The sequence below is a fragment of the Arthrobacter sp. W4I7 genome (assembly GCF_030816215.1).
Lineage (GTDB): Bacteria > Actinomycetota > Actinomycetes > Actinomycetales > Micrococcaceae > Arthrobacter > Arthrobacter siccitolerans_A.
This window is the reverse complement of the sequence record NZ_JAUSXU010000001.1, coordinates 2,867,575-2,923,995: the sequence shown is the minus strand read 5'-3', so window position 1 is coordinate 2,923,995 and position 56,421 is coordinate 2,867,575. Positions and strand designations below refer to the sequence as shown.

Here is a 56,421-nt window from a genome sequence, read left to right as displayed (position 1 = left end):
GTTCTTCCCGGAACTATTCGCAGTCAGGACGGAGATCGGCCAATGAGCATCCAGCAACAACCCGCTGCACAGCCCGCAGCAGACGCAGGAACATCATTGCAGCAGCGCGCGGCCGAACTCGACCGGCAGGACCCGCTGGCGCACTACCGGAACTTGTTCATTGGCACGGACACCCCGCTGTCCTACCTCGACGGGAACTCCCTGGGCCGGCCGCTCAAGCGGACCGCGGAGGACATCGGCGCCTTTATCCGCAATGGCTGGGGCGGCCGGCTGATCCGGGGCTGGGACGAGGAGTGGCTGGAGCTGCCCCAGACCATCGGCGACCAGCTGGGCCGGGCAGTGCTCGGCGCGGCGCCCGGGCAGACCATTATTGCCGATTCCACCACCGTGGTCCTGTACAAACTCATCCGCTCAGCCCTCGCCGCCGTGGCGGACCCGGACCGGAACGAACTGGTCCTGGACACAGGAAACTTCCCCACGGACCGCTACCTTGTTGAGGGCATCGCCCTCGAGGAGGGCCTGACCCTTCGCTGGATCGAAACCGATCCTGCCGCCGCGGGTGACCCTTGACCAGGTGCGCCAGAAAGCGGGGCCCCGCACCGCCGTCGTACTTTTAAGCCACATCGCCTACCGTTCCGGCCATGTGGCGGACCTTCCGGCGATCACCGAAGCAGTGCACGACGCCGGGGCCCTCGTTGTGTGGGACCTTTGCCACTCTGCGGGGTCGGTGGAGCTGGCCCTGGACAGCGCGGGCGTGGACTTCGCTGCCGGCTGCACTTACAAGTACCTCAACGGCGGGCCGGGGTCGCCCGCGTTCGCCTACGTGAACCAGCGCCACCTCGCCTCGCTCAACCAGCCCATCTGGGGCTGGATGGGGCGCAAGGACGCGTTCGAGATGGCGGCCGGGTATGAGCCGGCTCCCGGCATCCGCGGATTCCTCAGCGGGACGCCGGCGATTTTCGGGATGCTCGCCATGCGCGGCACGCTGGACCTCATTGAGGAGGCCACCATGGCGGCCATCCGGGAGAAATCTGTGCAGCTGACCACCTTCGCCATCGAGATCTTCGACGCCTTGCTGGCGCCCCTCGGTGCGGAACTTTCCACGCCCCGGGAACAGGAGGAGCGGGGCAGCCACATCACCCTGGACCACCCCGCCTTCGTGAAGGAAACAGTGGCGGAGCTGTGGGACCAGGACGTGATCCCCGACTTCCGCGCTCCGCATGGCATCCGCGTGGGGCTCTCGCCGCTGAGCACCAGCTTCGGAGAGGTCCTGCACGGCATGTCCGCGATCCGGGACCGGCTGAAAGGCTGAATTCGGACGGTTTCGACAAGATTGGGACGGGGCCGGTAAACTGGACGATGGATCCGGCTGCAGTCCGTGGCGGCTGGTTCCTGCTGAGCTCAGCACTGACGGGATTTCCGATTGGAGATCCCTGACACGTTGCGCCGGCAGACCCGGCAGTGAGTTTCTGACCTGGGCCCTCACGGCACATCCCAAGGAGTTATTGTGGCACTTGAAGCCGCTGTAAAGCAGTCCATCATCAAGGAATACGCAACCGGAGAAGGCGACACCGGTTCACCGGAGGTCCAGGTTGCAGTCCTGACCCAGCGGATCAAGGATCTGACTGAGCACATGAAGGAGCACAAGCACGACTACCACACCCAGCGCGGTCTGCTGGCCATGGTTGGTCGCCGCAAGCGCATGCTGAGCTACCTCAAGAAGACCGACATCGCCCGCTACCGTTCGCTCATCGAGCGCCTCGGCCTGCGCCGCTAGTCGGACTTTAGGGGCGGCCCTTTCCCACACGGAACGGGCCGCCTTCTTCAAATGAAAAATTAAACAGGAGGATCAACCGCATCACGCATTCGCGGTCCTCGGTAGTGATCCCCGGGAACGGCTTCGTTGACTGAAGCCCCGGCCCGTGGGTCTCGATCGATGACCGGGTGCAGGGCCAGTAGACAGATGCTGGCTGGGTTGATGCGGCTGGACTTCCGTCAAACAGAAACGGAGGTGACTCTCTTGGAGGGTCCCGAAATCCAGTTCTCGGAAGCAGTCATTGACAATGGCCGTTTTGGCAAGCGCGTAATCCGCTTCGAAACCGGCCGGCTTGCCAAGCAGGCAGCCGGCGCAGCCATGGTGTACATCGACGATGACACCGCACTGCTGTCCGCCACCACTGCCGGCAAGCACCCGCGTGAAGGCTTTGACTTCTTCCCGCTCACGGTCGACGTCGAAGAGCGTATGTACGCTGCCGGCCGCATCCCGGGCTCGTTCTTCCGCCGTGAAGGCCGCCCGTCCACCGAGGCCATCCTGGCCTGCCGCCTGATGGACCGCCCGCTGCGTCCGGCCTTCGTCAAGGGCCTGCGCAACGAGGTCCAGATCGTGGTGACCGTCCTGGCCATCAACCCCGACGAGCTCTACGACGTGGTGGCCATCAATGCCTCCTCCATGTCCACCCAGCTTTCCGGCCTGCCGTTCTCCGGCCCCATCGGCGGCGTCCGCGTTGCCCTGGTCGCCGACGAAAACGGATCCCAGTGGGTTGCTTTCCCCAAGCACTCGCAGCTGGAAAACTCCGTGTTCAACATGGTGGTTGCCGGCCGCATCGCCGGTGACGACGTCGCGATCATGATGGTTGAAGCCGAAGCCACCGACAACTCCTGGAACCTCATTAAGGAACAGGGCGCCACCGCCCCCACCGAAGAGGTTGTCTCCGAGGGCCTCGAGGCTGCCAAGCCGTTCATCAAGGCACTGTGCGACGCCCAGGCCGACCTCGCCGCCCGCGCTGCAAAGCCGACCGTCGAGTTCCCCGTCTTCCTGGACTACGAGGACGACGTTTACGCCGCTGTTGAGGCTGCTGCCGGCGAGAAGCTGACGGCCGTCTTCCAGATTGCGGACAAGACCGAGCGCAACGATGCATCTGACGCGCTGAAGGATGAAGTCACCGCTGCCCTGGCCAGCCAGTTCGAGGGCCGCGAGAAGGAGCTGTCCGCAGCATTCCGCTCCGTCACCAAGCAGGTTGTGCGCCAGCGCATCCTCAAGGACCAGGTCCGCATTGACGGCCGTGGCCTGACGGATATCCGCCAGCTCACCGCCGAAGTTGAGGTCCTGCCCCGCGTCCACGGTTCGGCCATCTTCGAACGCGGCGAAACCCAGATCATGGGTGTCACCACGCTGAACATGCTGAAGATGGAACAGCAGATCGACTCGCTGTCGCCGGTGAAGACCAAGCGCTACATGCACAACTACAACTTCCCGCCGTACTCCACCGGTGAAACCGGCCGCGTGGGTTCGCCCAAGCGCCGCGAAATCGGCCACGGTGCACTGGCAGAGCGCGCACTTGTGCCCGTCCTGCCGTCCCGCGAGGAATTCCCGTACGCCATCCGCCAGGTGTCTGAGGCTCTCAGCTCCAACGGTTCGACGTCGATGGGTTCCGTTTGCGCCTCCACCCTGTCGATGCTGAACGCCGGTGTGCCCCTGAAGGCCGCCGTCGCCGGTATCGCCATGGGCCTGGTCTCCGACCAGGTGGACGGCCAGACGCGCTACGCGGCACTGACTGACATCCTGGGCGCCGAAGACGCTTTCGGTGACATGGACTTCAAGGTTGCCGGTACCTCCGAGTTCGTCACGGCCATCCAGCTGGACACGAAGCTCGATGGCATTCCCGCCTCGGTCCTGGCAGCAGCCCTGAAGCAGGCCCGCGAAGCACGCCTGCACATCCTTGAGGTGATGGACTCGGCCATCGACACCCCGGATGAGCTCTCCGAGTTCGCACCGCGCGTCATCGCCGTGAAGATCCCCGTGGACAAGATCGGCGAGGTCATCGGCCCCAAGGGCAAGATGATCAACCAGATCCAGGAAGACACCGGCGCCGACATCTCCATCGAGGACGACGGCACGGTCTACATTGGCGCCACCAACGGCCCGTCTGCAGAAGCAGCACGGTCCGCCATCAACGCCATCGCGAACCCGCAGGTCCCGGAAATCGGTGAGCGCTACCTGGGTACGGTCGTCAAGACCACCACCTTCGGTGCCTTCGTATCGCTGACCCCGGGCAAGGACGGCCTCCTGCACATCTCCGAGCTGCGCAAGCTGGCGAACGGCAAGCGCGTGGACAACGTCGAGGACGTTGTCTCGGTGGGCCAGAAGGTCCAGGTTGAGATCACCAAGATCGACGACCGCGGAAAGCTCTCGCTCGCCCCGGTTGTTGCCGAGGAAGAAGGCGCTGAGGTCGACACCGAGCGCGCCCACACCACGGAACCTGCCGAAGGCGCTGACGTCTAACAGTTCCGGCTTTCCGGAACACAAGCATGAATCGGCGGGGCCGGTGGATGATCCACCGGCCCCGCCGCTGTTACGATGGCAGCCAGATCCCGGCTGCCCTTTTGAAAGGCCTCAATGACTGTTGTACCTCTGCCGCTTGAGCAGAACCACCGCGGCGACACCCTGGTCCACGGTTCCGACGGCGGCTCCGAAGTCCGGCGTTCCGTGCTGCCTGGGGGAGTGCGGGTGCTGACGGAAGCGATGCCGGGGCAGCGGTCAGCAACCATCGGTTTTTGGGTAGGCGTGGGCTCACGGGATGAGGCGCCCGGACAGCACGGCTCCACCCACTTCCTGGAACACCTCCTTTTCAAAGGGACCAGGCGCCGGACCGCCCTGGAGATCGCTTCGGCCTTTGACGAGGTGGGCGGCGAGTCGAATGCGGCCACGGCCAAGGAAAGCACCTGCTACTTCGCCCGCGTGCTCGATACGGATCTGCCCATGGCCATCGACGTCATTGCGGACATGATCACCGGAGCAGTCCTGGACCCTGCTGAGATGGAGCAGGAACGGGACGTCATCCTGGAGGAAATCGCGATGGACAGCGACGACCCCACCGATGTGGCGCACGAACACTTTGTCGCAGCCGTACTCGGCAACCATCCCCTGGGCCGGCCCATCGGGGGAACCCCGGACGCCATCAAGGCAGTGGCGCGCGACTCAGTGTGGGAGCACTACCAGCGGTATTACCGCCCTGACGAACTGGTGATCACCGCGGCGGGCGGGCTGGAGCACGACGTCGTCTGCGACCTGGTGGTTGACGCCCTCGAGTCGGCGGGCTGGTCATTGAAGACCGACGCCGCGCCGGTGGAAAGGCGTTCAACTGACCGGGCCCTGATCACAGGGACTGCGGGACTTCACGTGGTCAAGCGCGCGGTGGAGCAGGCCAATATCATCATGGGCTGCCCGACCATCGTTGCCACCGACAACCGCCGCTACGTAATGAGTGTCCTGAACGCCGTGCTGGGCGGAGGCATGTCCTCGCGCCTGTTCCAGGAGATCCGCGAGAAGCGCGGCCTGGTGTACTCGACGTATTCATTTGCCTCCTCCTACGCAGATGCCGGGTACTTCGGCATGTACGCCGGGTGTACGCCGTCCAAGGTGCGCCAGGTCCTGGACCTGCTGTCCATCGAGCTGGAGAAGCTCGCTGAGCATGGAATTTCCGACGACGAGCTCCGCAAGGCCGTAGGCCAGCTCGGCGGCGGCATCGTGCTGGCCCTGGAAGATACGGGTTCGCGTATGTCCAGGCTCGGCCGGGCGGAACTCGTTTCCGGTGAATACCAGGACATCGACGAAACTCTGCGGCTCATTAAGGCTGTAACGGCCGAGCAGGTCCAGGACCTCGCGGCAGAGCTGGCTGCGGCACCCCGCACTGTGACTGTTGTGGGACCCTTTGAAGAGACCGAGACTTTCGGGCTCTAACCGGGCAAACGGCGGGACTTAACTGGGACGGTAAGGCTTGTCTGGCAACCCGGCAAGAATTTTAGTTCTGGAGGTGAGGGACGTGGAACCAACCTCACCCGGCCGCGCGCCACGCGCCTTGGCTGGATTCCTGGGCCATTGGCGGGGAAGTACCCGGCTCGCTGCCGGTGCTTGGGGGCCCGAACGGACCGTGGACGCCGAAGTCACCTATACCCCGGTGGCTGGTGGATCTGCGGTGGCGCAGAGCTATAGCCACCGGGAACCAGACGGGACGCATTTCGAAGGCCACGGAATTTTCACCGTCGACCCGGATCACCAGGACGTTTTCTGGTACTACGTAGACAATGCTGGACCGGCGCCGGCCGCCGCGGCACGCTGCACGTGGCACGACGGCGCCCTTCGCGTGGAGCGCCGTGGCGGTGCCGGCTGGACCCGCCATACCTTGCGCGTGGATGGCGACCTGCTGACGCATGTGACTGAGCTTCGTACCCGTGGCGACACCGCTGCGGGGGACAGCGGGCTGTACGAGGAGGCAGGAGCGGCCAACGGGACTGGCTCTGCCTACGTTCCGTTTATGACTTCGTCGTTCCAGCGGAGCTGACGTTCTAGAACAGCTGCGGACTTCGCGACTTCAGATCGCCGGCGGCTTCAGCTTGCAGCCGCCTTCAGAAGTTCACCATGTCCCACTCCCACTTCCGCTCCCACTCTTTGAGCGGGTCTTTGGGCAGTTTTGGGGGCTGGGCGTAGAAGTCGTCCCATATGGGATCGTCCGGCGGGAAGTCGGCGGGATCGTCAAGGTTGTCATCGGCTCGTTCGTCAAACAGCGGGTCAAAATCCAGGGAGTCCACGAATCCGGGCGTTTTCGTTGCGCAGGTTAGGAGCCCGGCGATATCCGTGGCATGCGTCAGGAGCCCGCATGTATCCGTCGCAGGGGTCAGTAGTCCGGGTGGCCATTCTGGTGGTTCCCAGTCGGGTTGTTCGGCTTTGTAGTGTCGGCCGGTGGGTGAGGTCCAGGCGGGTGGTTCGGTGTGCGTGGCCGGGGAGGGCGTCCAGCCGGTGGCGTGTTTGAGGCGGTGGTGTTTCGGGCAGAGCTGTGCCAGGTTGCTGATCCCCGTATGTCCGCCGTGTTGCCAGGCTTGAAGGTGGTCGGTGTCGTTGTCCAAGGTCCGGTTGTTGCAGCCGGGGAAGGTGCATTTGCCGTCCCTGAGCTGCAGGGCTTTTTTCATGGCTTTGGTGAGGCGGTAGCTGGTGCGGCCGATTTCCAGTGGTGCCCCGTCGCGGGGGTCGACGAGCACCCGGTAGAAGGAGCTGGCCCCGTCGGTGACGAGCTTGCGGGCCATGGAGGCGGGGATGGGACCGTAGCTGTCCAGGGTTGCGGGTTCGTCGGTGAGGCCGAGGAGCGCGAACACGGGGACGGTGATGAGGACGTCCACCTTTGGCATGGGGACGTTGCCGAGATCCGCGTAGCCGTTGCCGCCGGCGTTCTCGTACTCGGCGGTGGCCGGAGCCTGGTGGTCGGTGGTGGCGGTAGCGGCCGCGGTAATCGAGTCATCGAGGTCAGACGGGGCCAGCGAGGCCAGCCCGATCGTGTCCTGGTCGTCGTCGTGGGTTCTTACCGCGTTACCTTGACCCGGGTTACCTTGACCCGGGTTGCGTTGACTCGTGTTTCCTTGGCCTGTGGTGTTTTGTCCTGTGCTGATTCCGGCGGTGCTGGTTCCGGCGGTGCGGGTGAGGGCTGGGCCGGCGCTGAGAAGCAGGCCGGCGGCGATGTCGGGCCGGAGTTGTGCCATTGACCGGGGCTCATCCGGGCCTTGCAGGCCGCGGGCGAGGGCGGTGGTGCGGTTCCAGATGGCTGAGGCCTGGTGTGCGGGGATGTAGAGGGAGACCCAGGCCATGCCGTCGCGGTCCGGGGTGCATTCCATCCGCCGGTCGGCGGCGCTTTTGGTGTGGCGTTTCTCGAGGGTTTCGGGGTGGTGGCGTTCGCGCCAGCCGCGAACTTTGGCCCGGAAGCGTCCGGGGACCAGGTCCCCGGCGGCGGCTCCGCGTGCCGGGTTGGGTGCGTCGGGGTCCAGGAAGTGCGCGGCGAGGGCGGCGGCTCCGGCAGGGCCGAGGCCATCGGTTTCGTCGCCAATGATTTTCGCATGCTGCCACGAGATGGCCCCCGCGCCCAGGGCGCCCAGGACCAGCGCCAGGGAGCGGACTTGCCGGGACTGGGTGACGAGCGCCCCGGCGGCGGGGGAGCTGATGGTCAGGACGCCTGCGATTTCCTCGATCGCGGACATCTCCGCGTAAGTGCGTTCGTGTACGGGTGCTTCGGGCGGGGTCATCGCGTGCTGGATCTCGATGGCCTCGGAGACATCCCGGGCCTTGATGGCGGCGATCTGGGCTTCCAACTGCTTCGTTACCGCCATCCGCTCCAGACGGATCTCGTACCGGCGCTGCAGCACATCCACAACAGCACTGCCAGCACCGGCACGGGGACCGGCGGCAGTGCCAGCTTCCAGCCGGTCATCTTCGAGGAACAGCACATCAAGCCGGGCAGTGGAGGCGTGAATGCCCTCCATCGCTGCTGCCCTGCCCGCTCCGTTTCCCATACCAAGATCATCCATCGAGGCACTGACATTCCGATCGGGAGCGGCCGATGGGCAGAACGAAGCAGCCGGCACGGCAGGAAACAGCGCGCCCGCGCTAATTCCGTCCACCCCTGCACCTGTTCCCATATCAACATCATCTATGGAGGCACTGACATTTCCGGTGCCCGCGGACCGACGGTGCCCGCGAACCAACCAGAGTTGGCGAGGTCAGGAAGAAAAGCTAGTCCTAGCCCCCGGCGAATGGAGGCAGCACATCCACCACGTCGTCGCTTTGAAGGACAACCGAGCGATCCCGCACCGCGACTTCATTGAGCAGGAAGCTGCTCCGCGACAGGATGCGGGGCAGCGGGGGAGTGCCGGCAGGAGGCTCGGGGCGCTCCACCGAAAGTACGGCCTCCAGCAGGTCTGTAACAGTGGAGCCCGGCGCCAGTTCGAAGCGCTCTTCCTCCACGCCTGCCGCGGCGCGTGCGGCAGCGAAGTAACGTACGTTCAAAAGGTTCAGCCCCCGATGGCGCTCATGCTGCGGTCCGGCTGGACGAAGTCCGGAGCGTCAAGTCCCACGTGGTCCATTCCATGGGCTTTAGGTTTCAGCCACATGGCGTCCTGCCACCGCTGGGCGAGGGCTTCGTCGCCGGCGCCCGAGCGCAGAAGGCCCAGCAGATCGAACTCCTCACGCGAGAACAGGCAGCTCATAATCTTGCCCTCGGCAGTGATCCGGGTCCGGCGGCAATCGGAGCAAAACGGTTCGGTCACGGAAGCAATAATCCCCACGGTTCCCAGCAACGCGCCCGAAGCAGACCCAGCCACCCGCCGTCGTACTTCAAAGCGTTCAGCCGGGGCGCCGTCACGTGCGCGTGGATCGGGGCTGAGGACAAAATCCGCCGAGAGCAGCTGACGGATCTCGGCGGCCGTGATCATGTTCCGCCGCGTCCAGCCATGGTCGGCGTCGAGCGGCATCTGCTCAATGAACCGCAGCTCGTAGCCGCGGTCCAGCGCCCAGGCCAGCAGGGACGGCGACTCCGCGTCATTGATGCCGCGCATCAGTACCGCGTTGAGCTTGACCGGCCCAAGACCGGCAGCCCAGGCCGCATCCACCCCGGCCAGCACCTGGTCCAGGAACGGACGGCGGGTCAGCTTGGTGAATGTTTCCTCATGCAGGGAGTCCAGCGACACATTGATGCGGGTCAGGCCGGCCGCCTTCAATGCCGCGGCCTTCTTCGCCAGGCCCACGCCGTTGGTGGTCATGGAGATCGGCAGATCGGGATGATTCCTTCGGAGCGCCGTGATGATGTCCACGAGGTCGTGCCGCACCAGCGGTTCACCGCCCGTGAGCCTCAGCTCACGGACTCCCAGCTGCTCAACGCCGATCCGCACGATCCGGACGATTTCCTCCGCCGACATCACCGCCTGCTTCGCGAGCCACTCCAGGCCCTCGGCGGGCATGCAGTAGGTGCAGCGAAGGTTGCACTTGTCGGTCAGGGACAGCCTCATGTCCGTGGCTCGGCGGCCGTACCTGTCGGCTAGCCCGGCCGGAGCATCTGCGGGGCGGGCAGCAGGGACGCCGGGCAGCGGTGCGGCTGCTTCCGCCCGCGGCTGCGGCATGCCTAGCTGGACACTCATGAATTCAGGCTACGCCACTCTGGGCTCTGCATCACACCCGCCCGTGACAGTGCAGGTGGCGGCAGCAGAATGCCGGGTGCGGGACCGGCGCCCCCGGCAGCCGGCGAACCTATGCTGTAGGTGTGAACAGCTCCCAGCCACAGCATGTAGCGCACGACGGCGGGAAACGGCTTCCGGAGCGCCTGGCAGCTTCGCTGCCGCACCGGTCAGGGCCGTTGCTGCCGAACCGGTCAGGGCCGGCACAGCGGGGTTGGCTGGCCGCCGCAGCGGGCACCGTTGCAGTCGGCAGCGCGGTGGTGCTCGGGGAACTTTTAGCGGGTGTGTTCAGCCCGGCGCTGTCACCAATGACCGCTGTTGGCGGCGCCGTCATCGATACAGTCCCGCCCGGGGTGAAGGATTGGGCTGTGCAGCTGTTCGGGACGGCTGACAAAATTGCGCTCCTGGCGGGCATGGCCCTGGTTATTGCAGCGCTGGCCGCGCTGGCCGGGACTGCTGAGGACCGCCGCCGCTTTGCAGGCCTGACTGTCATCGGTGTCTTCGGGCTGGTGGGTGTGGTGGCCGTCCTGACCCGCGCGCAAGCCACCTTCAATGCCATGGTGCTGCCCCATACTCACAGCCGTCGTGGCCGGCGCGCTGCTCAGGTTCCTGATCCGCCGTCTGCAGGAATGGGGCAGGCTGCACGAATGGGCGCGTCATGAACCGCAGCCGGGCGGCAATTTGGTGCCCGCCCGCCGTCGTTTCCTGCAGGCCCTGGCAGGCGGCGCGGCCTTCACCGTCATCGGCGGCGCGCTGGCCGCTGTCTGGCGGGGGGCCACCGCGGGCGTCAGCGAAGCGAGGACCCGCGTGACGTTGCCGGTACCCGCGTCAGCGGCGCCGCCAATCCCGCCCGGAGCCGAGGCCGGCTTGGACGGCATGCAGCCACTCGTCACCCCTAGTCCGGACTTCTACCGCATCGATACGGCGCTGTCCGTTCCGGCCGTCAACCCGGACACGTGGGCCCTGAAAGTCACCGGGATGGTGGACCGGGAGGTTGAGCTGACCTACGCGGAACTGTTGGCCAAGCCCTTGACTGAACGCCATGTCACCATTGCCTGCGTGTCCAATAATGTGGGCGGGGACCTGATCGGCAACGCGCGCTGGCTGGGCTGGCCTGTCCGGGAACTGCTGGCACTTGCAGGCCCCCAGCCCGGGGCAGACATGGTGCTTTCACGCAGCATCGACGGCTGGACTGCCGGCACGCCGCTTGAGGTCCTCACGGACGGCCGGGATGCGCTGCTGGCCGTCGGCATGAACGGCGAGCCCCTGCCCCTGGAGCACGGATTCCCCGTCCGGCTGGTGGTGCCCGGGCTTTACGGATATGTATCGGCCACCAAATGGGTCACGGAGCTGAAGGTCACCCGGTTCGCGGACGACGTCGCCTACTGGACTCCCCGTGGCTGGTCTGAGCGCGGTCCCATCAAAACGTCCTCCCGGATCGACGTGCCGCGCGCGGGACGCACCGCGAAGGCAGGAACAGTCACATTCGGCGGCGTGGCCTGGGCGCAGCACACCGGCATCGGCAAAGTGGAACTCCGCATGAACCGGGGCCCCTGGCAGGAGGCCGAGCTGGCCGAAGGCATCTCGCTGGACACCTGGTACCAATGGAAGCTCAGCACGGAGTTGACCCAAGGACAGTACGAAGTCCAGGTCCGGGCCACGGATCTCGCAGGCCGGGCGCAGGACGAGCAGGGCAGGCCAGCCGCCCCGGACGGAGCCACGGGGTTCCACACGATTAGAGTGGACGTGCAACCCTGATGGCTACCGAAGGCGGAACCATGACCAGCCCGCAACCGCATGGAACGAACCCGCACGGAATGCCCACAGAAGCGCTGCACCCGGGCGGCGGCGGGCCCCGGCAGGAATCGCGGCACGAAGCCACGCACGAGCACCGGCACCAGGCCCGGTCCGTGGCCGAGCACGCGGCCGCCGTCGCCAGACTGCTGCAGCCGCTGCGGTCGGTCAACCGGACCGAACAGCTGCCCCTGCGGGAGGCACTCGGCCGTGCCCTGGTCAGCGGCGTCACTGCCCCCATCAGCCTGCCGCCCTTCGCCAACTCGCAGATGGACGGCTACGCCATCCGTTCCGCTGATTTGCCCGACGGCGGCGGTGAGCTGAGCGTTATGCCTCCCGTTCCCGCCGGTGCCAGCCCGGACGCCCTCAAGCCCGGCATGGCCGCCCCGATTATGACCGGAGCGATGCTCCCGGACGGGGCTGACGCCGTCGTCCCCATTGAGCGGGCCGTTCCGGACCGCTTCCTGCCGCACGGCGAACAGGCAACCGTACGGCTGCCTTCAGCGGCACCCGGCACCTATGTGCGGGAAACAGGCAGCGACGTGCGGGCCGGCGAGACCGCTTTGGCAGCGGGTACGTTCCTGGGCCCGGCCCAACTGGGGCTGCTCGCGGCACTGGGCATCCCCGAAGTCACGGTCCATCAGGCCGTGAAAGTCCTGCTGGTCACTACGGGTGACGAGGTGGTGGCCCCCGGCCAGGACCTTCCGCCCGGCAAGATCTATGACTCCAACGGCACCCTGCTCGAAGCTGCGATGAGGCAGGCAGGACTGGAGGTCCGCCGGGCGGACATCGTCACGGACAACCCGGACCGGCTTCGCACGCTGCTGAGGGCCGAGGGCGGGGAGGCGGATCTCATCGTCACCACCGGAGGGGTCAGCAAGGGAGCTTACGAGGTGGTCCGGCAGGCCATGGAGGACCAACCGGTGGAATTCCTGCATGTGGCCATGCAGCCGGGCGGCCCGCAGGGGATCGGAACCTTCGAAGGGCGCCCCTTCCTGGGATTCCCCGGTAACCCGGTCAGCTGTCTGGTGTCCTTTGAAATGTTCCTCCGCCCGGTGCTGGGCAGCCTGCTCGGCACTCCTGTGCCACGCCTGCCCCTTCGCGCCCGCCTTGGCCAGCCCCTCACGTCACCGGAACATAAGCATCAGGTCCGCCGCGGCACCCTGCAGCCCGACGGAACCGTAGAGCTGCAGGGCGGCGACAGTTCACACCTGATGCATGCGCTCGCGGGCTCCAACGTGCTGGTTCATGTCCCGCAAGGAGTGGCCGCGCTCGCGGCCGGGGCGGAGGTGGAAGTATGGATGCTGTGAATGCAGAACAATCTCCCGCCGCGCTGACGCACCTGCGCCAGGACGGCAGCGCCCAGATGGTGGACGTCTCCGCCAAAGCCGAGACCACCCGCGAAGCCACCGCCACCGCCACGGTCCAGACCACCGCGGAAGTCATGGGCCTGCTCGGCTCCGGCGGACTGCCCAAGGGCGACGCCCTCGCCGTGGCCAGGGTGGCCGGAATCATGGCCGCCAAAAAGACTCCCGAACTGATCCCGCTCTGCCATCCGCTGCCACTGTCCAAGGTCACTGTGGATTTTGAACTCGCTCCGGATTCAGTTTCGATTCTGGCCACTGTCAAGACCCGCGGCGTCACCGGCGTTGAGATGGAGGCCCTCACCGCAGTTTCCGTTGCCGCGCTGAGCGTCTACGACATGATCAAGGCCGTGGACAAACACGCCGTCCTGAACGACATCAAGGTCCTGGCCAAAAGCGGCGGCAAGAGCGGGGACTGGACACTGTGAGCACCTCAAGCACCCTCAACGCTCCCGAGCCGCACCGCCACGGCGACGTGCAGGGCCGGAAGGCCGGCGTCGTCATCGCCTCCACCCGGGCCGCCGCCGGCATTTACGACGACGAAACCGGCCCCGTGATCACCGACTGGCTGACCGAACACGGCTTTGACGTGTTCCCGGCCATGGTGGTTCCCGACGGCGAGCCCGTGGGCGCGGCCATCCGTGCCCTCCTCACCCAGCATCCCGCCGTCGTTATTACCAGCGGCGGAACGGGCCTCAGCCCGGACGACCGCACACCGGACGTCACGCTGCCCCTGCTGGACCGCGAAATTCCCGGCATCATGGAAGCGATCCGCAGCGCCGGCGCCGCGAAAACCCCGCTGGCGGTGCTGAGCCGCGGCTACGCGGGCGCGGCCGGCAAGACCTTCATCATCAACCTGCCCGGATCACCCAAGGGAGTCATGGACGGACTGACCGTCCTGGACCCGGTGATCGGGCACCTCTGCGACCAGCTGGAAGGCGGCGGACATGGGCACTGAAACATCATTCGAGGTGGTCAACGCGGTCCTTAGCGCGGAGCCAATCTCCGTGGACCAGGCCATCGCGGCGGTGGAGAGCGATACCGCGGGTGCGGTGGTCAGCTTCAGCGGCGTGGTGCGCAACCACGACGGCGGCAAACCAGTTGAGCGCCTCAGCTACAGTGCGCACCCCACGGCCCACCAGGTGATGGCCGACGTCGTTGCCCAGCTGGTCGCTGAACAAACGGCGGCCGGCAGCTCTGCCGGCGAAGGCGGCGGGTCCCCGCAGTCCGCCCGCATCTGGGCAGCCCACCGGATCGGCATGCTGGAGATCGGGGACCCCGCACTGGTCTGCGCCGTGTCCGCGGCCCACCGGGGCCAGGCCTTTGCCGTGTGCTCCGAGCTGGTGGACCGGATCAAGGAGCAGGTTCCCATCTGGAAAGAACAGTTCTTTACTGACGGAACTGTGGAATGGGTGGGCGCGGGAAGTTAGTCCTGCACCTCCCGCCATGAAGAGGGGCCCAGTGCGAGGTAACGCACAGTCCCCGGTTCCTGTGCGGCCTGGGGCCACCGGTAGGCTTAACGGCATGACCGAACAACTCTCTGCTCCCATGCCCGTTGCCGTGCTGGGCGCGAACGGGCGCATGGGCGCCGAAGCCGTAAAAGCCGTCGGAGCCGCGCCGGACATGAAGCTCGTCGCGGCCCTGGGCCGGGGCGACTCGCTGGAGCAGGTCACTGCAGCAGGTGCACGCTTTGTGGTGGACCTGACGGTCCCCGAAAGCACCGAAGCGAACGTCCGCTTCGCCGTCGAACACGGCATCCACGCTGTTGTGGGCACCACCGGCTGGGACAGCGCGCGCCTGTCCGCTCTTGAGGACCTGTTGGCTGGCCGGCCCGAAACCGGCGTCCTGATCGCCCCCAATTTTGCCCTTGGCTCGGTCCTTGCCTCAGCTTTCGCCGCGAAGGCAGCCAAGTACTTTGAGTCGGTGGAGATCATCGAACTGCACCACCCGGACAAGGTGGACGCGCCGTCCGGGACCGCCGTCCGCACGGCACAGCTGATCGCGGCCGAACGCGCCGCCGCGCAGGTCCCGCCGAGCCCCGATGCCACCACCAGCGAACTCGCCGGTGCCCGCGGCTGTGAGGTGGACGGCGTGCGTGTCCACAGCGTGCGCCTCCGTGGCCTCGTGGCCCACCAGGAAGTCCTCTTTGGCAGCGCCGGCGAGCAGCTGACGCTCCGCCACGATTCCTTTGACCGTGCCTCCTTTATGCCCGGCGTTCTCCTTGGCCTGCGCAATGTGGCCGCCCACCCCGGGCTCACTGTGGGCCTGGACGGCTACCTGGACCTGGGGCTTTAGGCCATGGCAGGACTGGCAGCTGCCTTTCGGAAGAACCGGACGAAGATCTGGGTCGGCGCCGTCACGCTCCTCCTGGTCTTCTACCTGGTGGTGTCCTTCCAGCGTTCGGTCCTGCTGCTGACGGACAACAACCCTGCTGCCGTAGCGATCGGGGCGGCCTACCTGGTGCTGCCCGTGATCGGTGCCTGGGCGCTCGTCCGCGAACTGATGTTTGGCGCCCGCACCGAACAGATGGCCAAAGTCCTCGAAGCCGAAGGCGGGCTTCCCGTGGACGAACTGCCCAGGACGCCCGCCGGCCGGATCGTCCGCTCGGCAGCGGACGCCGAATTCGAGAAGTACCGGGCCGAGGCCGAAGCAGCTCCGGAGGACTGGCGCTCCTGGTTCCGGCTAAGCTGCGCCTACGACGCCGCCGGCGACCGCAAACGCGCCCGCGCCTCCATGCGTGACGCCGTCAAGCTCTTCCGGGGCAACGTTCCGGCTTAGCGGACGGCTTTTATCCCGCCCCGCCCCACCTGGTTCGCGGCGTGCCCCACCCATTCCAGCGGCCCGCGCCGCTTCAGCAGCACAAACACCATGCCCACGATCACCGCGCTGGCGGCCTGGGCAAAGTACATGGCCTCCTCGGTCCAGCCAGCCGGGAGGGGTTTCAGGTAGAACGCCGAAACCACCCAGACGTGGACGGAGTACAGGGTCAGCGTCATGGCGCCGGCGCCGCGCAACGGCAGCAGCAGGTCCAAAGCGACCCACTCGGCCAGCCTGCCCAGCAGCAGGAACGCCCCAATCACGCCCGCGGCCACCGCCGACGTATGCAGCAGGTCCAAGGTTGTGGCCGAATGGGGTGCAGCGGATGCCAGCCACCACCAGGAACCCTCCTGCGGAATGCCCGTGAGGTTGACCTGCAGAACACTGCCCAGCGGATAGCCGGGGGAGTTCAGCACCTTCTCCAGCGCCGCGCGGCCGCCCCAGTCCTCCATGGCCGCGGTGCCCAGGGCCTTGGCCAGGACTGCCGCGGTGGTGCCGCCAATCAACAGCGTCCAAGGCACCAGCGCCTTGTTCAGCATCAGGCGGCCGACGACGAGCCCCACCAGGAGGTAAGACAGCCACTGGAAGACGGGGTAGTAGCCCGTGAAAAAGACGTCGGCCAAAAGCCGGCCGGGTGTGGACAGATCCTCCCACGAAGGGTTGTGCCCCAGTTTGAGCGGCGGGTTCGCCGCAAGCAGCCACGGACGCAGGAGGTACGCCAATACCGGAGACACCAGGATCCAACCAGCGGCCCAAGCGCAGAGGGCCTTCAGGCGCAGGCCCAGGAACGGCAGGATGCACAGGAACAGCACTGCGTAGTGGACCAGGATGATGGCCACGTTCACTTCCAGGCCGCCGAGGCTGAGTCCGACGGCGGCAATCACCAGGGCTCGCAGGGCCACACCCCGCCGGGCACCGGACAGTTCACGACCCGCCAGCGGCTTGTGCTTTCCAGTGGACAAAGCAAGGCCTACGCCCGCCAGGACCGCGAACAGCGCGGCGGCCCTGCCCGAAAAAACCAGGCCCACCCATGTTGGGGTGAGGCTGGCGTTCGCCTCGAAAGTAGGAAGCAGGTGGGTGGCCATCATGCCCACCAATGCCAGCCCACGGGCTGCGTCGATACCGTACAGGCGCGCCGGAAGCGACCGGCCGGGAGACGTCCTGGTGGAAGCGGCGGCATTACGGGAGGTCATGCCCAGATCGTCTCACACCCGGCTATGCCTGCCCTGTCAACCAAATCCCCTTGTATTCGAATATATGTTCGAATAAGATGAACCCATGCAGATGCCATCAACCGGAGTCCCCTCCGGAGCCCCAGCCAACGAATCCCGTCATGACGGGCCGCTGAAGGCCATGAGCCCTGGGGTGGTTGATTACCTCTTCCGCCAGCTGGTGACAGGAAAGACTCCCGAGGATATCCAGTGGGAACAGGAAGGCATCAGCCTGTCCGCCCAGCCGGAGGGGGCTGAACTTGCCCGGCGGCTGGCCGAGACGGACATCGACGCCCTGACGCCCGTAGAACTGTTCCACTACGTCCGGGCCGCCCAGCGCCTGGCCGCGTGGGCAGAAGGGCTTCGCCAAACAGCGGTGGGCAGGTATTGCCACCCCGGGCCTGTCTAGCCGCAGCGCGGAGCAGCCCCAGCAGGAGAAAAGGGCCGTAGCGCAACTAGAGGTGCGGGCAGGGGGAGCGCCCACGGGTTAGAGGGGTGCCCGGCAGGACGCGCGGGCATAGCCAGCACCACGGTGCCTAGGATGGAGGCGTGTCAGACACCCTTCCTGTCTCCGTCATTCAGTACCGGCCGCTGGACGGAGGCATTCGTGCCAATGCTGACGAGCACGTGCGCCTTATCGAGGACGCCGATGACCACGGCGCGCGCCTGGTGCTCTTCCCGGAACTCTCCCTGACCGGCTATCGGCTGGATCTGCTCGAAAGCCCTGACTCCTGGCTGGTGCCGGGGGACGAACGACTGGGGGATATCCGTGAGATCTGCCGCAGGACGGGGATCACCGCAGTTCTAGGGGCAGCCCTTCGCGAAGCCGATGGCACGCCCCGGCTGGCATCAGTTGCTGTTCATCCGGATGGCAGCACCGAGGCGGCCTTCAAGACGCACCTGCATGGGCCGGAGCGCGAACTCTTCACGGCGGGGGAGGGGCCAACCCTCATCCGGGTGGATGGGTGGCACGTTGCGCTGGCGCTCTGCCTGGACACGTCCGTGCCCGGGCATGCCGGGGACGCCGCTGCCGCCGGAGCCGACCTTTATTGCGTCTCCGCGCTCTACACCAAAGACGAGGACCACCGGCTGGCACTCCATTTGGGTGCCCGCGCCATGGACAACCGGATGTTCACGGCGCTCGCCAACCTCGGCGGCAGCAGCCCGTTGGGCGAATCGTGCGGCCTGAGCGGCTTCTGGGGGCCGGACGGCTTTCCCTTGAAGCAGGCGGCGGGGACCGGCACGGAAGTCGTTTCGTCCGTCCTGCAGCGGAGCCGCCTCGAAAAGTTCCGGCAGTAGATTCCGGAAGTAAAAAATCGAGCCGGGAACCGGCAGCGCCGCGCCGGAAATCCCTATTTGACGTTCATCACGCCCGCCCTATTGTCCTAACCAGCCACGGACAGGGTAACGTTTTTTCCATGGCTGACACTTCCGCGCACATCCCTGCCCTCGGTACCCTCCTGACCGCCATGGTCACGCCGTTCGCCAAGGACGGTTCAGTGGACTACCAGCAGGCGGCGGAACTGGCCACCAAACTCGTGGACGACGGCTGCGACGGCCTGGTGGTCACTGGAACCACCGGCGAAACCTCCACCCTCACCGACGAAGAGAACCTCGGCATGTTCCGCGCCGTCAAGGAAGCCGTCGGCGGCCGCGCCGCCATCATCGCCGGTACCGGCACCAACGACACCGCGCACTCCGTGCACCTCTCCCAGCAGGCCGCAGCCCTCGGCGTCGACGGCATCCTGCTCGTGACCCCCTATTACAACAAGCCGAGCCAGTCCGGCCTCCGGGCGCACTTCGAGACCATCGCCTCTGCCGCTGACGTGCCCGTGATGCTCTACGATATTCCCGGCCGTTCCTCCATCGCCATCGAACCGGAAACCATGATCCGGCTGGCGCAGCACCCCAACATCGTTGCGGTGAAGGACGCCAAGGCGGACTTCGTTGCGGCCACCCGCGTGATGAGCGAGACGGACCTGCTCTTCTACTCGGGCGACGACGGACTGACCCTGCCCTGGATGGCATTGGGCGCCGTCGGCCTCGTCGGCGTCACCACGCACGTGGCCACCCGCCGCTTCCGCGAACTTATCGACGCTGTCAACGCCAACGACCTCGGCACCGCACGCAAGATCAACTTCGAGCTCCAGCCGGTGGTCCGGGCCACCATGACCCGGGTCCAGGGGGCTGTTGCAGCCAAACAGATTCTTAAATGGCAGGGAGTCCTGCCCAACTCGATTGTCCGTTTGCCCCTCGTGGAGCCGGACGAAGCCGAGATCGAAACCATCCGCGGGGATTTGGCGGAAGCGGGGCTGGTCTTTTCCTGAGGGCTGAGACCGGCACCCCTGCCGCCTGGAAAGTAGTGCAATATGACCCAAATCGCCCTGACCGGCCTCGTCACCCCGCCCCGCCTGCCGAACGGCACGCTGCGGATCGTCCCGCTTGGCGGACTGGGGGAGATCGGCCGGAACATGGCCGTGTTCGAAATCGACGGCAAACTGCTGATCGTCGACTGCGGTGTCCTCTTCCCGGAGGAAACCCAGCCCGGCGTTGACTTGATCCTCCCGGATTTCTCGTACATCGAGGACCGGCTGGATGACGTTGTAGCCGTCGTCCTCACCCACGGCCACGAGGACCACATCGGTGCTGTCCCGTACCTGCTGCGCCTCCGCAACGACATCCCGCTGGTGGGCTCGCAGCTGACCCTTGCCCTGATTGAGGCCAAGCTGCAGGAGCACCGCATCCGGCCCTACACCCTCACGGTTGAAGAGGGCCAGGTAGAGAAGTTCGGCCCCTTCGAGTGCGAATTCGTGGCCGTCAACCACTCGATTCCTGACGCCTTGGCCGTCTTCATCCGCACTGCAGGCGGCACTGTCCTGCACACCGGCGACTTCAAGATGGACCAGCTTCCGCTCGATGGCCGGATCACTGACCTCCGGCACTTCGCGAAGCTCGGCGAAGAGGGCGTTGACCTCTTTATGTCGGACTCCACCAACGCGGACGTCCCGGGATTCACCACCGCGGAAAAGGAGATCGGCCCGACCCTGGAGCGGCTGTTCGGCCAGGCCACGAAGCGCATCATCGTGGCGTCCTTCTCCTCGCACGTCCACCGCGTCCAGCAGGTCCTGGACGCTGCCGCCAAGCACAACCGCAAAGTGGCTTTCGTTGGCCGCTCCATGGTCCGGAACATGGCCATCGCGGAGAAGCTGGGTTACCTGGATGTTCCGCCGGGCCTGATCGTGGACATCAAGAACATCGACAACCTGCCGGACAACCGCGTGGTCCTGATGTCCACCGGTTCCCAGGGGGAGCCGATGGCGGCGTTGTCCCGGATGGCCAACGGCGACCACCGCGTGGTGGTGGGCGACGGCGATACCGTGATCCTGGCGTCCAGCCTCATCCCCGGAAACGAAAACGCAGTCTTCCGCATCATCAACGGCCTGCTGAAACTCGGGGCCGACGTCATCCACAAGGGCAACGCCAAGGTCCACGTCTCCGGCCACGCCGCGGCCGGCGAACTCCTCTACTGCTACAACATCCTTGAGCCCCTCAACGCCATGCCCGTGCACGGCGAGACCCGGCACCTGATCGCCAACGGCAAGATCGCCATCGAGTCCGGTGTCCCGGAAGCCAGCGTGATCCTCGCAGACAACGGTACCGTGATCGACCTGAAGGACCACCGCGCCGACGTGGTGGGACAGGTTGAAGTGGGCTTCGTCTACGTGGACGGGTCCAGTGTGGGCGAAATTACCGACGCCGACCTCAAGGACCGCCGCATCCTCGGCGACGAGGGCTTTATCTCCATCATCACGGTCATCAACCGGACCACCGGCAAGGTTGTCTCCGGTCCGGAAATCCACGCACGCGGCGTGGCCGAGGACGATTCTGTCTTTGATGACATCATCCCCAAGATCAATGCAGCGCTGGAAGAAGCAGTGCTGAACCACGCGGACCACACCAGCCACCAGCTCCAGCAGGTTGTGCGCCGGGTGGTCGGCACCTGGGTCAACCGCAAGCTCCGCCGCAAGCCGATGATCATCCCCGTGGTCCTCGAGGCTTAACAGGTCCCGCACCGGCTCCGGCCCGTATTCCCGCCACGTGCAGGAAGTACGGGCCGGAGGTGTTTAAACGGCCCGAACCGGCCTGCTTGATTGAGGGGGATTGGCGGGCTCCAAATCCCCGGGAAACCCGTGCTGTTCCGGTACCGTGGCTAGTATGGCCACTCGTACTACTTCCGCGCCCAATGGTTCCAGCAGGGCCGGCTCCGGCAGCAAATCCGGCGGCTCCGGCGGCCGCGGGTCCGGCTCCACGGCAGCCAAATCCCAGGCCAGGCCCGCGCGGTCCGGCACTGCCAGGACGCGCCAGCTTCCCGCCGTCGAACACCACCAGCCGTGGCTGCTCCGGGTGGTCGGCGGAGCATGGCTGGCCATTGGCCACCTTGTGGGTGGGGGAGTGCGGCGCATCGGATATGACGTCAGCGACCTCCCGGCTGACGAGCGCCGCGACGGCGCAGCCCTCTTCAACCTGGCCTTGGGTATTTTCATCGCCACTTTCGCCTGGTGGGGCCTGACTGGCTGGTTCCCAGACGCCGTCTATAGCGTGGTGAACGGCACGTTCGGCTGGATGTCACTGCTGCTTCCGTTGATGCTTTTTGTCTGCGCCTTCCGCCTCTTCCGCCAGCCCTTCGACGGGCGCGGCAACAACAGGGTGGGCATCGGATTCCTCATCATGACGTTTGCCGGCTGCGGCCTGGCCCACATTCTGGGCGGACAGCCCACCGTGGCCCAGGGCTTTGACGGCCTGCGCCAGGCCGGCGGAATGCTCGGCTTCCTTGGCGCCTCCCCACTGGCCGCGATCCATCCGGCCGTGCCGCTGGTGCTGTACGGGCTGCTGGCTTTTGTGTCACTGCTCATCATTACCGCCACGCCGTTCGGTGCCATCCCGCGGCGGCTGCGCGGCGCGTATGAGCACCTGATGGGCATCGACCTCCTGGACGAGGAACAGGACGGGAACAAACACGACCGAAGCTACCTTGAGCGGACGCCGCCTGCGGCGCCCAAAAAGAAGAAGCGGCGCTTCTTCGGCAAGGATGAAGATGCCGACGCCGGCCTGGAAGGTTACGTGGGCGACGAAGCCTTCGAACATGCCGTCGTCGATGACGATGATCCACAGCCCCCACATCCCGCCCCCGGTGTCCGCCGCCCCACCCAGGCGGAGATCGCCGTCGAAAAAATCAAGGCCGCGCAGGGGCTTGGCCCTGCTGCCGCCGGCCACGACAACGCGACCGAAGCCATCCCGATGGTCACCCCCGGTATGGCCGCACCCGCGGGCAAGCCGGCCGCCCCGCCAACCGTGCCCTCCAACCCGGTGGCTCCCGCACCGCCGCCCGTGCCGATCCCGCAGCGCACCGAGCAGCTGTCCCTCGCGGGCGACGTCACCTACACGCTCCCTGCCTCCGACTACCTCACGCCCGGATCCATCCCCAAGGAGCGCACGGAAGCCAACGACGCCGTCGTCGCTGCCCTGACCGACACGCTCCAGCAGTTCAACGTCGACGCCACCGTGACTGGCTTCAGCCGCGGCCCCACCGTCACCCGGTACGAGATCGAACTCGCGTCCGGGACCAAGGTGGAGCGGGTCACGGCGCTGTCCAAGAACATCTCCTACGCCGTGGCGTCCAGTGATGTGCGGATCCTCAGCCCCATCCCGGGCAAGTCCGCCATCGGCATCGAAATCCCCAACACGGACCGCGAGACTGTGTCCCTGGGCGACGTGCTCCGCAGCCAGAACGCCCGCCGCACCGAGCACCCGATGGTGATGGGCGTGGGCAAGGACGTCGAAGGTGGCTATGTGGTGGCCAACCTGGCCAAGATGCCCCACCTGCTGGTAGCCGGCGCTACCGGTGCCGGTAAATCGTCCTTCGTGAACTCCATGATCACGTCCATCCTCATGCGCGCCACCCCGGACGAGGTGCGGATGGTGATGGTGGACCCGAAGCGTGTGGAACTCACCGCTTACGAAGGCGTCCCGCACCTCATCACGCCCATCATCACCAACCCCAAGAAGGCCGCCGAAGCACTCCAATGGGTGGTCCGCGAGATGGACGCCCGCTATGACGACCTCGCCAATTACGGGTTCAAGCACATCGACGACTTCAACAAGGCCGTCCGTGCCGGCAAGGTCCAGCCGCCGGTGGACTCCAAGCGCGTCATCCGCCCGTACCCCTACCTGCTGGTGATCGTGGACGAGCTCGCAGACCTCATGATGGTCGCCCCGCGGGACGTTGAAGACTCGATCGTCCGCATCACCCAGCTGGCCCGTGCAGCCGGCATCCACCTGGTCCTGGCTACCCAGCGGCCATCGGTGGACGTGGTGACCGGCCTGATCAAGGCCAACGTTCCCTCCAGGATGGCATTCGCCACCTCTTCCGTGACTGACTCCCGCGTTGTCCTGGACCAGCCAGGTGCCGAAAAGCTCATCGGGCAGGGCGACGCACTCTTCCTGCCCATGGGCGCCTCCAAGGCCATGCGCGTCCAGGGTGCCTGGGTCACGGAGTCTGAAATCCACAAGGTGGTGGAGCACGTCAAGGGACAACTCCAGGCCACCTACCGCGACGACGTTGCGGCGGAGGCGCCCAAGAAACAGATCGACGACGACATCGGGGACGACCTCGAGGTACTGCTGCAGGCCACCGAATTGGTGGTCACCACACAGTTCGGCTCCACATCCATGCTGCAGCGCAAGCTGCGCGTCGGATTCGCCAAGGCGGGCCGCCTCATGGACCTGCTCGAATCAAGGGGAGTGGTGGGCCCTTCCGAAGGATCGAAGGCCCGCGACGTGCTGGTGAAACCGGACGACCTCGCCCCCGTCCTGGCCGCCATGAAGGGCCAGGAGGCTCCGGCCGCACCGGATGCCCAGACGGCCGCGCTCAGCGACAACGCCAACGCGAACATTGCCCAGGGCGGGTACGCCGAAGACCTGGTGGCCGCGGACCTGGACCAGCGAAAGCAGAACGTGGAATATTACGACGGCTCCGATTCCCCGCCCGGCGGGTCTGACGACGAGGACGGCTCCGAAGACGCCTGGTCCCTAACCGGGCGCTAGGCCGAAGACTGTAGCCTAGAAAGGTGACAAGTACCGATGCAACCGCCGCCGGCCGTGCCGGGGTCTGGAACCTTCCCAATATCCTGACCATGCTCCGCATCGCGCTGGTGCCGTTCTTCGTCTGGTTCCTGATCGCGGACGCGCCCGGACTCCACAGCCAGTCCGGGCCCTGGCGCTGGGCAGCAGCGGCCGCGTTCGCCGTCGCGATTTACACTGACAAACTCGACGGCGATATCGCCAGGAGCCGGAACCTGGTGACCGATTTCGGCAAGATCGCCGACCCCATCGCAGACAAGCTGCTGATCGGTTCTGCCCTGGTGATGCTGTCCGTGCTCGGCGAACTGCCCTGGTGGGCCACCCTGGTGATCCTGGTGCGTGAATGGGGCGTCACCGCCCTGCGCTTCTTCGTCATCCGTTACGGCGTGATTCCGGCCTCACGGGGCGGCAAGCTTAAAACCGTGGTCCAGACCCTGGCCATCTTCCTGTACCTCCTCCCGCTGGGCGCCGTCGCGCCGTGGCTTACCTGGGCGGCATTCGCCGTCATGATGGTGGCCGTGGCAATCACCGTGTGGACCGGCGTTGAGTACGTGATCGAGGCGATGCGCCTGCGCGCCCGGGGGAAAGTCCAGGGAACCAAAAACAGCGGACAGGAACCGGCATGACCAACCAGCACCATCTGTCGCTTCACCACCTGTCGGAGCAGGCCGTCCGCCAGGCCCTGGAGCTCAAGCGCACGGTGGCAACAGCCGAGTCGCTGACAGCCGGCATGGTGTCCGCAGTCCTCGCTGACACTCCGGGCGCCTCGGGAATGCTGCAGGGCGGGGTGGTGGCCTACCAGAACTCCGTCAAAACGGACGTGCTGAAGGTCTCCGCGGAACTGCTGGCCCGCGTGGGATCCGTTGATACCGGGGTGGCCGCCGACATGGCACAAGGTGCCCGGACGGCCCTTGGCGCCGATATTGGCGTCTCCACCACGGGTGTTGCCGGACCGGAAGCCCACGACGGAAAACCGGTGGGAACGGTGTATATAGGCATTGCTACGGCAGCAGGAACAAACGGCTACGAGTATGCGTTTTCAGGGAACCGGTCGGAGATCCGGGGGCAGGCCTGCGGCGCTGCGCTGGAACGGCTGATCGAAGCCCTGGCTTCCTGAAGTTACCGGGCTGTAAAGTTGATGGGAACAAAAGCCGGTACCGATTAGTTATTACATTGTGTCGCTTCCGGAGAGCGGAGGCGCCTAGGATGAAAACACCAACGGTTCGCTTCACGGCGAACCGGACTAAACGAGGAGCAAGGCGATACAGATGGTAAAGCAGCCCGTATCCGTAAACGGCGTTGTCCGCTGGAAGGATGTGGGCCTCGCCGATCAGGCTAAGAGCGAACAGAAGGAGCGCAAGATGGTGGTACTTCGTCACGAAATCGGTGATGTCCTGCGCGATGTTCGCCAGCGTCAGGGGCGCACGCTCCGTGAAGTCTCGCACAGCGCCCGTGTCTCCCTGGGTTACCTCAGCGAAGTGGAGCGCGGTCAGAAGGAAGCATCTTCCGAGCTGCTGTCTTCAATCTGCTCGGCCCTGGACGTCCCGTTGTCCAGCATGCTCCGCGAGGTCAGCGACCGGGTGGCAGTAGCCGAAGGCGTAGCCGTTCCGGACACCGTTCCGCAGGAATTCTCCCAGCGTTACGGACGCGACCTTGAGCGCGACCTGAACAACGAACTCAACGATGAACTTTCAACGGGACTCCTCTCCGGCGCCCGGTAAGGATTGATCCACCACACGGTGGAATCCTGCACGTTGAAGCCCCCGGCAATCCGCCGGGGGCTTCACGTGTTTCTGCTCACGAACGTGGGCCCTACTTCTCCCCGGCCGGGGCGGCAGGCGGACCATCCTGCGGGAAACCGTCACGCTCATACGTTGCGTTCAGCTTGGCCATAAACCGGGCCAGCTCCTGCAAGTCCTCCACCGGCCATTCACCCAGCCGCTCCCGAAAGACCTGGCGGCGCGCGTCCTGGACCTGGTGCATCTTTTCCTCGCCCTTGGGGGTCAGCTGGATGGCCTGGGCGCGCCCGTCCAGCGGATCGGCTTCCTTGGAAACCAGGCCGATGTTTTCGAGGAATGCAATCTGCCGGCTGACTGACGGCTTGCCCACACCAATGTTCATCGCGAGATCCGTGAGCCGGATAGGGCCCTCCCGGCGGATGACTGTCAACAGGCCGTAGGCGGCGGGCTCCATGTCCGGGTGGACCTGGCGGGAAAGCTGGTTGGAGATGGCCCGCGCGCGCCGCCAGAAGAGGCTGATCTGGTGTTCCACGTTCTGCAGGGCTGCGTCCACCAAATAATCGTCGTCGCGGCCGTCAGGGGTCGGGGCGGCAGGGGAGTTGCTCATGGCAACAATTCTAAGGTGCGCGATCATGAGAGACTTTTCAGGTGCGAATCAGCGACTATTGGCGACTTATGGACGACGAATTTGGCGCCGGCTACTCGCGGGTCCTCAGCAGCACCCTTGTTCTTGCCGGCGTGGGTGGCCGCACCGCGGACCAGGCGCTGGCCGCCGGCGTGGAACCGCGCAAGGTGTGGCTGGCGGTCTGTGATGTCCAGGATGTTCCCGCCGGACGCCGGCTTGGCCGGGACATGAAGCCCCGCGCCGAATAGCCGAATCTTCCTGACACGCCGGGCCATTGTTCGAATACCTGTTCGGGTAAAGCTATGCTTTTCACAGCGGGTTATCCACATAGCTGCCGTCCTCCGGCCGGAATGTCAGTGGGTCCCATTAGCGTCAGAGATGACCAATAAACGGCCCCTGAGGCCACTCCAAAGCGAGAAAGCATTAGAGGTGTGAACCATGGCGGCAGCCCCGGATCGTGCAAAAGCGCTCGAAGCAGCGCTGGCCCAGATCGACAAGCAGTTCGGTAAAGGCTCAGTCATGCGGCTCGGCGACGAAGTCCGGGCACCCATCGAGGTCATCCCCACCGGCTCCATTGCCCTGGACGTAGCACTGGGAATTGGCGGCCTTCCCCGCGGCCGCGTGGTTGAGATCTACGGCCCGGAATCCTCCGGTAAAACCACCGTGGCACTGCACGCCGTGGCCAACGCCCAGCGTCTGGGCGGCATCGCTGCCTTCATCGACGCCGAGCACGCCCTTGACCCCGAGTACGCCGCCAAGCTCGGTGTGGACACGGACGCGCTCCTGGTCTCCCAGCCGGACACCGGCGAGCAGGCGCTGGAGATCATGGACATGCTCGTCGGTTCAGGCTCCCTCGACGTCATCGTCATCGACTCCGTCGCCGCCCTGGTGCCCCGCGCCGAAATCGAGGGCGACATGGGCGACAGCCACGTGGGCCTCCAGGCCCGGCTGATGAGCCAGGCCCTGCGTAAGATCACCGGCCGCCTGAGCCAGACCAAAACCACGGCGATCTTCATCAACCAGCTCCGTGAAAAGATCGGCGTCTTCTTCGGTTCCCCCGAAACCACCACCGGTGGTAAGGCCCTGAAGTTCTACGCTTCCATCCGTATCGACGTGCGCCGCATCCAGACCCTCAAGGAAGGCGCGGATTCGGTCGGTAACCGCACGAAAGCCAAGATCGTCAAGAACAAGATGGCCCCGCCCTTCAAGGTGGCCGAGTTCGACATCATCTACGGCCAGGGCATCTCCCGGGAGGGTGGCATCATCGACATGGGTGTTGAGCACGGCATCATCAAGAAGTCCGGCTCCTGGTTCACGTACGACGGCGACCAGCTGGGCCAGGGCATGGAAAACTCCCGCCGGTTCCTCCGGGACAACCCGGAGCTCGCCGCCGAGTTGGAGCGGCTGATCAAGGAAAAGCTTGGAGTCGGCGTGAAGCCTGCCGAGGCCGAGTCCAAGGACTCCCCGAAGCTGAAGGCCGTTGACGGGTTCTAACCGTTGAGGGGTACTGACGATGCGCGTCCCCGCCGGTCCCGGACCGGCGGGCGGCGCGCTGCTTCCTTTGCAGATTCTTACCCGGACGGCCCGGAACCTGACTCTCCGATTTCGGAGGACCTCGAACCGGATCCCTTCTCGGTCGCCCAGGCCATTGTCTACCGGCAGTTGACCGCGTCGGCGAAAAGCAGGCTTCAACTGGCCCGCAAGCTTTCCGAGCGGAACATCCCGGAGCACGTTGCTGAGGCGGTCCTGGACAAGTTCGAGGAAGCCCGCCTCATCAATGACGCCGATTTCGCTGACATGTGGGTGCGGAGCCGTTCGCAGTCCCGCAAGCTGGCCAAGGGTGCGCTCCGCCGGGAACTGGCGGAAAAAGGTGTGGATCAGGAAACCGCTGCGGCAGCCCTGGAGCAGATCTCCGACCATGATGAGGAAGCCGCTGCGAGGAGCCTGGTGGAGCGGAAGCTGCGGCCCGGCGCCGATCTGGCAGACCAGGCAGAGCGGGACAAAGCCACGCGCCGGCTGGCATCGATGCTGGCGCGGAAGGGTTACCAGCCGTCCCAGGCCTTCCGCATCGTAACCGAGGTCCTGGACGCCTATCCGGCTCCAGACCATGATGAGCCTTTGAACCGGTACCCTTAACAGGTGAGTTTGACCATTCCTTCCCCCCTTTCCGGCCCAGGCGCTGTTGTGGAGTTGGGCGCTGCCCAGGCCGCGGCCATCTTGGAAAACGGTACCCAGAAGCCACGCACCTACGAGGTCCGTACCTTCGGCTGCCAAATGAACGTGCATGATTCCGAGCGTATGGCGGGCATGCTGGAGAATGCAGGCTACGTGCCGGCGGACGGCGGGCAGGCCGACGTCGTGGTCTTCAACACCTGTGCCGTGCGGGAAAATGCGGACAACAAGCTCTACGGCAACCTCGGTATGCTGGCGCCCGTGAAGGCGGCCAACCCGGGAATGCAGATCGCGGTGGGCGGCTGCCTGGCGCAGAAGGACCGGGAGACGATCCTGAAGAAGGCGCCCTGGGTGGACGCCGTCTTCGGCACGCACAACGTTGGTGCCCTGCCCGCCCTGCTGGAGCGGGCCCGGCACAACCACGAGGCCCAGCTGGAGATCCTCGAGTCCCTGGACGTTTTCCCGTCCACCCTGCCCACCAAGCGCGACTCCGTCTACTCGGGCTGGGTTTCCATTTCGGTGGGCTGCAACAACACCTGCACCTTCTGCATCGTTCCGGCCCTGCGTGGCAAGGAGAAGGACCGCCGCCCCGGCGACATCCTGGCGGAGATCCAGGCCCTCGTTGATGACGGTGCCATCGAAGTCACCCTGCTGGGACAGAACGTGAACTCCTACGGCGTGGAGTTCGGCGACCGGCAGGCCTTCTCCAAACTCCTTCGCGCCTGCGGTGACATTGCGGGACTGGAACGCGTGCGTTTCACCAGCCCCCACCCGGCCGCCTTCACAGACGACGTCATTGACGCCATGGCCGAAACACCGAATGTGATGCCGCAGCTGCACATGCCGCTGCAGTCGGGCTCGGACAAGGTCCTGCGCGACATGAAGCGCTCCTACCGGTCGGCGAAGTTCTTGGGCATCCTGGACAAGGTCCGGGACAAGATTCCCTACGCCGCCATCTCCACGGACATCATCGTTGGCTTCCCCGGCGAGACTGAAGAGGACTTCCAGGCAACGCTGGACGTGGTAGAGAAGTCCCGCTTCGCCACGGCCTTCACCTTCCAGTACTCCAAACGCCCCGGGACCCCTGCCGCGGACCTCCCGGAACAGCTTCCCAAGGCAGTGGTGCAGGAACGCTTCGAACGGCTCACCGCACTCCAGGACCGCATCGCCGCCGAGGAAAACCGGAAGCAGCTCGGCCGCAAGGTGGAGGTTATGGTCACCGCGCAGTCGGGACGGAAGGCCGGGGAAACCCACCGCTTGTCCGGCCGGTCCCAGGACCAGCGGCTGGTGCACTTCTCCGTCCCTGACGGCGCTGAAGCACCGCGCCCGGGCGACCTCGTAACGGTCACCATCACGGAGGCTGCTGCTTTCCACCTCGTGGCCGATCCCACCCTTGACGATTACAGCCTCCGCCGTTCCCGCGCCGGCGACGCCTGGGACAGGTCGCAGGCGGATTCCTGCGGTGTTCCCGCCCCGGGCAGCGGCAACGGCAGGTCCGGGGTTTCCCTCGGCATGCCCTCGCTGCCTGTGCGCACCCGCTGACCGGTGGGCTCCCAGCCTGTTATCGCCGTCGTCGGTCCCACCGGCTCAGGCAAGTCAGACCTGGCTGTCAACCTGGCACTCGAACTGGACGGCGAAGTCATCAACGCCGATGCCATGCAGTTCTATCGCGGCATGGACATCGGTACGGCGAAAATCAGCCTCGCTGAACGCAGGGGAGTGCCGCACCACCTTCTGGACATCCTGGATGTGACCCAGGAGGCCAGCGTCTCGCAGTTCCAGGAGCAGGCAAGGGCGGCCATCACCGATATTCACGCGCGCGGCAAGCGGGCCATCCTCGCCGGGGGTTCCGGCCTGTACGTGCGGGCCGCCCTGGACGTCCTGGAATTCCCCGGAACAGATAAGACGCTGCGGCAGCAGCTTGAGGAAGACCTGGCGGACCAGGGCTCCGCGGCACTGCTGGCCCGGCTCCAGGCCGTTGATCCAGTGTCCGCCGCCCGGCTCCTCGATGACCGGCGCATCATCCGCGCGTTGGAGGTCCATCACCTAACCGGCCGCCCGTTCAGTTCCTTTATGCCGCAACGGGAGTACTTTCAGCCTGCAGTGCAGATCGGCCTCACCGTGGACCGGGACCAACTGCGCGAGCGGCTGGCGCTCCGCGTGCACCGCATGGTGGACAGCGGCCTGCTTGCCGAGGTGGAGCGGCTCGAAGCCCAAGGACTGCGGGAGGGCAAAACAGCGCCCCGCGCCCTGGGCTACGCACAGTTCCTGCGGGTGCTCGACGGCGCAGCAACAGTCGCGGAGGCCGCTGACGAAACCATCGTGGCCACGCGCCAGTTCGCCCGTCGCCAGCTGACCTGGTTCCGGGCTGATCCGCGCATCAACTGGCTGGACTGGCAGGACCCCGGGCTGGCCTCCCGCGCGGCAGCACTCTGCAGCTGAAGGGCTGCTTGGAGGTCATTGTCCGCGTAGGGGGTAGTTCCTGCCGCGGGAGGTCCCGTTATGGAGAAATACTTCCGTTTCGGGCCTGCGCAGCCCGGCCGGTACGCTTGACAGCATGAATGAAACCCTTGCCGAGTCAACCGGGCACGCCTTCCGCACGTTGGTCGGGCTCCGCTTCTCCAAGGGCCACGGCACCGGCAACGATTTTGTCCTGGTGGCCGATCCGGAGGGCGAACACACCATAGCGGCTGAGCAGGTGGCCGCCCTGTGCGACCGCCACCGCGGCATCGGCGGCGACGGCCTGATCCGGGCGGTCCCGTCCCGATTCCTGCCCGAAGGCCGGGAGCTGCTGACCGGCACCCCTGATGCCGAATGGTTCATGGACTACCGCAACGGCGATGGATCGCTGTCCGAGATGTGCGGCAACGGCGTCCGCGTCTTCGTGCACTTCCTCCGCACGGAGGGCCTGGTCGACCTGCCCGACGGCGGTGCACTCACCATCGGCACCCGGGCCGGCACCAAAACAGTGGTGCGCACAGGCGAGGATTACGCCGTCGACATGGGTCCCTGGGAATTCATCTTCCCCGGCGAGGCCACCGCCAAGGCCATGGACTCGCTGGTGACTGCGGACGGACTGGAAGTTCCCCGTCCCGCGTTATCCGTCAGCATGGGCAACCCCCACACCGTGGTTGCCCTCGCCGAACTCTCGGAACTGGCAGGGACCAGGCTGTACACCGCGCCCGAGGTGGACCCGGTGCCCGCCAACGGCACCAACGTGGAGTTTGTGGTTCCGTCCGACCCGCTGGTGCACGACGGCGTCGGTTCCGTCACCATGCGAGTCCACGAACGCGGCGTGGGGGAGACCCAGTCCTGCGGCACAGGCGCATGCGCCGCCGCCGTCGCCATCCGGCACTGGGCAGGACCGGAAGCTCCGGACACCTGGCGGGTCAACGTTCCCGGAGGTGTAGTAGGCGTGAAGTTTTTCGCCGGCCCCGGTGGCCATGAACACGTGGAGCTCAGCGGGCCCGCCGTTATTGTGGCAACAGGGACGCTTTCCTGACCTTCAAAATCCGGAACGACTTGGAGGTTGATTCCCGGGTTACGGCAAAGGAATCATCCAGTTCGGCCGCCAGCCAGCGCTGCAGGGAGTCCGAGCCCAGGTTTTTTTGCACCACGAGCCATGCCGTTCCACCCGGTGCCAGGCGGGGCAGCCACAGCGTCAGCAGGGAATGCAGTTCGTCCTTGCCGATCCGGATAGGCGGGTTGGACCAGATGGTGTCGAAACGCACACCCGGATCTACAGCATCGGGCGCGCTGGCCACCACGTTAGTCAGTCCCAGCGCTGTCGCATTCTCATTGGTCAGGGTGATGCAGCGTTCGTTGACGTCCACCGCGTAGACCTTTGAATGCGGCGCCCGCAGGGCCATGGTCAGCGCAATGGGGCCCCAGCCGCAGCCGATGTCCAGCAGGTTGCCGGTGGGCGAAGGGGCGGGGACCTCGGCGAGGAGCACCGCCGTTCCCTTGTCGATGCCGTCCGGGCTGAAGATCCCGCTTGAAGTCTGCAGCCGCCGCGTTTCCCCTGCCAGTTCCACCGTGAGCGGCTTGCGGGTAAACGGGCCGGCGGGGGATGAACTGAAATAGTGTGCGGACTCCATAACTGGCCAGAGTAGTTCCCCTTGCAGCGTAATGGGAAACCGCCGCGGGGGACGGTCTGTTAGGGTAGAACCCATGTTCCTGATCTTCGAGTAGCCGGCACGGGCCACGCCCGTCCCGAAGAAACTGTCCCACAGCGATGCAGGCATTTACGCCTTCCGCACATGTGCACCGGACCACGCATAGGCGTTCGCTCCGGCCGCCGGACAATACTCGAAAGAAAGCCTCCTGCTGTCCCTTTCGGCGATTCTCCGGCCTCTTCCGCTTCGCCACCTCGCGTGAGGTGGCAACCACCCGCCGGACCGCTTGCTGCCCGGCGAGACAATCCAGGAGAACTACATGACCGCAGGCCGTCAGCCCAGCGCGAATACTTCCCCAATCACCACCAATCGGCACTATTCTGGAAATGCCGAACCTTCTAAGGAGACCATGACCAGCCAGCCCAACACCGGATCCGATCCAGCCGCCCAGGACATGAGTCCTGAGGAAATACAGGCTGTCATCGACCGGATTCTCTCCAAGGACGTACCGGCCAAAACCGTCAGCACGCCAAGCACAACGCAACGCGGCGACGGAAAAGGGGTACTGGGGAAAGCCCAGGCAATCTCCCGCCTGGATGAAGAACATTCAACGTACGACGGCGACCAGCAGGACCTCGAGGAACGCCGCGCCCTGCGGCGCACGGCCGGGCTGTCCACCGAACTCGAAGACGTCACCGAAGTCGAATACCGGCAGCTGCGCCTGGAACGGGTGGTCCTTGCAGGCATTTGGTCTGAAGGAACCCTGGCGGACGCGGAAAACTCGCTGCGCGAACTCGCCGCCCTCGCCGAAACCGCCGGTTCAGAGGTCCTGGACGGACTGGTCCAGCGCCGTGACAAGCCGGACCCTGGAACGTTCCTGGGCTCCGGCAAGGCGCTGGAGCTGAAGGACATCGTGATGTCCACCGGCGCCGATACCGTGGTGGTGGACGCCGAGCTGGCTCCGTCCCAGCGCCGTGGCCTTGAGGACATCGTCAAGGTCAAGGTGATCGACCGGACCGGACTGATCCTCGACATTTTCGCGCAGCACGCCAAGAGCCGGGAAGGCAAGGCCCAGGTGGAGCTGGCGCAGCTCGAATACCTGCTGCCGCGCCTCCGCGGCTGGGGCGAGTCGATGTCCCGCCAGGCCGGTGGCCAGGTGGGCGGCGCTGCGGCCGGTATGGGTTCACGTGGTCCCGGTGAAACCAAGATCGAACTGGACCGCCGGAGGATCCGCACGCGCATGGCCAAGCTGCGGCGGGAGATCGCCGCGATGAAGCCTGCCCGCGAAACCAAACGCGCCAACCGCCGTCGTAATGAGGTGCCCTCGGTGGCCATCGCCGGGTACACCAACGCCGGCAAGTCCTCCTTGCTGAACCGTTTGACGGACGCCGGCGTGCTGGTGGAGAACGCACTGTTCGCCACGCTGGATCCCACCGTCCGCAAGGCAGAAACTGCTGACGGCCTCGGCTACACGCTGGCGGATACCGTCGGCTTTGTCCGGTCGCTGCCCACACAGCTGGTGGAGGCCTTCCGCTCCACGCTCGAAGAGGTGGCGGACTCCGATCTGATCCTCCACGTGGTGGACGTTTCACACCCGGACCCCGAAGGCCAAATCGCTGCTGTCCGCAAGGTCTTCAGCGAAGTGGACGCCCGCAAGGTTCCGGAGATCATCGTCCTGAACAAGGCTGACGCCGCCGATCCTTTTGTGGTGGAACGGCTGAAGCAGCGGGAACCGCGGCACGTCGTGGTCTCGGCGCGCACCGGGGAAGGCATCCCCGAACTGCTGCAGGCCATCAGCGAGGCCATCCCGCGTCCGTCCGTCAAGCTTGAGCTGCTCATTCCCTACGACCGTGGGGACCTGGTCAGCAAGCTGCACGAATCGGATGCCGAGATCATCAGCGTTGACCATGATGAAGCCGGTACCCGGGCAGTTGTCAAAGTCCGGGAAGGCCTCGCGGCTGAACTGGAATCATTCGTCACCCATGACTGACCTCGTGGCTGACGAAGCCACAGGGACGGCCGGCGAGCAGTTCGTCATTGAACTGCTCGACCGGGCCGTTGCGGGCATGGGCGGGCAAAGCCGGGACGGCCAGCACGAGATGGCCAGGCAGGTGGCGCGGGCCATCGAAACCGGGGACCACCTGCTCGTCCAGGCCGGCACGGGTACCGGAAAGTCGTTGGCGTATCTCATACCCCTGATAGCCCATGCCCTGGAGAGCAACAAGCCGGCCCTGGTGTCCACCGCGACCCTCGCCCTGCAGACCCAGATTGTGGGGAGGGACCTTCCCCGGCTCCTGAAAAACATCACTCCCGCCCTGGACCGGCCCGTCAAAGTGGCGCTGGTCAAGGGCCGGTCCAACTATGTGTGCCTGCATAAACTCGAAGGTGGTTTTCCCTCCGAGGAACCCGCCGAGGGCCAGCTGTTTTCCCTGGGGGAAGACACCAGCGTGCCGCACTTTGCCGCGGCCGTAGGCGGTCCTGCCTCCCAGCTCGGCAAGGAAGTGGTCCGCCTCCGGGAATGGGCGGAGAAGACCACCACCGGGGACCGGGACGAGCTCCTGCCCGGCGTCACGGACCGCGCCTGGCGGCAGGTCTCCGTCACGTCAATGGAATGCCTGGGGGCGCAAAAGTGCCCCATGGCGGCAGAATGTTTCAGCGAGCTGGCCCGCCAGAACGCCGCCGCAGCCGATGTTGTGGTCACCAACCATGCCATGCTCGCCGTCAGTGCTTTCGAAGGTTTGGCCGTGCTGCCCGAGTATGACGTGGTGGTGGTTGATGAGGCCCACGAGCTCCAGGACCGGGTGACCGGTGCTGTTTCCGGGCAGCTCTCGGTGGCCATGGTCCATGCCGCTGCCGCAGGTGCCCGCAAGCACACAGCCATCACCGTGGATGCGCTCAACGCCGCTGCCGCCAACCTTGAGCTGGCCCTGGCGGGAGTCCCCAACGGACTGCTGCCCAACGGCCTGAACGATGAGCAGCTCGACTGCGTGGACCAGCTTCGCGAGGCCTGCCGGGCGGCCCTGTCCGATTCCAAGGGGGACAGCAGTACAACTGCCGACGGCGGGCGGCAGCTCGCCCGTTCCCGGCTGATGGTCATCCTGGAACTGTGCGAACGGCTCCTCGCGGCCCGCGAAAACAGGGAAGTGGTGTGGTTCTCCCGCACCAGCTCCTTTGACCCGCAGCAGGGATACTCCCAGCCGGACGAGACCGCGCCCGCGCTAATCAACGTTGCCCCGCTGTCCGTGGCAGGGCGGCTGCGGGAGGGCCTGTTCGCCGGGCATACGGTGGTGCTGACCTCGGCAACCCTTGCCATCGGTTCCGCGTTCGAGCCCGCCGCCGGAGGCCTGGGCCTCGTCGGCGAGGGCGCACCCAGCTGGACCGGCGTCGATGTGGGATCACCCTTCGACTACCCCAAGCAGGGCATCCTCTACGTGGCCGGCCACCTCCCCAAGCCCGGCCGTGGGGCGTCCCCGGAATCCCTGGCCGAACTGGAAGCCCTGATCCGGGCATCCAGCGGCGGTGCGCTGTGCCTGTTTTCGTCCCGCCGGGCGGCGGAGGAAGCGGCCGATGCGCTGCGGCCAAAGCTGGGAATGACCATCCTCTGCCAGGGCGATTCCACCATGACGGCCCTGGTGAAGCAGTTTGCGGACGAACCCGATACCTGCCTGTTCGGTACCATGTCCCTATGGCAGGGGGTGGATGTTCCCGGCGGGTCCTGCCGGCTGGTGGTCATTGACCGGATTCCGTTCCCGCGGCCGGACGATCCACTGATGACGGCCCGCTCCCGCGCCGTGGCGCAGGCCGGCGGTAACGGCTTTATGTCCGTTTCAGCCACCCATGCTGCCATCCGCCTGGCCCAGGGAGCCGGACGGCTGATCCGCTCGACGGGCGACAAGGGCGTGGTGGCCGTACTGGACTCCCGGCTCGCCACCGAACGCTATTCAGGCTTCCTTCGCGGCGCGCTGCCGCCCTTCTGGCCCACGACGGACCGGAAGACGGCCATCGCGGCGCTCGAGCGGCTGGCGCAGGAAAACGCCTGACGCTGCCGGGAGCGCCTTCGCGCTGCCGGCGGCCTTCGGGTTCCCGCGCAACACTTTCGCGCTGCCGGAACGCCTGACGCTTTCTAGAGCGAGCGGAGCACCGACACAACCTTGCCCATGATGGTGGCATGGTCGCCCAGGATGGGTTCGTACTGGGTGTTCTGCGGCAGCAGCCAGGTGTGGCCGTCCCGCTGACGGAAGGTCTTGACGGTGGCTTCGTCGTCCAGCAGCGCCGCGACGATATCCCCGTTGGCGGCGTCCGCCTGGCGGCGTACCACCACCCAGTCGCCGTCGCAGATCGCTGCGTCCACCATGGAATCGCCGGCCACCCTGAGCATAAACAGTTCCCCCTGGCCCACGAGCTGGCGGGGCAGCGGCAGGACATCCTCCACCACCTGGTCGGCCAGGATGGGACCACCGGCGGCGATGCGCCCCACGAGGGGAACCATCGCAGTGTCCATGGCGGTGGGAAGTTGGGTCACCGTGCTGCCGCTGCCCGGCAGCAGGACAGAAGGCTCCGTTGCCGGTTTGGGTGAACCACCGTCCAACGTCAGAGGCATCAGCACCTCCATGGCGCGGGGCCGTTTCGGGTCGCGGCGAAGGTAGCCGAGCTTTTCCAGCTGCGACAGCTGGTGCGTAACGCTGGACAGGCTCGCCAGGCCCACGGTGTCACCGATTTCCCGCATGGACGGCGGGTAGCCGTTGTCATTGACCGAGCGCTGGATAGTTTCAAGGATTTTCTTCTGCCGCGGCGTCAGGCCCTTGGCGGTCTTCTTCGGTTGGGAGGTTGCCCTGCCCCCGGCGGCTGCTGCTGCCATATTCGCCAATGCCTTTCAGTTTGCCCTTGCCGTTTGGCCCGGACCTGGAGTTGCCGCCGTAATTGTCAGACCCTGCTGATCAACTTCAGAGGTGGTGGTTCTTGTCTTCCAAGCTAGGCCAGCCACATTGCATTTTCAAACATTTGTTCTAGCGAGTCTCGACATTATTCGTTGATAAGTGCTAAAACAGAGAAAGCAAAGTTCGAACATTTGTTCTACTCGGCTTCAAGCCATTCGAAAACCCGGACCACGTCCGGGGGACATCGACGGCCACCGGGCGAACATCGGGCAGCACGGTCAGGTCCAGGAGGGCTCAGTTCATGTCAGCTACATCTGCTTCACAGGGTTCACGTCCGCAGCTTCTTTCAGTGCATCAACTCATGGCGCAGCCGGCGCGCCGGCAGCCGGCGCGCCCGGCCCCCTTGCCGCCGCTGCGCCTGACCCGGCGCGGAAAGATCGTCCTGATCGGCATCCCCCTGGTCCTGCTGGCGGCGTTGCTGCTCTCCCTCGCCGGCTTCTTCAACTCGCCGGCAAAGGCCTCAGACTCCGCGGCGGACCTTTCCCTTACCCCCACGGTTACTGTCACCGTACAACCGGGCCAGTCACTGTGGGCCATAGCCGGTACCGTCGCCCCGGAGCGTGATGCCCGTGACGTTGTGGCAGACATCGTCCAGCTCAACAACCTGACTGCCGGCGTGGTCCATCCCGGGCAACAGCTCTACGTACCCACGCCCTAGCGCCAGGCACTGTCGGCGCGGAGCTGCACGCTGATCGCGAACACCGTACCGTCACATTTTCCGGTCTCCCGCACGGGCACTAAACTGTTCAGGTGAATGACCAGCTAGAGCGCCTGAACCGGCTTCCCCTCCGCAACAACCTTCGTGGGCTTACCCCGTACGGCGCGCCCCAGCTGGATGTCCCCATCCTCCTCAACGTCAACGAAAACACCCATGGTGTGCCCGCGGACGTCCGCGCCGCCATCAGTGCGGCAGTGACGGAGGCCGCCGCAGGGCTCAACCGGTATCCTGACCGCGAATTTACCGAGCTGCGCACGGCCCTCGCGGAGTACCTGGGGCACGGGCTCGATGCATCGAATGTGTGGGCGGCCAACGGCTCCAACGAGGTACTCCAGCAGATCCTCCAGGCTTTCGGCGGCCCCGGCCGCACCGCGTTGGGCTTTCCCCCCACGTACTCCATGTACCCGCTGCTGGCCAGCGGCACGGACACCGAATACATTGTTGGCGAACGGGCTGACGGTTACGGCCTCAGTGCTGAATCTGCCGCCCTGCAGGTCAAGGAACTCCAGCCCAATATCGTTTTCCTCTGCTCCCCGAACAACCCCACGGGTACCGGCCTTGGACTTGACGTGGTGGAGGCCGTATACGAGGCCGGCGAAGCCAGCCAGACGATCGTCATCGTGGATGAGGCGTACCACGAGTTCGCCCATGACGGCACGCCCAGCGCCCTTTCCCTCCTGCCGGGCCGGGAACGGCTGATTGTCTCGCGCACCATGAGCAAGGCATTTGCCCTGGCCGGGGCGCGCCTCGGCTACATGGCCGCAGCGCCAGAGGTCACCGATGCGCTGCGGCTGGTACGGCTCCCGTACCACCTGTCCGCCATCACCCAGGCCACCGCCCTGGCTGCCCTTCAGCACCGCGAGGCGCTGATGGCGGACGTTGAAGACATCAAGAAACAGCGCGACCGGATTGTTGCGGAGCTGACCAGGATGGGCCTGAAGCCCGCCGCCTCGGACTCCAACTACGTATTCTTCGGCGGGCTGGAGAACCCGCACCAGGTCTGGCAGGAACTGCTCGACGCGGGCGTGCTGATCCGCGACGTCGGAATTCCTGGCCACCTTCGCGTCACCGCAGGCACTGAGACGGAAACCACAGCCTTCCTCACGTCCCTGGAAAGCATCCTTGCCGGCCAGGCCAGGCTTCCGGCCTAGACTGGAAGTACCGGCGCTGGACGCCCTGAACCACTCCTTCTTCCCAAAGGACACTTGACCATGAGTTCCACCGGATCCAATGCGGCCAGGACCGCGCGCATGGAGCGTACCACCAGCGAGTCCTCCGTGCTCGTGGAGATCAACCTCGACGGTACCGGCATCTCGGACATCGACACGTCGGTGCCCTTCTACGACCACATGCTCACCGCGCTCTGCAAGCACTCACTCATTGACCTGACGGTGAAGGCGACCGGAGACACCCACATCGACGTCCACCACACGGTGGAGGATGTTGCCATCACGTTCGGCGAGGTGCTGCGCACGGCCCTGGGGAACAAGGCCGGAATCCGCCGCTTCGGTGAAGCCACCGTGCCACTGGACGAGGCACTGGCGCACGCCGTGGTCGACGTCTCCGGCCGCCCGTACCTGGTGCACGGCGGGGAACCTGCAGGCCAGGAGTACCACCTGATCGGCGGCCACTTCACCGGCTCGCTGACCCGCCACGTCTTTGAAGCGATCACCCTGCACGCGGGGATCTGCCTGCACATGAACGTCATCGCGGGAAGGGATCCGCACCACATCGTCGAAGCCCAGTTCAAGGCGTTCGCCCGTGCCCTGCGCGCAGCGGTTGAGTCCGATCCCCGCGTCGAGGGCATTCCCTCCACCAAGGGTGCGCTGTGAGCGGGCAGGTCCTCCGGGACGGCGCCATCATCGATCCTTCTGCTTCACAGAAGCTGCCGTCCCCCGAGGGGAAACCCACTGTCACGGTCCTCGACTACGGCTCCGGGAACGTCCGCTCGGCAGTCCGTGCGCTGGAGCGCGCAGGCGCCGAGGTGATCCTCAGCTCCAAGCCCGAGGATGTCCTGAACGCCGACGGCCTGGTGGTTCCCGGCGTCGGCGCTTTTGAAACAGTTATGCGCGAACTCAAAGCAGTGGACGGCATCCGCCTCATCGGCCGGCGCGTCGCCGGCGGCCGCCCCGTCCTGGCCATCTGCGTAGGCCTTCAGGTGCTGTTCGAAGCAGGCGTGGAGCACGGTACCGAGGCTGAAGGCATCGGCGAATGGCCCGGCAAGGTGGAGCTCCTGCCCGCGGAGGTTGTTCCGCACATGGGCTGGAACACCGTCAAGGTACCGGAAGGCTCAAAGCTTTTTGCCGGCGTCGAAAACGAACGGTTCTACTTCGTGCACTCCTATGGTGTGCAGGAATGGAACTTCGACGTCATCCAGCCACGGATGGCCGCGCCCCTGGTCACCTGGTCCGAGCACGGCGCTCCATTCATCGCTGCCGTGGAAAACGGCCCGCTCTGCGCAACCCAGTTCCACCCGGAAAAGTCCGGCGACGCCGGTGCGCAGCTCCTGCGCAACTGGGTGGAAGCCCTCCGCCGGCCCGCCCCGGCCGGCGGCGGCGCCTAAATGTGGTCTGTCCTCCTGATGGGCCTCGCCGGCCTGCTCATCGGCGGCGCTATTTCCTTCCGTCAGCAGCGCAAACCGCTCTGGACCCAGGTTTCCTTCTACCTCCTGGCGGGCATGGCACTGCTGGCCGCCTACCTGCTGACGCTGCCGGCCAACTAGCCGCACCCTACCCATATCCGTTCCCCCCAACTTTCGAGGATATTGATGAACACCGCTACCGACCTGCCGGTTCTTGAACTGCTGCCCGCCGTCGACGTCGTCAACGGCCAGGCCGTCCGGCTGGTCCAGGGCGAGGCAGGCAGTGAAACAAGCTACGGAACCCCGCTGGAAGCGGCCCTGAACTGGCAGCAGCAGGGTGCGGAATGGGTCCACCTGGTTGACCTGGACGCCGCCTTCGGCCGCGGTTCGAATGCCGAGCTGCTGCGGGAGGTAGTGGGCCGGCTGGACATCAAGGTTGAACTCTCCGGCGGCCTTCGCGGCGACGAAACCCTCGAAGCAGCGCTGGACTTGGGCGTGGCCCGGGTGAACCTGGGGACGGCAGCGCTGGAAAACCCGGAATGGACCCGCCGGGCCATTGAACGCTTCGGTGACAAAATCGCCGTCGGCCTTGATGTCCGCGGAACCACCCTGGCAGGCCGCGGCTGGACCAAGGAAGGCGGGGACCTCTGGGACGTCCTGGGCAGGCTCGAGGAGGCCGGGTGCTCGCGCTACGTGGTCACCGACGTGACCAAGGACGGGACCCTGCAGGGGCCCAACGTGGAACTGCTCCGCCAAATGGTCGACAAAACCGGCAAGCCCGTGGTGGCCTCGGGTGGCATTTCGAGCCTCGATGACCTCAAGGTGCTCCGCTCCCTGGTGCCGCTGGGAGTTGAAGGTGCCATCGTGGGCAAGGCCCTGTACGCCGGTGCCTTTACGCTGCCCGAGGCCCTCGACGTCGCCGGCCGCCGCTAGGCGGCCAGCCAACCAAGGCAGCACCATGGCCAGCACCGAACCCGGATCCGGCACCCCCCAACGCCACCTCCCCGGCCACATCGCAGCAGCACTGGCCGGCGCGGGTGGTGCCACGGACTCCGCCGGCCAGCCCTGGGCGGGCCGCAGCCTGGCGGGGGAGCACGCCAAGATCCACAATTTCGACAACGACGACGGACTGGCCGACGCCCGCTACGTCACCGCCGTCGCGGCCCTGCAGGCAGGGCACGGGGACGAAGCAGCCGTGGTTGCCGCCCTCGCCACTGCCCGTGTCTTTATCCCGATCGTTGCCCAGCTCGCCGAAGAAGCTGAAGGCCGGGACGGCCTGCACGCCGACAAGCAGGCGGACATGGCCCTGGTGACCCTCAAAGCCGCTGACGGCAGGACCGCCATGCCGGCGTTCACCTCCGCGGAGGCCCTCAGCTCCTGGCATCCAGAGGCGCGGCCGGTAGCGGTCTACGCCGCCCGCGCAGCCCTTTCCGCCGTATCCGAGGGAGCCGAACTGCTGGTCCTTGACCCGGGCTCGGCAGTGACGTTTGTGGTCCGGCGGCCCGCCATGTGGGCACTGGCCCAGCAGCACGAGTGGATTCCGTCGTACACCGATGACGCCCTCGCCCTCCAGATGCGGCAGGCTGCAGCGGGCTTCCCGGCGGTGCGGAGCCTGGAGCTCCTGCCGGGCAGGGGAGTGGCAACCCGCACGGCTGCTGGCGCCACCCTCGGCGGCGGGGGCGCCGGTCCCGAGCTGCAGGTGGTCCTCTACCTTGAGGACGGCCTGGACGCCGCCGCCGTCCAGGAGTTGGTGGCCGGACTCCAGGCTGAGTGGTCCCGGAATGTATTGTTTGGTGAGCGGGTCGATTCCATCGAGGTAAAACTGCGGCGCGCTGTCCACTAGCTGCGGCGAGGAGGGGGATCCCCGGCCGGCTGCGGCAGACCGAAGGATTCTTTAGTGAATTTCGCTCTCTACCGGGAGTTGCTCGCCGTGCGGCCCATCAGGCGGCTGCTCCTGGTGGGCATGATCGCCCGGATCCCGCACTCGGCAGCCGGCGTGCTGCTGACCCTGCACATCGTCCTTACCCTCGGCCAGGGATACGCCGCTGCCGGCGCGGCCGCCGCGATGATGACCATCGGCATCGCCGTTGGCGCACCCTGGCGGGGCCGCCGGGTGGATACGGTGGGCCTGCGCAAGGCCTTGATTCCTTCTGTGGTGTCCGAGACGGTCATCTGGTCCGTTGTACCGCATGTTTCCTACCAGTGGCTCCTGCCGCTGGTCTTTGTGGGCGGACTCCTCACATTGCCCATCTTCAGCGTGGTGCGGCAGTCCTTGGGCGTGCTGGCCGACGGCGATCAGCGCCGCACCGCCTTCGCCCTCGACGCGATCACCACGGAAGTGGTGTTTATGATTGGTCCGGCCGCCGGGGCCATCGTTGCCACCAGCGGCTTCAGCGTTGCCGGCCTGACGATTGTGGGCGTTTCCACGTCCCTGGCCGGGCTGTTCCTGATGTGGTTCAACCCACCCACCCGCAGCGTCACAACCGTTGACGACTGCGAGGCGGACCAGCAGCGCGCGGCCGAGGCTGCCGTCGTCGCCACCGCCCCCGCCCACGTTCAGGAAGCGGCCGCGGACCTGGCCCCCGCGGGTGCACACACTGCCCGCAGCGCCGGTTTGAGGGAGAGAGTGGCGGTCAGCTTTACGTGGTTCACCGCCTCTGTGGCAGCACTCTTCGCGGTTGCCGCCGGGGCAGGAATGGTTCTCAGTGGCACCGACGTGGGAATCGTCGCCGCGCTCGAAAGGGGCGGACACCAGGCCGAAATCGGCATCGTCTTTCTGTTCTGGTGCGCTGCCTCGGTAGTGGGCGGACTCATCTACGGTGCCATGCACCGGCCCATCTCGCCCATTCTCCTGCTCCTGGGCATGGCCGCCCTGACCATCCCCATGGGCTTCGCCCACGACACCTGGACCCTCGCCGTGGTCTCGCTGCTCCCGGGCCTGCTCTGCGCTCCGGTGCTGTCCTCGGCATCGGAGAAGGTGGCGGACCTGGTGTCCGAGGAGCGCCGGGGCGAGGCAATGGGCTGGTACGGCTCGGCGCTCACGGCCGGCGTGGCGTTTGGCGCTCCGCTGGCGGGCGTCTTCATCGACCAGGTGGGGCCGTCCGGAGGTTTCGTCGCGGTGGGTGCGGCGGGAGTTGCGCTGTGCCTGGTGGGGTTGGTGCTCCAGCGCCGGCGGCGCCGCAGGTGGGCCGCCTGACCCCCGCCCTTCATCGGTTGCTCCGTAACGGCCTCTAAAGTTCGCCAAGACGGCAGTTACGGAGCAACCGTTGGTCCCGACGGGGCTGGCACTGCCGGAACCGACGACGGCGGCGGGCGGCCCGTGTGGGCCGGCCCGCCGCCGTCGTAATCATGTGAGGTGCCCGTGGCGTTGTGCGGCAGTCCTTAGTTGACGGCGCCCGTGTACTTTTCGCCCGGGCCCTTGCCGGGGGCATCCGGGATGAGCGACTCTTCGCGGAAAGCGAGCTGCAGCGACCGCAGGCCGTCGCGCAAGGGTCCTGCGTGCTGGGAGCCGATTTCAGGAGCCGCAGCGGTCACCAGGCCGGCCAGCGCGGTGATCAGTTTCCGGGCCTCGTCCAGGTCCTTGAGCTCCTCGGCGTTCTCTTCCGCTGCCAGGCCAAGTTTGACGGCAGCGGCACTCATCAAGTGGACGGCTGCGGTAGTGATGACCTCAATGGCCGGCACTTCGGAAATGTCGCGGATTTGCTGGGAGACGTCGCCGGCGGCGCCGGCGGGCTCGAAAACGTGTGAATTACTGTCTGGGGTGCTCATACTGGTAAGCTTGACACAGACCGACTGGATGTCGTTATTTCAGAGATTGTTCCCAGAAACGATCAAGGTTCCCAGCAACGCATGCGTTGTGGGGAACTTTTTCTGTAGAATGGCATGCAGTTTGCAAGCGGAGTTCTCTCCCACCCGCGTCAGCCGCTGTTCCGGAAGTTTTATGGAACGCAAGGTTGCCGGGTACCTGGTTGGCAGCGGAACCGGCATACGCCGGCACCAAACGTGCTGTTCCTTTTTGGACGCACCCACCCAGTCTTTGAGGCCTTCGATTGCTCCGGCAATTGGGGGCCTTCCCTATTTTCCGGATCCCACAACAACACAGGAGCTTTAACATTAGCGAGCCAAGAATCAATGAGCGTATCCGCGTCCCCGAGGTGCGGCTGGTCGGCCCTGCAGGTGAACAGGTAGGAATCGTCCGTATTGAGGATGCCCTGCGTCTGGCCGCCGAGTCCGATCTTGATCTCGTTGAAGTTGCACCTCAGGCGAAGCCTCCGGTGTGCAAGCTGATGGACTTCGGCAAGTACAAGTACGAGGCCGCGGTCAAGGCACGTGAAGCACGGAAGAACCAGACGAACACTGTTCTGAAGGAAATCCGCTTCCGCCTGAAGATTGACACCCACGACTACGAGACCAAGCGCGGGCACGCACTGCGCTTCCTCGGCGCCGGGGACAAGGTCAAGGCCATGATCCAGTTCCGTGGCCGTGAACAGCAGCGTCCGGAAATGGGCATCCGCCTGCTCCAGCGCTTCGCCGAGGACGTCGCCGAAGTCGGCGTGGTTGAATCCAGTCCCCGCATCGACGGCCGCAACATGGTCATGGTGGTTGGGCCGCTGAAGAACAAGGCTGAGGCCAAGGCCGAAGCACGCCGCGCCACGCAGCGGGCAGAAGCGAAGGCACAGAACGAAGCCAAGGCATCTGGCCGCATCGACGTGTCCGGCGACGACCAGGCACCCCTGACGCAGTCCCTCGCGGACCTGCTTCCTGAGGGATTCACGGTTTCAACGGAACCGGAAGCAGCGCCTGAGGCTCCCGTGCAGGAGGCGGCACCCGCCGTCGAACCTGCTGCTGAAGAAGTTCCGGCCAAGGCAGCCGAAGCTCCTAAGCAGGAAGCCCCGAAGCAGGAAGCTCCTAAGCAGGAAGCACCGAAGGTTGCGGCTCCGAGGCAGGAAGCCCCCAAGGCTGCGGCTCCGAAGCAGGAAGCACCGAAGGCTGCCGCACCCAAGGCTGCTGCACCGGCCGCGGCAAAGCCCGAAGCTGCCAAGCCGGCAGCTGCGGCGCCGAAGCCCGCAGCAGTCCCTGCTCCGCCGAAGCCGGTGGCCAGGCCTGCTGCACCCAAGCCCGCTGCCCGCCCTGCCCCCAAGGCAGTGCCGAAGCCGGCTGGTAAGAAGACCACTTAGTTCACAACTGCCGGAGGTCGCCCTCCGGCAGTCCGCAACCAGCACGCCGCCCCCAGGGGCAGCTGCGCGATAGAACTGCAGGCCCCGCCTGCGGATACGTAAGGAGATCGGTTCCCATGCCGAAGATGAAAACCCACAGTGGTGCTAAGAAGCGCTTCAAGCTGACCGGCAGCGGCAAGCTGCGCCGCCAGCAGGCCAACCGCCGCCACTACCTCGAGCACAAGTCCTCCAGGCTGACCCGCCGCCTTGCCGGCGACAAGATCGTCTTCAAGGGCGACGCCAAGGTCATCCGGAAGATGCTCGGCATCTAATTTCCAAGTTCTTTGACTGGCACCACCTGGTGTAAGTCACCTGCCAAAAAGCCTTCTCAGGCCGCCGGAAATCCGGCAGTAGATGCTTGGGATCAGAATTTCGAAGGAGTACGCACGTGGCACGTGTGAAGAGGGCGGTCAACGCCCACAAGAAGCGCCGGGTTATCCTTGAACGCGCAAAGGGCTACCGTGGACAGCGTTCACGCCTGTACCGCAAGGCCAAAGAGCAGCTGCTGCACTCGTTTGTGTACAGCTACGGCGACCGCAAGAAGAAGAAGGGCGACTTCCGCCGCCTCTGGATCCAGCGCATCAACGCTGCATCCCGCGCCAACGGCCTCACCTACAACCGTCTCATCCAGGGCCTGAAGGCCGCCGAGGTTGAGGTTGACCGCCGCATGCTGGCCGAGCTGGCTGTCTCCGACGCCAACGCTTTCGCCGCACTGGTCCAGGTTGCCAAGGACTCGCTGCCCGCCGACACCTCCGCCAAGAAGGTTGCCACGGCCTAGCAGCTGATGCCTTCCCTCCCAGGAGGGGCAGTTCAGGAACAGGTGGCCCTAGCCACTAAAGTTTCCTATATGAACGAAACCGGGCGCCCGCAGGATTTTCCACTCTCCAACCCCCGAGCTGATCGGGTCAGGGATGTGGCAAAACTTGCCGGGCGCCCGGCCCGTTTAAAGCGCGGACAGTTCCTGGCTGAAGGCCCGCAGGCGGTACGCGAAGCCTTGAAGCTCCATCAACAGCGCCTCGCCGGGGGAGCCCCTGGGGTGGTCACCGAGGTGTTCGCCAGTGAAGCCTGCCTGGACAAATTCCCGGAATTCGAAGAACTTTCCGAAGGCACCAATGCGCGGCTGGCCACCGACGAGGTCCTGGCCGCTATGGCGGACACTGTCAACCCGCAGGGCATCATTGCTGTCTGCCGGTTCGTCGATGTGGCACTTGAGGAAGTGCTCGACGCCGGCCCGCGCCTCATCGCTGTACTCTGCCAGGTCAGGGACCCGGGGAATGCCGGAACGGTCCTGCGCGCCGCGGACTCGGCGGGAGCGGACGCCGTCATCCTTACCGGCTCGAGCGTGGATATCTATAACCCCAAGGCGGTCCGTTCGACGGCGGGCTCCCTGTTCCACCTTCCCGTTGTGCTGGGCGCGGACGTCACTGAGCTGGTCGCTGCCTGCCGGGCCCGGGGGATCGGCATCCTCGCCGCAGACGGGTACGGTTCCCTCAACCTGGACGCGCTGCAGGACGAGAACGCCCGCCGCCGCCTGACGGGGGACAATACCCCGTCGGAGTATCACCTGGAAAAACCCACCGCCTGGCTCTTCGGCAACGAGGCGCAGGGGCTGTCCCAGTCCGAGCTTGACCTGGCCGACCACCGGGTGGCGGTGCCGGTATACGGGGCGGCGGAAAGCCTCAACCTCGGCACCGCTGCCACCGTCTGCCTTTATGCCAGCGCGCGCTCCCAGCACCTGCCGGCAGCCCTGCCGGGATAGCTGAATCCGGGTACCAACGGCAGCGAGGGCCCGGATCAACCGGAGCCCTCGCTTGTGTGAAACGGAAATTTACCGGGAACTCAGGGCGCGCGTGTTGCCTTGCCGCGTCCGGTGATGGCACCGTAGATGCCGGCGACCACCAGGCCGCCTACGATGGCGAGAATCCACGTGCCGAGATCGAAGAAGGCCATATCGCCCTTGTTGAAGAGCAGGCTGCCGATCCAGCCGCCTACTATTGCGCCAACCACGCCCAGAACAAGGCTGGTGACCCAACCGCCGCCCACCCTGCCGGGCATCACGGCTTTAACAATGGCCCCCACGATGAGGCCGAGAATAATCCAAGCAAGAAAACCCATGTCTCCTCCTTATAGTGACCGGGATAAACCGTCCCGATGAGGTTCAAGCTAACATAGGGCCCCGTGGTTGTCAGCAGGCTTATGGCCTGTCGCTGGTGCGTGTCTGCAAACGGGGAGGGTACGGTAACTATGGGCGGAGCCGAGGCAGGATCCGCAGATTCCGTGTGTTCCCAAACCATAAATGAGGTGAACCCCATTGGCTGCAAGTGGCGGTACAAAGGCGATTATTGCGGCTCTTGCCGCCAACCTGACCATCGCCCTCCTGAAGTTTGTTGCGTACTTCCTGACGAGTTCGTCGTCGATGCTCGCCGAAGCCATCCACTCGGTGGCGGACTCCGGCAACCAGATGCTTTTGCTGGTTGGCGGCAAGAAGTCCCAGCGGGCTGCCAGCCCGGAGCATCCCTTCGGCTATGGCCGCGAGCGGTATATCTACGCCTTCATTGTGTCCATCGTGCTGTTCAGCGTCGGCGGCCTCTTTGCCCTGTATGAGGCGTGGGAGAAGTTCCAGCATCCGCACGCCATCGAGGGCGACTTCTGGTGGGTTCCCCTGGCAGTTCTGGTGGGGGCGATCGCCGCCGAATCCTTCTCGTTCCGGACTGCCATCAAGGAATCGAACCACCTCCGCGGACAGCAGTCCTGGGCCAAGTTTGTGCGCAGCGCGAAGCAGCCGGAACTGCCCGTCATCCTGCTCGAGGATTTGGGGGCGCTGCTGGGCCTGGCGTTCGCCCTCGTGGGCGTCAGCATGACGCTTGCTACTGGTAACGGACTCTGGGACGCTGCGGGCACAGGCATGATCGGCCTCCTGCTGGTGGCAATTGCCGTGATCCTTGCCCTGGAGACGAAGTCCCTGCTCCTGGGTGAATCAGCTTCCAAGGATGACGTGGAGCGTATTGCGCAAGCCATCGAGGCGGACGGTAGCCGGATCATCCACCTCAAGACGCTGCACCTCGGGCCGGAGGAACTGCTGGTGGCCGCCAAGATCGCCATCAACCGCAACGCCACCGGCGAAGAGATCGCCAGGGAAATCGATAGCGCCGAGTCACGCATCCGTTCAGCGGTGCCTATTGCCAGGGTGATCTACCTGGAGCCGGACCTGCACCGTTCCGATGCAGCAGGTGCCGGCCACCAACCTGCTGCCGCAGCACCGGGACCCTGACCGCGCCCGGCCAGACCATCAACGCCAGGCAGCCGCTGGCTGCCTCACATCAGGCGGCCAGCGGCTTTTTGCGCTCCAGCAGGCCGCTGGTGACGGCAACGCCCAGGCCCAGGATGGCCAGGCCGGCGCCCACCAGGGCGGGGGCAACATAGCCCCAGCCCCAGGCGATCACGAGCCCGCCCAGGAATGCTCCCAGTGCGTTGGCCACATTCAGGGCGGCGTGGTTCAGGGATGACGCCAGGGACGGTGCGTCGGGGGAGGCGTCCAGGAGGCGGGTCTGCAGCGCCGGTATGAGCATGGATCCGGAAGCGCCCACCACAAACACCATCACCAGGGCCGACCAGGGCCAGTGCGCGGCGATGGCGTACACCACCAGGGCCACGGCAATGGCCGGCAGCACGCTGTAGAGCGTGCCCATTACGGATTTGTCCGCGAGCCTGCCGCCCACCATGTTGCCGGCCACCATGCCCAGCCCGTAGAGGGCCACCACCAGTGGAATCAGCGAGGAGGGGAGTCCGGCAACGTGGGTCATGGTGTGGGAGATGTAGGTGTAGGTGGCAAAGAAACCGCCAAACCCCACGATGCCGATCAGGATGGCAAGCCAGACCTGGAGCCGCTTGAGCGCCCCAAGTTCGCGGCGGATGCTGGCATCCGGATGGGCCTCGTGGAAGGGAACAAACCGCCAGATCAGCACCAGGGTCAGCATTCCAAGCAGGCCCACCAGGATAAAGAGCAGCCGCCAGCCGTAGGTCTGGCCCACCCAGGTTGCTGCCGGAACACCAATGACATTGGAGATACTCAGCCCCGCCATCACCATGGAGATCGCCCACCCGCGCCGGGTGGGCGGCACCAGCGAGGCGGCGATGACGGCGGCAACGCCAAAGAATGCGCCGTGCGGGAGCCCGGCCGCGAAACGTGAAACCAGCATGGTTCCGTAATCGGGGGCCAGGAAGGAAGCCAGGTTGGCCACGGTGAAGAACAGCATCAGGCCCAGGGCCAGGTTCTTCCGGGGAAGTTTGGCACCGACGGCGGCCAGCAGCGGTGCGCCCACCACCACTCCCAGCGCGTAGGCGGAGATGAGGTGCCCGGCTTCGGGGGTGCTGATGTTCAGGCCCTGTTCAACTTCCTTGAGCAGGCCCATCATGGTGAACTCGGTGACCCCGATTCCCACCCCGCCCATGGCGAGGGCAATGATGGCCATGGCGAGGTTGGGGCCGGTGGTGCGGGTTGCCGTGGCGGACTGTACGACGCTGCTCATGTGCCTGCTTTTCGAATGCTGGAGATACAAGGTGGGCTGCAGCCACGGCAGTGGGGCTGGATGAGGCCTGGACCACCGGGACAACCCCCGGTTCGGCGCAGGTATTCCCGGAAACGGAAGTGAGCGCCCGGGCCTTCCCATTGTCCCTCATAGAATGGGGCGGTGACTGGACTGATACAGGTGGTGGGCGGAGCCGTAGTGGACAGCCTTGCGCAACCTTCCATGCTGCTCGTGGCGCGCCGCAGTGCCCCCGAGAAGCTGGCCGGCCTCTGGGAGTTCCCGGGCGGCAAAGTGGAGCCGGGCGAGGGACCGGAGGCGGCGTTGTGCCGTGAGCTGGGCGAAGAGCTGGGAATCGAGGTGCGCCTCGGCGCTGAGCTTCCGGCGGATTCCCCCCATGGCTGGCCTCTGAATGACCGGGCCAGTATGCGCGTCTGGTTCGCAGAGATCCTGGAGGGTGAGCCGGAGCCCCTCGAGGACCATGACGAACTGCGGTGGGTGTCATTGGCTGATCGGGACGAGGTGCTTGGCCTGCCTTGGATTCCCGCCGACTTCCCGATCGTTCGGGAATTGTTGGCCGCGCTCAGCGTGGCGGCGGCGTGCGGGCGCCCGTAAAATCCCACTTCTGGAAACTGCACTCCTGGGACCGTGCCCCCTGATCCTGTACCGCCGGGACCTGCCCTTCCCAGGCCTGACCTGACCTGCCCTGCCCTGCCTAGAAGAGGGTCGCTTGCGTTGCCGGCGTTGCACTGGCGGCGGCCCCTGCGGGTATGGTGGCCGGAATAATGCCTGCGGGGTACTCCGCTTCCTCGCCGCGGGGATCGTCCAGATCGCGGTGGCTGAAGCCCGACGAATCAGAGAAACCGTACCGGGCTTTGAAGTAGCGGACTCTGCCGGCCAGCCATGCCCGGTATTCCTTGGAGGCGTAGGAGCCGGCATAGAGCCGGCGATAACGGCCCGCGAGCTCAGGATGATTGGCTGCCACCCACTTCATGAACCACTCCCTGGTGCCGCCAGGCTTCAGGTACAGTGCGCCGGCAGTCACGCCGGTGGCCCCAGCAGAAGCAAGGGACGCAAAAAGGGAGTCGAGTGCTTCGTCGCTGTCCGTGAGCCAGGGCAGGATGGGCATGGCCATGACTCCGCAGGGGAGGCCGGCGTCGCGAAGCCGTGAGACCAGCTTGAGCCGTGCCCGGGGTCCCGGAGTGCCGGGCTCGATGGCTTCCGATAATGCTTCGTCAGTCATGGCGAGCGAGATGCCGATGCCTACCGGCACTTGGGTAGCAGCACTTTTCAACAGCGGAATGTCCCTGGCCAGCAAGGTTCCTTTGGTGAGGATGGACAGGGGAGTGCCGGACTCGGCCAGGGCGTTGATGATCCCGGGCATCAGTCGGTAGCGCCCTTCGGCGCGCTGGTACGGATCCGTGTTGGTGCCGAGGGCTACCTGGTGCCGGCCCCAGGATGGCTTGGCCAGCTCTTTCCGGAGGACCTCCGCCGCGTTGACCTTCACCACCACCTGGCTGTCAAAGTCCCGCCCGGCGTCGAAATCGAGATACGTGTGGGTTTTCCTGGCGAAGCAGTAGACACAGGCGTGGCTGCACCCGCGGTAAGGGTTGATGGTCCATTCAAACGGCATGCGCGAGCTTGCGGGAACTTTGTTGAGCACCGATTTGGCGGTGACCTCATGAAAGGTGATGCCCGCAAATTCCGGTGTGGTGACCGACCGGACCAGCCCCGCCAGGGGAAGGAGTGCAGGAGCGGCATCACCGGCGGCTGTATTTGCCAGCGGCTGCATCAGTGCTTGGGCGTCCCATCTCATGGGTTCCATTCGAATATACGTTCGAACTTAAGTCAAGCAGCTGGCAGTGCTCCGAGCGGGCCTCCGACCGCACCAATGAGACGCAAACTCAAGCTTCAAGCTCCCAAACCACCCTGATGGCCACGCTCGCTGAGGTTTCCCCGGCTTCCACGGAGAGGGCTTCCACTGAGGCGGCGCGCTGCATCCGGGGGAGCGGGACCGGAGGTTGGGGCGCCACGGTGTCCGTGATGGACAGGACCCGGCCCAGGCGGCCGGAGGCGAGGCGGGCAAACTGCTGGGCCGAGCGAAGTGCGTCCAGCCAGGCGGCTTCCCGCGCACGTGCCCGCACCTCCGCGTCGTCCGCAAAGGTCAGTTCAAGGCCATTAAGCCGGACGTCATTTCCGCCGGCCTGCACAGCGTCGGATATCACTGCCGAGGCAGAACCCGGGGCCCGCAGCCTTACGGTGAGGGTACTGGCCGCGACGTATCCGGTGACACTCTGGCCTTCGCCCTCCCGCCAGACGAGGTCTGCCCGGACGTTCAGTCCGGTGGTTCGGATGTCCCCGCCGGCGACGCCATGCCGGCGGAACGTTGACGCCACGGTGTCTGAACTGCTCCCGGCCCGGGACCATGCCGCCTCGACCGATTCGGCGCGGCATTCCACCCCGATGGACACCACCATCAGGTCAGGGGCAGCTTCCGCCGCCCCGGTTCCGGTGACGCTGACAGTCCCGATGGCCCCGCCGTAAAACTGAGGGCCGTCCTGCCCCACGACGCTGCCCCCTTCACCGGGCCTGCTCGGGTCAGTGAATCCCTCAGCTTCCGTTGGCATGGGTCACGCCTCCATTCCGGAAGGGCCGGCCATCCCGGGCAGGTGGCGGCGCCGGGGACGGGGCGGGCTGTTGCCCAGCGGGTACCCGCCGGCCGCGAGCCCCGCGTGCCGTTCGAAGATGTTGCCGGTCCCCGGATTGCCGGTGCGCAGCACCGACCACCCGGCGGCTGCCAGGTACAGCGGAATGAAGGGCAGTCCCAGGCACCAGGCGTACTGGCTGCAGTGCCTTTCCTCGTGTCCCAGGAGCGCGGGCCGTGACAGCAGGTCTTCGGCTGTGCTGCGGCACAGCATCACATTGCCCAGGGTGTAGGCGTGCGCAAACGGCACCCGCCACCGGTAGCCGCCGGCGATGATGAGCCCCCGGGGACCCCGGCGGAGCTCCGTCCGCGCAAGTCCTGCGACGGCGAGGCCCAGGAGGGTGCTGCCGTTCGCAGCGTTCGCCGCCAGCCGCAGCAACTGCGGAACTGTCAGGGGCCCCCGAAGCGCCCATGGCTCCCGTGGTGTCATGAGGCCATGCTAGCCGGACGTTCAATTAGACTGGAGGGCAGTGGCCGCCGGATTTTCCGGTATGCCCTGACCTGGTCATTGAATGAACCGATATTTGCACATGAATTAGGCTCATTCATCCATGACCTGCCAGTGACGGACGAGCCGCCGGGAAACCGCGCAGGCTGCCTGTTCACCGGCAGCCACGACTCGTAGCTAAGAACAGTAGATGACTGAAACTTTGCCGGGCGCCGCCATCCCGAACCCTACGGATGAAGCCGCCATTACTGCCGCTGTAGACCAGGCCATCGCCGCCATCGCCGGCGCGGCCACCCTTGATGAGCTGAAGGCGGTGAGGCTCGCGCACACTGGTGAAAAGTCGCCGCTGAGCCTCGCCAACCGTGAAATCGGCAAGCTGGCCAAGGACCAAAAGGCCGTCGCTGGAAAGCTCATGGGCGCCTCCCGCGGGCGGGTAAACAAGGCGCTCGCGGACCGCACGGCAGAGCTGGAAGCCGAAAACGACGCCCGGATCCTGCTGGAAGAGACCGTTGACGTCACCGCCGCGCCCCGCCGTCGTCGCGCCGGAGCCCGGCACCCGCTGTCCACCCTGCAGGACCGCGTGGCGGACATTTTCGTTGGCATGGGCTGGGAAATCGCCGAGGGTCCCGAAGTGGAATCCGAATGGTTCAACTTCGATGCCCTGAACTTCAAGCCGGACCACCCGGCCCGCGAAATGCAGGACACCTTCTTCGTGGAGCCGCCCGAGGCCCACCTGCTGATGCGCACCCACACGTCCCCGGTGCAGGTCCGTTCCATGCTGGAACGCGAGCTTCCCATCTACGTGTTGTGCCCTGGCAAGGTGTTCCGCACCGACGAGCTCGATGCCACGCACACTCCCGTGTTCCACCAGTTCGAAGGCCTGGCCATCGACAAAAAGCTCAGTATGGCGGACCTCCGCGGCACCCTTGAGCACTTCGCGCGGCAGATGTTCGGCGACGAAGCCCAGATCCGGCTGCGTCCCAACTACTTCCCGTTCACCGAGCCGTCCGCCGAGCTCGATATCTTCCACCCGGGCGCCAAGGGCGGACCGCGCTGGATCGAGTGGGGCGGCTGCGGCATGGTCAACCCCAACGTTCTCCGCGCCGCGGGCATCGACCCGGACGTCTATTCAGGTTTTGCCTTCGGCATGGGCATCGAGCGGACCCTGATGTTCCGCAACGAGGTCGGCGACATGCGCGACATGATCGAAGGCGATGTACGTTTCAGCGAGCACTTCGGGATGGAGATCTAACAGTGCGTATCCCTATTTCCTGGCTGCGTGAATTCGCGGAGGTACCGGCCAGAGCAACGGCCGAAGACGTAATGGCCGAACTGGTGAAGGTCGGCTTTGAAGAAGAGGACGTGCACCGTCCCACGGACACCCTGAAGGGTCCCGTCGTGGTGGGCCAGGTCCTGAGCCTGGTCAAGGAACCGCAGACCAACGGCAAAACCATCAACTGGTGCCAGGTCCGCGTTGTCCCCGAAGGGCAGGAGCAGACGCTCACCGGCGAGGGCATCGACCCGTCCGGCGTGCAGGGCATTATCTGCGGCGCCCACAACTTCGTGGAAGGCGACAAGGTGGTGGTCACCCTGCCGGGCGCCGTGCTGCCGGGAGACTTCCACATCTCTGCCCGCAAGACCTACGGCCACCTCTCGGCGGGCATGATCGCCTCCGTCCGCGAACTGGGCATCGGCGACGACCACGACGGCATCCTGGTGCTCTCCCGCATCGGCCTGGACCCCGAAATCGGCACCGATGCCATGGAGCTGCTGGGCCTGTACGACGAAGCCGCCGAAATCAACGTCACCCCGGACCGCGGCTACGCCTTCTCCCTCCGTGGCGTCGCACGCGAGTACGCGCACGCCACCGGCACCACGTTCACCGATCCGGCGTCGCGCGTCAGCGCCCCCGCGGAACTCTCCGGCGGCTACGGCGTCAAGCTCAACGATGACGCCCCCATCTACGGCAAGCCGGGCTGCGACCGGTTCGTGGCCAGGACGGTCCGTGGGGTGGACGCCACCAGGCCCACCCCGCCATGGATGACCTCCAGGCTCCGCCTGGCCGGTATCCGTTCCATCTCCCTGCCGGTGGATATCTCCAACTACGTGATGCTGGAACTTGGCCAGCCCACGCACTGCTACGACCTGGACAAGCTGTCCGGGGAGATCGTGGTGCGCCGCTCCGGGGCCGGCGAAAAGATCACCACCCTGGATGACAAGGAGCGCAGCCTCGACCCCGAGGACCTGCTGATCACCGATGATTCCGGCGCCATCGGCATCGCCGGCGTCATGGGCGGGGCAGCCACCGAGGTGGGGGACACAAC

The 56,421-nt window shown here is 65.7% G+C and carries 56 protein-coding genes and 2 pseudogenes (2 of these 58 cut by a window edge); 45 read left to right on the top strand and 13 right to left on the bottom strand.

From position 1 onward, the window contains the following. The 6 genes and pseudogenes from kynA to QF047_RS13330 all read left to right on the top strand — a co-directional run. On the top strand, positions 1 to 46 hold the end of the coding sequence (gene kynA / locus QF047_RS13355; protein WP_307277796.1) for a tryptophan 2,3-dioxygenase. The gene continues 809 nt to the left of window position 1, outside the view; 46 of the gene's 855 nt are visible here — the last part of the coding sequence; its start codon lies off the left edge, out of view; its stop codon occupies positions 44 to 46. Next, positions 43 to 1,312 (top strand): annotated as a pseudogene (gene kynU, locus QF047_RS13350) (kynureninase). The gene kynA and the pseudogene kynU overlap by 4 nt, the downstream one beginning before the upstream one ends. A 195-nt stretch (positions 1,313 to 1,507) precedes the next feature. Then, entirely contained in the window at positions 1,508 to 1,777 is a 270-nt protein-coding gene (gene rpsO / locus QF047_RS13345; protein ID WP_104042798.1) for a 30S ribosomal protein S15, read from the top strand. A 243-nt stretch (positions 1,778 to 2,020) separates the two neighbouring features. Continuing rightward, complete coding sequence (locus tag QF047_RS13340) at positions 2,021 to 4,282, top strand: polyribonucleotide nucleotidyltransferase (RefSeq protein WP_307281944.1); 2,262 nt, start codon at positions 2,021 to 2,023, stop codon at positions 4,280 to 4,282. A 114-nt stretch (positions 4,283 to 4,396) separates the two neighbouring features. Next, on the top strand, positions 4,397 to 5,740 hold the full coding sequence (locus QF047_RS13335; RefSeq protein ID WP_306638933.1) for a pitrilysin family protein: 1,344 nt from the start codon (positions 4,397 to 4,399) through the stop codon (positions 5,738 to 5,740). Between the two features lie 82 nt (positions 5,741 to 5,822). Then, the gene (locus tag QF047_RS13330; protein WP_306638935.1) at positions 5,823 to 6,341 is read left to right on the top strand and encodes a DUF1579 domain-containing protein; all 519 of its coding nucleotides are present in this window, start codon (positions 5,823 to 5,825) and stop codon (positions 6,339 to 6,341) included. 64 nt (positions 6,342 to 6,405) lie between these two features. Here the strand turns inward: QF047_RS13330 and QF047_RS13325 are convergent, their stop codons facing one another. From QF047_RS13325 to moaA, 3 genes are all read right to left on the bottom strand, one after another. Then, entirely contained in the window at positions 6,406 to 8,334 is a 1,929-nt protein-coding gene (locus QF047_RS13325; protein ID WP_307277789.1) for an HNH endonuclease signature motif containing protein, read from the bottom strand. A gap of 226 nt (positions 8,335 to 8,560) precedes the next feature. Continuing rightward, positions 8,561 to 8,827: a MoaD/ThiS family protein gene (locus QF047_RS13320; protein WP_306638937.1), complete on the bottom strand. Its 267-nt coding sequence runs from the start codon at positions 8,825 to 8,827 to the stop codon at positions 8,561 to 8,563. A 5-nt stretch (positions 8,828 to 8,832) separates the two neighbouring features. Further along, positions 8,833 to 9,954 (bottom strand): GTP 3',8-cyclase MoaA, encoded by a 1,122-nt coding sequence (gene moaA / locus QF047_RS13315; protein ID WP_306638940.1) that lies wholly within the window; start codon positions 9,952 to 9,954, stop codon positions 8,833 to 8,835. Between the two features lie 344 nt (positions 9,955 to 10,298). On the opposite strand from moaA, the pseudogene QF047_RS13310 reads away from it, so the two are divergent. From QF047_RS13310 to QF047_RS13280, 7 genes and pseudogenes are all read left to right on the top strand, one after another. Further along, positions 10,299 to 11,748, top strand: a pseudogene (locus QF047_RS13310) (molybdopterin-dependent oxidoreductase). Positions 11,749 to 11,768: 20 nt separating this feature from the next. Continuing rightward, positions 11,769 to 13,094: a gephyrin-like molybdotransferase Glp gene (gene glp, locus QF047_RS13305; protein ID WP_306638941.1), complete on the top strand. Its 1,326-nt coding sequence runs from the start codon at positions 11,769 to 11,771 to the stop codon at positions 13,092 to 13,094. Next, positions 13,082 to 13,576 carry a cyclic pyranopterin monophosphate synthase MoaC gene (gene moaC / locus QF047_RS13300; RefSeq protein ID WP_307277781.1) on the top strand — a complete coding sequence of 165 codons (495 nt, stop codon included), beginning with the start codon at positions 13,082 to 13,084 and terminating at the stop codon, positions 13,574 to 13,576. The genes glp and moaC overlap by 13 nt, the downstream gene beginning before the upstream one ends. Next, complete coding sequence (locus tag QF047_RS13295) at positions 13,573 to 14,106, top strand: molybdenum cofactor biosynthesis protein B (protein WP_307277779.1); 534 nt, start codon at positions 13,573 to 13,575, stop codon at positions 14,104 to 14,106. The genes moaC and QF047_RS13295 overlap by 4 nt, the downstream gene beginning before the upstream one ends. After that, on the top strand, positions 14,096 to 14,578 hold the full coding sequence (locus tag QF047_RS13290) for a molybdenum cofactor biosynthesis protein MoaE (RefSeq protein WP_307277776.1): 483 nt from the start codon (positions 14,096 to 14,098) through the stop codon (positions 14,576 to 14,578). Before QF047_RS13295 ends, QF047_RS13290 begins: the two co-directional genes overlap by 11 nt. A gap of 94 nt (positions 14,579 to 14,672) precedes the next feature. Beyond that, positions 14,673 to 15,443: a 4-hydroxy-tetrahydrodipicolinate reductase gene (dapB, locus tag QF047_RS13285; RefSeq protein WP_307277773.1), complete on the top strand. Its 771-nt coding sequence runs from the start codon at positions 14,673 to 14,675 to the stop codon at positions 15,441 to 15,443. A 3-nt stretch (positions 15,444 to 15,446) separates the two neighbouring features. Next, positions 15,447 to 15,926: a hypothetical protein gene (locus tag QF047_RS13280; protein WP_307277771.1), complete on the top strand. Its 480-nt coding sequence runs from the start codon at positions 15,447 to 15,449 to the stop codon at positions 15,924 to 15,926. Here QF047_RS13280 and QF047_RS13275 read toward each other — a convergent pair. Then, on the bottom strand, positions 15,923 to 17,158 hold the full coding sequence (locus tag QF047_RS13275; protein ID WP_307277769.1) for a heparan-alpha-glucosaminide N-acetyltransferase domain-containing protein: 1,236 nt from the start codon (positions 17,156 to 17,158) through the stop codon (positions 15,923 to 15,925). The genes QF047_RS13280 and QF047_RS13275 overlap by 4 nt on opposite strands. Before the next feature lie 85 nt (positions 17,159 to 17,243). Between QF047_RS13275 and QF047_RS13270 the strand changes: the two genes are divergently transcribed. From QF047_RS13270 to QF047_RS13235, 8 genes are all read left to right on the top strand, one after another. Continuing rightward, complete coding sequence (locus QF047_RS13270; RefSeq protein WP_307277765.1) at positions 17,244 to 17,585, top strand: hypothetical protein; 342 nt, start codon at positions 17,244 to 17,246, stop codon at positions 17,583 to 17,585. 140 nt (positions 17,586 to 17,725) lie between these two features. After that, positions 17,726 to 18,475 carry a carbon-nitrogen hydrolase family protein gene (locus QF047_RS13265; protein ID WP_307277762.1) on the top strand — a complete coding sequence of 250 codons (750 nt, stop codon included), beginning with the start codon at positions 17,726 to 17,728 and terminating at the stop codon, positions 18,473 to 18,475. 119 nt (positions 18,476 to 18,594) lie between these two features. After that, entirely contained in the window at positions 18,595 to 19,503 is a 909-nt protein-coding gene (gene dapA / locus QF047_RS13260; protein ID WP_306638956.1) for a 4-hydroxy-tetrahydrodipicolinate synthase, read from the top strand. A gap of 42 nt (positions 19,504 to 19,545) precedes the next feature. Continuing rightward, positions 19,546 to 21,237, top strand: a complete 1,692-nt coding sequence (locus QF047_RS13255; RefSeq protein ID WP_306638958.1) for a ribonuclease J — start codon at positions 19,546 to 19,548, stop codon at positions 21,235 to 21,237. A gap of 154 nt (positions 21,238 to 21,391) precedes the next feature. Then, positions 21,392 to 24,280 (top strand): DNA translocase FtsK, encoded by a 2,889-nt coding sequence (locus QF047_RS13250; RefSeq protein WP_307277756.1) that lies wholly within the window; start codon positions 21,392 to 21,394, stop codon positions 24,278 to 24,280. A 23-nt stretch (positions 24,281 to 24,303) separates the two neighbouring features. Next, complete coding sequence (gene pgsA / locus QF047_RS13245; RefSeq protein WP_307277753.1) at positions 24,304 to 24,942, top strand: CDP-diacylglycerol--glycerol-3-phosphate 3-phosphatidyltransferase; 639 nt, start codon at positions 24,304 to 24,306, stop codon at positions 24,940 to 24,942. Continuing rightward, entirely contained in the window at positions 24,939 to 25,433 is a 495-nt protein-coding gene (locus QF047_RS13240) for a CinA family protein (RefSeq protein WP_307277752.1), read from the top strand. The genes pgsA and QF047_RS13240 overlap by 4 nt, the downstream gene beginning before the upstream one ends. Before the next feature lie 151 nt (positions 25,434 to 25,584). Then, positions 25,585 to 26,037 (top strand): helix-turn-helix domain-containing protein, encoded by a 453-nt coding sequence (locus QF047_RS13235; protein ID WP_050055661.1) that lies wholly within the window; start codon positions 25,585 to 25,587, stop codon positions 26,035 to 26,037. Between the two features lie 91 nt (positions 26,038 to 26,128). On the opposite strand, the gene QF047_RS13230 is transcribed toward QF047_RS13235, so the two are convergent. Beyond that, positions 26,129 to 26,662: a MarR family winged helix-turn-helix transcriptional regulator gene (locus QF047_RS13230; protein ID WP_306638964.1), complete on the bottom strand. Its 534-nt coding sequence runs from the start codon at positions 26,660 to 26,662 to the stop codon at positions 26,129 to 26,131. A gap of 41 nt (positions 26,663 to 26,703) precedes the next feature. On the opposite strand from QF047_RS13230, the gene QF047_RS13225 reads away from it, so the two are divergent. The 6 genes from QF047_RS13225 (at position 26,704) to dapF (ending at position 32,354) form a co-directional block, all read left to right on the top strand. Then, entirely contained in the window at positions 26,704 to 26,928 is a 225-nt protein-coding gene (locus QF047_RS13225; protein WP_306638965.1) for a DUF3046 domain-containing protein, read from the top strand. Positions 26,929 to 27,118: 190 nt separating this feature from the next. Further along, the gene (gene recA, locus QF047_RS13220) at positions 27,119 to 28,174 is read left to right on the top strand and encodes a recombinase RecA (RefSeq protein WP_091418086.1); all 1,056 of its coding nucleotides are present in this window, start codon (positions 27,119 to 27,121) and stop codon (positions 28,172 to 28,174) included. Positions 28,175 to 28,177: 3 nt separating this feature from the next. Further along, on the top strand, positions 28,178 to 28,816 hold the full coding sequence (locus QF047_RS13215) for a regulatory protein RecX (protein WP_373427767.1): 639 nt from the start codon (positions 28,178 to 28,180) through the stop codon (positions 28,814 to 28,816). 48 nt (positions 28,817 to 28,864) lie between these two features. Next, a complete protein-coding gene (miaB, locus tag QF047_RS13210; protein WP_373427812.1) occupies positions 28,865 to 30,394 on the top strand; it encodes a tRNA (N6-isopentenyl adenosine(37)-C2)-methylthiotransferase MiaB in 1,530 nt (509 codons plus the stop codon). A gap of 3 nt (positions 30,395 to 30,397) precedes the next feature. Beyond that, the gene (miaA, locus tag QF047_RS13205) at positions 30,398 to 31,294 is read left to right on the top strand and encodes a tRNA (adenosine(37)-N6)-dimethylallyltransferase MiaA (protein ID WP_307277740.1); all 897 of its coding nucleotides are present in this window, start codon (positions 30,398 to 30,400) and stop codon (positions 31,292 to 31,294) included. A 115-nt stretch (positions 31,295 to 31,409) separates the two neighbouring features. Continuing rightward, a complete protein-coding gene (dapF, locus tag QF047_RS13200) occupies positions 31,410 to 32,354 on the top strand; it encodes a diaminopimelate epimerase (RefSeq protein WP_307277737.1) in 945 nt (314 codons plus the stop codon). Here the strand turns inward: dapF and QF047_RS13195 are convergent. Beyond that, positions 32,326 to 32,949: a class I SAM-dependent methyltransferase gene (locus tag QF047_RS13195; RefSeq protein ID WP_307277734.1), complete on the bottom strand. Its 624-nt coding sequence runs from the start codon at positions 32,947 to 32,949 to the stop codon at positions 32,326 to 32,328. The two genes, dapF and QF047_RS13195, sit on opposite strands and share 29 nt — an antisense overlap. A 427-nt stretch (positions 32,950 to 33,376) precedes the next feature. Between QF047_RS13195 and hflX the strand changes: the two genes are divergently transcribed. Together hflX and QF047_RS13185 are read left to right on the top strand one after the other, a co-directional pair. Then, complete coding sequence (gene hflX, locus QF047_RS13190) at positions 33,377 to 34,957, top strand: GTPase HflX (RefSeq protein WP_307277731.1); 1,581 nt, start codon at positions 33,377 to 33,379, stop codon at positions 34,955 to 34,957. Continuing rightward, entirely contained in the window at positions 34,950 to 37,007 is a 2,058-nt protein-coding gene (locus QF047_RS13185; protein WP_307277729.1) for an ATP-dependent DNA helicase, read from the top strand. Before hflX ends, QF047_RS13185 begins: the two co-directional genes overlap by 8 nt. 83 nt (positions 37,008 to 37,090) lie before the next feature. On the opposite strand, the gene lexA is transcribed toward QF047_RS13185, so the two are convergent. Then, positions 37,091 to 37,825 (bottom strand): transcriptional repressor LexA, encoded by a 735-nt coding sequence (gene lexA, locus QF047_RS13180; protein WP_307277727.1) that lies wholly within the window; start codon positions 37,823 to 37,825, stop codon positions 37,091 to 37,093. Positions 37,826 to 38,205: 380 nt separating this feature from the next. Here lexA and QF047_RS13175 point away from each other — a divergent pair, with 380 nt between their 5' ends. The 8 genes from QF047_RS13175 (at position 38,206) to QF047_RS13140 (ending at position 44,399) form a co-directional block, all read left to right on the top strand. Continuing rightward, positions 38,206 to 38,562: a LysM peptidoglycan-binding domain-containing protein gene (locus QF047_RS13175; protein WP_307281936.1), complete on the top strand. Its 357-nt coding sequence runs from the start codon at positions 38,206 to 38,208 to the stop codon at positions 38,560 to 38,562. A gap of 92 nt (positions 38,563 to 38,654) precedes the next feature. Then, positions 38,655 to 39,773, top strand: a complete 1,119-nt coding sequence (locus QF047_RS13170; protein WP_307277725.1) for a histidinol-phosphate transaminase — start codon at positions 38,655 to 38,657, stop codon at positions 39,771 to 39,773. Between the two features lie 60 nt (positions 39,774 to 39,833). Further along, entirely contained in the window at positions 39,834 to 40,454 is a 621-nt protein-coding gene (hisB, locus tag QF047_RS13165; protein WP_307277723.1) for an imidazoleglycerol-phosphate dehydratase HisB, read from the top strand. After that, positions 40,451 to 41,185 carry an imidazole glycerol phosphate synthase subunit HisH gene (gene hisH, locus QF047_RS13160; RefSeq protein ID WP_307277720.1) on the top strand — a complete coding sequence of 245 codons (735 nt, stop codon included), beginning with the start codon at positions 40,451 to 40,453 and terminating at the stop codon, positions 41,183 to 41,185. The genes hisB and hisH overlap by 4 nt, the downstream gene beginning before the upstream one ends. Next, a complete protein-coding gene (locus QF047_RS13155) occupies positions 41,186 to 41,344 on the top strand; it encodes a hypothetical protein (protein WP_307277717.1) in 159 nt (52 codons plus the stop codon). 45 nt (positions 41,345 to 41,389) lie between these two features. After that, positions 41,390 to 42,136 carry a bifunctional 1-(5-phosphoribosyl)-5-((5-phosphoribosylamino)methylideneamino)imidazole-4-carboxamide isomerase/phosphoribosylanthranilate isomerase PriA gene (gene priA / locus QF047_RS13150; RefSeq protein ID WP_307277716.1) on the top strand — a complete coding sequence of 249 codons (747 nt, stop codon included), beginning with the start codon at positions 41,390 to 41,392 and terminating at the stop codon, positions 42,134 to 42,136. Positions 42,137 to 42,161: 25 nt separating this feature from the next. Next, positions 42,162 to 43,046 carry an SseB family protein gene (locus QF047_RS13145; RefSeq protein ID WP_307277714.1) on the top strand — a complete coding sequence of 295 codons (885 nt, stop codon included), beginning with the start codon at positions 42,162 to 42,164 and terminating at the stop codon, positions 43,044 to 43,046. A 54-nt stretch (positions 43,047 to 43,100) separates the two neighbouring features. After that, positions 43,101 to 44,399, top strand: coding sequence for an MFS transporter (locus QF047_RS13140; protein WP_307277711.1), 1,299 nt, complete (start codon positions 43,101 to 43,103; stop codon positions 44,397 to 44,399). 185 nt (positions 44,400 to 44,584) lie between these two features. On the opposite strand, the gene QF047_RS13135 is transcribed toward QF047_RS13140, so the two are convergent. Then, on the bottom strand, positions 44,585 to 44,971 hold the full coding sequence (locus tag QF047_RS13135) for a DUF1844 domain-containing protein (protein WP_306638984.1): 387 nt from the start codon (positions 44,969 to 44,971) through the stop codon (positions 44,585 to 44,587). Between the two features lie 386 nt (positions 44,972 to 45,357). Between QF047_RS13135 and infC the strand changes: the two genes are divergently transcribed. From infC to QF047_RS13115, 4 genes are all read left to right on the top strand, one after another. After that, complete coding sequence (gene infC / locus QF047_RS13130) at positions 45,358 to 46,380, top strand: translation initiation factor IF-3 (protein WP_373427766.1); 1,023 nt, start codon at positions 45,358 to 45,360, stop codon at positions 46,378 to 46,380. 116 nt (positions 46,381 to 46,496) lie between these two features. Beyond that, a complete protein-coding gene (gene rpmI / locus QF047_RS13125) occupies positions 46,497 to 46,691 on the top strand; it encodes a 50S ribosomal protein L35 (RefSeq protein ID WP_009358635.1) in 195 nt (64 codons plus the stop codon). Between the two features lie 116 nt (positions 46,692 to 46,807). Beyond that, positions 46,808 to 47,197, top strand: a complete 390-nt coding sequence (rplT, locus tag QF047_RS13120) for a 50S ribosomal protein L20 (protein ID WP_142035313.1) — start codon at positions 46,808 to 46,810, stop codon at positions 47,195 to 47,197. 69 nt (positions 47,198 to 47,266) lie between these two features. Beyond that, positions 47,267 to 48,178 carry an RNA methyltransferase gene (locus QF047_RS13115; protein ID WP_307277702.1) on the top strand — a complete coding sequence of 304 codons (912 nt, stop codon included), beginning with the start codon at positions 47,267 to 47,269 and terminating at the stop codon, positions 48,176 to 48,178. 80 nt (positions 48,179 to 48,258) lie between these two features. Here QF047_RS13115 and QF047_RS13110 read toward each other — a convergent pair whose 3' ends face one another. After that, positions 48,259 to 48,534 carry a GlsB/YeaQ/YmgE family stress response membrane protein gene (locus QF047_RS13110; protein WP_142035319.1) on the bottom strand — a complete coding sequence of 92 codons (276 nt, stop codon included), beginning with the start codon at positions 48,532 to 48,534 and terminating at the stop codon, positions 48,259 to 48,261. Positions 48,535 to 48,730: 196 nt separating this feature from the next. Here QF047_RS13110 and QF047_RS13105 point away from each other — a divergent pair, with 196 nt between their 5' ends. After that, positions 48,731 to 49,690, top strand: coding sequence for a cation diffusion facilitator family transporter (locus tag QF047_RS13105; RefSeq protein WP_306638995.1), 960 nt, complete (start codon positions 48,731 to 48,733; stop codon positions 49,688 to 49,690). A 49-nt stretch (positions 49,691 to 49,739) separates the two neighbouring features. On the opposite strand, the gene QF047_RS13100 is transcribed toward QF047_RS13105, so the two are convergent. Then, positions 49,740 to 50,948: an MFS transporter gene (locus QF047_RS13100; RefSeq protein ID WP_307277695.1), complete on the bottom strand. Its 1,209-nt coding sequence runs from the start codon at positions 50,946 to 50,948 to the stop codon at positions 49,740 to 49,742. Between the two features lie 162 nt (positions 50,949 to 51,110). On the opposite strand from QF047_RS13100, the gene QF047_RS13095 reads away from it, so the two are divergent. Further along, on the top strand, positions 51,111 to 51,560 hold the full coding sequence (locus QF047_RS13095) for a (deoxy)nucleoside triphosphate pyrophosphohydrolase (RefSeq protein WP_307277692.1): 450 nt from the start codon (positions 51,111 to 51,113) through the stop codon (positions 51,558 to 51,560). A 100-nt stretch (positions 51,561 to 51,660) separates the two neighbouring features. On the opposite strand, the gene QF047_RS13090 is transcribed toward QF047_RS13095, so the two are convergent. The 3 genes from QF047_RS13090 to QF047_RS13080 form a co-directional block, all read right to left on the bottom strand. After that, on the bottom strand, positions 51,661 to 52,761 hold the full coding sequence (locus QF047_RS13090) for an Rv2578c family radical SAM protein (RefSeq protein WP_307277689.1): 1,101 nt from the start codon (positions 52,759 to 52,761) through the stop codon (positions 51,661 to 51,663). A gap of 88 nt (positions 52,762 to 52,849) precedes the next feature. Then, positions 52,850 to 53,572, bottom strand: coding sequence for an SIMPL domain-containing protein (locus QF047_RS13085; protein WP_307277686.1), 723 nt, complete (start codon positions 53,570 to 53,572; stop codon positions 52,850 to 52,852). Positions 53,573 to 53,575: 3 nt separating this feature from the next. Beyond that, positions 53,576 to 54,079: a hypothetical protein gene (locus QF047_RS13080; RefSeq protein WP_307277683.1), complete on the bottom strand. Its 504-nt coding sequence runs from the start codon at positions 54,077 to 54,079 to the stop codon at positions 53,576 to 53,578. Positions 54,080 to 54,287: 208 nt separating this feature from the next. Between QF047_RS13080 and pheS the strand changes: the two genes are divergently transcribed. Both pheS and pheT read left to right on the top strand, forming a co-directional pair. After that, complete coding sequence (gene pheS / locus QF047_RS13075; RefSeq protein WP_307277680.1) at positions 54,288 to 55,349, top strand: phenylalanine--tRNA ligase subunit alpha; 1,062 nt, start codon at positions 54,288 to 54,290, stop codon at positions 55,347 to 55,349. A 2-nt stretch (positions 55,350 to 55,351) separates the two neighbouring features. Continuing rightward, positions 55,352 to 56,421: the 5' end (the start) of a phenylalanine--tRNA ligase subunit beta gene (gene pheT, locus QF047_RS13070; RefSeq protein WP_307277678.1), read on the top strand. The gene runs 1,474 nt beyond the window's last position; the window shows 1,070 of its 2,544 coding nt (coding positions 1-1,070); its start codon is at positions 55,352 to 55,354; its stop codon lies off the right edge, out of view.

Bases quoted from the DNA above. Each gene is read 5' to 3' on its own strand.
- QF047_RS13335 (WP_306638933.1), top strand. From the start codon at position 4,397: ATGACTGTTGTACCTCTGCCGCTTGAGCAGAACCACCGCGGCGACACC.
- QF047_RS13325 (WP_307277789.1), bottom strand. From the start codon at position 8,334: ATGGGAAACGGAGCGGGCAGGGCAGCAGCGATGGAGGGCATTCACGCC.
- moaA (WP_306638940.1), bottom strand. From the start codon at position 9,954: ATGAGTGTCCAGCTAGGCATGCCGCAGCCGCGGGCGGAAGCAGCCGCA.
- glp (WP_306638941.1), top strand. From the start codon at position 11,769: ATGACCAGCCCGCAACCGCATGGAACGAACCCGCACGGAATGCCCACA.
- moaC (WP_307277781.1), top strand. From the start codon at position 13,082: ATGGATGCTGTGAATGCAGAACAATCTCCCGCCGCGCTGACGCACCTG.
- QF047_RS13290 (WP_307277776.1), top strand. From the start codon at position 14,096: ATGGGCACTGAAACATCATTCGAGGTGGTCAACGCGGTCCTTAGCGCG.
- dapB (WP_307277773.1), top strand. From the start codon at position 14,673: ATGACCGAACAACTCTCTGCTCCCATGCCCGTTGCCGTGCTGGGCGCG.
- QF047_RS13280 (WP_307277771.1), top strand. From the start codon at position 15,447: ATGGCAGGACTGGCAGCTGCCTTTCGGAAGAACCGGACGAAGATCTGG.
- QF047_RS13275 (WP_307277769.1), bottom strand. From the start codon at position 17,158: ATGACCTCCCGTAATGCCGCCGCTTCCACCAGGACGTCTCCCGGCCGG.
- QF047_RS13270 (WP_307277765.1), top strand. From the start codon at position 17,244: ATGCAGATGCCATCAACCGGAGTCCCCTCCGGAGCCCCAGCCAACGAA.
- dapA (WP_306638956.1), top strand. From the start codon at position 18,595: ATGGCTGACACTTCCGCGCACATCCCTGCCCTCGGTACCCTCCTGACC.
- QF047_RS13255 (WP_306638958.1), top strand. From the start codon at position 19,546: ATGACCCAAATCGCCCTGACCGGCCTCGTCACCCCGCCCCGCCTGCCG.
- QF047_RS13250 (WP_307277756.1), top strand. From the start codon at position 21,392: ATGGCCACTCGTACTACTTCCGCGCCCAATGGTTCCAGCAGGGCCGGC.
- QF047_RS13240 (WP_307277752.1), top strand. From the start codon at position 24,939: ATGACCAACCAGCACCATCTGTCGCTTCACCACCTGTCGGAGCAGGCC.
- QF047_RS13235 (WP_050055661.1), top strand. From the start codon at position 25,585: ATGGTAAAGCAGCCCGTATCCGTAAACGGCGTTGTCCGCTGGAAGGAT.
- QF047_RS13230 (WP_306638964.1), bottom strand. From the start codon at position 26,662: ATGAGCAACTCCCCTGCCGCCCCGACCCCTGACGGCCGCGACGACGAT.
- recA (WP_091418086.1), top strand. From the start codon at position 27,119: ATGGCGGCAGCCCCGGATCGTGCAAAAGCGCTCGAAGCAGCGCTGGCC.
- dapF (WP_307277737.1), top strand. From the start codon at position 31,410: ATGAATGAAACCCTTGCCGAGTCAACCGGGCACGCCTTCCGCACGTTG.
- QF047_RS13195 (WP_307277734.1), bottom strand. From the start codon at position 32,949: ATGGAGTCCGCACACTATTTCAGTTCATCCCCCGCCGGCCCGTTTACC.
- hflX (WP_307277731.1), top strand. From the start codon at position 33,377: ATGACCAGCCAGCCCAACACCGGATCCGATCCAGCCGCCCAGGACATG.
- QF047_RS13185 (WP_307277729.1), top strand. From the start codon at position 34,950: ATGACTGACCTCGTGGCTGACGAAGCCACAGGGACGGCCGGCGAGCAG.
- lexA (WP_307277727.1), bottom strand. From the start codon at position 37,825: ATGGCAGCAGCAGCCGCCGGGGGCAGGGCAACCTCCCAACCGAAGAAG.
- QF047_RS13175 (WP_307281936.1), top strand. From the start codon at position 38,206: ATGGCGCAGCCGGCGCGCCGGCAGCCGGCGCGCCCGGCCCCCTTGCCG.
- hisB (WP_307277723.1), top strand. From the start codon at position 39,834: ATGAGTTCCACCGGATCCAATGCGGCCAGGACCGCGCGCATGGAGCGT.
- QF047_RS13155 (WP_307277717.1), top strand. From the start codon at position 41,186: ATGTGGTCTGTCCTCCTGATGGGCCTCGCCGGCCTGCTCATCGGCGGC.
- priA (WP_307277716.1), top strand. From the start codon at position 41,390: ATGAACACCGCTACCGACCTGCCGGTTCTTGAACTGCTGCCCGCCGTC.
- QF047_RS13145 (WP_307277714.1), top strand. From the start codon at position 42,162: ATGGCCAGCACCGAACCCGGATCCGGCACCCCCCAACGCCACCTCCCC.
- QF047_RS13135 (WP_306638984.1), bottom strand. From the start codon at position 44,971: ATGAGCACCCCAGACAGTAATTCACACGTTTTCGAGCCCGCCGGCGCC.
- rpmI (WP_009358635.1), top strand. From the start codon at position 46,497: ATGCCGAAGATGAAAACCCACAGTGGTGCTAAGAAGCGCTTCAAGCTG.
- QF047_RS13115 (WP_307277702.1), top strand. From the start codon at position 47,267: ATGAACGAAACCGGGCGCCCGCAGGATTTTCCACTCTCCAACCCCCGA.
- QF047_RS13110 (WP_142035319.1), bottom strand. From the start codon at position 48,534: ATGGGTTTTCTTGCTTGGATTATTCTCGGCCTCATCGTGGGGGCCATT.
- QF047_RS13100 (WP_307277695.1), bottom strand. From the start codon at position 50,948: ATGAGCAGCGTCGTACAGTCCGCCACGGCAACCCGCACCACCGGCCCC.
- QF047_RS13090 (WP_307277689.1), bottom strand. From the start codon at position 52,761: ATGAGATGGGACGCCCAAGCACTGATGCAGCCGCTGGCAAATACAGCC.
- QF047_RS13085 (WP_307277686.1), bottom strand. From the start codon at position 53,572: ATGCCAACGGAAGCTGAGGGATTCACTGACCCGAGCAGGCCCGGTGAA.
- QF047_RS13080 (WP_307277683.1), bottom strand. From the start codon at position 54,079: ATGACACCACGGGAGCCATGGGCGCTTCGGGGGCCCCTGACAGTTCCG.
- pheS (WP_307277680.1), top strand. From the start codon at position 54,288: ATGACTGAAACTTTGCCGGGCGCCGCCATCCCGAACCCTACGGATGAA.